This is a genomic window from Halomonas sp. AOP30-A1-24, from assembly GCF_052378165.1.
Classification (GTDB): Bacteria; Pseudomonadota; Gammaproteobacteria; order Pseudomonadales; family Halomonadaceae; genus Vreelandella; species Vreelandella citrativorans.
This window is the reverse complement of the sequence record NZ_JBQSXL010000027.1, coordinates 1-52422: the sequence shown is the minus strand read 5'-3', so window position 1 is coordinate 52422 and position 52422 is coordinate 1. Positions and strand designations below refer to the sequence as shown.

Below are 52422 nucleotides of genomic sequence, written 5' to 3'. Positions count from 1 at the left end.
TACTTAAAGGCTCTTTGGCTCGTGCTTAAGAAGCGGTGTCTATTTACGACTACATGCGCGAGCAGCGCCAGCTTTCGAAAGAGCGCGGTGTTGGTGGACGGCAGCGCCAACGGTCGGCTTGTCTGGACGGATGCTAACAGCAAAACTCTGAAAGCCATTCAAGACGTGCGGTTATCTGTTATTTAGCCAAGGCGTTTTCAACTTGTCCAAGTTTAATGTTCGACGCTGCTGAAACTAATCTTTTCCTCTATCAAGTCCTCGGCCTAGCTCATGAGCCGAATATAAACCATAATCGGCTCATAATATGATCTGAATAGGCGGGGCAATCGGCTCATGTATATTTGGGAACAGCATAATTGGCCGCACTTTGAGTGGGTTGAGTCCGTTCTTCGGCCTACGTTGGACGCCGTACGGCTACTGCAGGGCCGTGTGCTGGGTAAAACCGAGGCGGCCCACGGTCAGGCTGATCTGGATGTGGAGATGGACGCACTGATCCAGAATGCTATTCGTACCAGCGAAATCGAAGGTGAGCGCCTGGACGTTGGCTCTGTGAGGTCTTCCGTTGCACGCCAGTTGGGTTTAGAGCAGGCCGGTATCTCTGCCAGAACAACACCTGAATCCGAGGCGCTGGTCGAGCTATTGCTGCAATCCACGCATCAGTTGGATGTGCCGCTTTCCCGCGAAGAGTTGTGCCTCTGGCAATCCATGCTTTTTGTGCAAGGCCCCGGCGTGCTTGGTAATGTACGTGTAGGCGAGCTGCGTGGCGACCACTCTATGCAAGTGGTGTCGGGGCGGCTTAATCGGCCTACCGTTCATTTTGAAGCACCGCCCCGTGGGCAGTTGGAGGCTGAGCTGGATGCATTTATTACTTGGTTCAACCAGCCACCACCGGGACTTGATGGGCTGGTTCGCGCTGGCATAACCCATCTATGGTTGATTACCTTACACCCCTTTGATGATGGTAATGGTCGCGTTACCCGCGCGGTAACAGATCGTGCGCTGGCACAAGCAGAGCAACAATCCGTTCGCTTCTATTCTTTGAGCGCAGCCATCATGGCGCGCCGCAATGCTTACTACGAGCAACTTGAAAGCGCTCAGAAAGGCAGTCTCGATATTACGCCGTGGTTGTTGTGGTTTCTGGATACGCTGAAAGAGGCACTTGAACAGGCGCTGCTAAGAATCGACCGTGTGTTAATGAAAGCCACCTTCTGGCAGCGCCATGCGAGCACCGTGCTGAACGAACGGCAAATCAAGGTGCTGAATCGCTTATTGGATACAACAGGGGAGGAGTTTGAGCAGGGTATCAATGCTCGTAAGTACCAATCGTTGGCCAGGGTAAGTAAAGCCACCGCAACGCGGGATTTGGCAGAGCTGCTGGAAAAAGGCTGCCTTTTCAAACTACCCGGCGGCGGTCGCAGCACGCGCTATACGGTGTTACTTGAGCGAACAGTGGACGGCTCCTTGTAGTGGCGATCTTTGCCATTTAAGACTTGATTGCCACTGAAGTGGAAAGTACGCAGGTCGCTATGCCATGGGATGTGCATAAGGTATTTGTTGCTGAGGTTTATAAAACTCCTGATAAAGTCACTATGAGTGACTTTTTTTGGTATTTATTAAACCCTGGTCATTGTGCTGGTTTATGGAAAGTGTATTTTAGTCACCATGAGTGATCAAAATGATGGAAAGTTAAACCGCCTGCTGGCTGGGCTAAGCGATACTGGCGTGGTTTCCAGTCGGTGGTTAAGAGCGCATGGCTATTACAGTAGCTTGTTGGCCCGTTATGTCGGCAGCGGTTGGCTGGTCTCCCCGGCGCGTGGTGTGTACATGCGCAAAGGAGGTTCCCTCCATTGGGAAGGGGTAGTACGAGCGTTACAACAGATGGAAGGTCTGTCGCTGCATATAGGTGGGCGCTTTGCCTTGGCCTGGCTTGGGCATGAGCATTACTTGCGCTTGGGCGAAGCTGAAGTGGTCACGCTCTATGGGCCAGATCGTATGCCAGGGTGGGTACACAAGCTGCCGTTGGTAGAGCGCATTGAATACTGCGGCAAAGGGCCTTTCGATCTGCCTGAGATTCCATTCACTGGTGAAACGACGGGTCAGGCATTGCTGGACCAAGGGTTGGAGCAAAGAGAAGCATTACCCAGCGGGATGCTGATGTTTTCGACCCCGGAACGCGCCATGCTGGAGTTATGTGATGAGGCGTCTGATGCTGGGAGGGTCTACGAAGTGGACGCTTTAATGCAGGCCATGGCCACCCTACGCCCTCGGCGGCTTGAAATGCTGCTGCGCCATTGTCACAGCATCAAGGCCAAGCGTCTGTTTCTCGCGCTGGCCGAGCGTCATGGGCACGCCTGGTTTTCGCACCTATCGATTGAGGGTGTGGATCTTGGTCGTGGTAAGCGTTCGCTGGTTCCTGGCGGCCGCCTGCATCCCACGTATCACATCGTCCTGCCGGGAGACCTTGATGAGCAGTTGGGATAAACGCTACAGCGACCGTGTGCAATTGCTGGTAGATATCCTGCCGGTGCTGGCAAAGGAAACTCGGTTTGCACTAAAGGGCGGTACCGCCATCAACTTGTTTGAGCATGATCTCCCCAGGCTGTCAGTGGACATCGACTTGACCTGGCTGCCTGTGCAGAATTTTGAGACAGGCGTGGCGGACATTGCTGCGGCACTAGAGCAGTTGGCGGAGACCTTGCGTGCACGCCCTTTGCAATTACAGGTACAGACATCGGGTGGCGCGAACACAGGGGGAATCACACGATTAATTTGCAGCCGTGGCCGGGCGCGTGTGCAGATTGAAACAACCCCAGTGATGCGTGGCACAGTACACTCGGTGCGAACGATGGTGGTCCAACCGGCAGTCGAACAGGCCTTCGGCTTTGCAACAACACAGGTGCTCGATTTTGCCGATCTCTACGCTGGAAAATTGGCGGCGGCCTTGTCTCGTCAACATCCCAGGGATCTGTTCGACATTGGCTTGTTACTGGAAGATGAACGGGCCGATGCGACATTATGGCGAACCTTTCTGGTGTATCTAACGTGTAGCCCTAAACCGGCTTGGGAACTCTTGGCTCCCCGGGAACCAGTGGATTTTGAGACGATCTTTGATGCCCATTTCAAGGGAATGACCGCCAAGCCGGTGACGGCGGCGCAACTGCTGGAGAACAGAGCACAGTTACTGCTATGGATATCCAAAAAGCTGGATAAGCCGTCATGTGACTTTCTATGGTCCGTTGAAAATGAGCAGCCTGATTTTGAATTGATCCATTTAGAAGGCGCAGCAGCATTGCCAGGGGTAGTCCGAAAGCTGCAAAACCTTACCCGTCGCTCGAAAGCCAAGCGTCAGGCGGATCGCCATGAACTTGAGCAGACCCTGGCACGGATAGTATCTGATGTGTGAAGAGACGCGCTCCGCCCAACCCGCTATGTGCTTTACTATCTACACCTGTTATTCACGGAGGAATCAGCCATGGCCATAGGCGGCTTGATTGGATTACTGGATGACATTGCCGCATTGGCAAAGTTGTCCGCAGCATCATTGGACGATGTGAGTGCCGCCGCTGGGCGGGCGACGGCGAAGGCGGCCGGGGTCGTGGTGGATGATACGGCGGTAACGCCGCAGTATTTGCAAGGAGTGGCCGCGGAGCGTGAACTGGCAATTGTGAAGAAGATCGCGCTGGGTTCGATCCGCAACAAGTTGATTTTTATCCTGCCGGTGGCGCTGCTGTTGAATCACTTTTTGCCCGCGCTATTGCCGATCATCCTGATGGTGGGCGGCACCTACCTGGCCTTTGAGGGCGCTGAGAAGGTCTGGCACAAGCTTTCCGGCAAGCATGATGACGAGAAGCCTGCGGTAGAGAAGGGGCCGGAAGCTGAGAAAAAGATCGTGAGTGGTGCCGTTCGCACCGACCTGATTCTTTCCGCTGAAATCATGGTGATTGCGCTTTCTACTGTTTCCCATCAAGGGTTCTGGTCTCAGCTGGCGAGCCTGGTGGTGGTCGCGTTTGTCATCACTGTTCTGGTGTATGGCGTGGTGGCGATGTTGGTCAGGATGGATGATTTCGGGCTGAAGCTCGCCCAGCGGGACAGTTCGGGTATGCAGAAACTGGGCCGTGGGCTGGTAACGGCCATGCCCAAGGTGCTAGCGACCATCGCCGTGGTGGGTACCATCGCCATGCTCTGGGTGGGAGGACATATCCTGATGGTCAATCTAGGTGCCGATGGAACGGGTTGGTTCAATTCCCCCTATGCGTGGGTTCACCACATTGAGCATGGCATTAGCGGGGCAACCGGTGCCTTGGGCGGCCTGCTGGGCTGGAGCTTCAATACGCTGTGCTCAGCGGTGATTGGCTTTTTGGTGGGTTCGGTGGTGGTGGGTGTGCTGCACCTCGTTCCCTTCAAGAAGGCGCATTCGGCATAGGTGGGCCGCGACGGGCGTACCAGAGAACCAAGAGTTTAGTTATAAACGCTTTCACAGTTGTCGCGATACAGCGGGGCATCGGTGCCCAACGCCAGTCGCTTGGTGTTGCTGTTGTAGTAGAAGCGACCGGACTCGGCGCCTGAAAGCGCATAGTCGCCGCACACCCCATACCCCTTGTTGACAGTCGCCAGGTTGGAAATTTCGGCCGGTGCTTGGCTATTAAGACGCTCCGAAATCGTCTCGGCGATGTGGGCATCACGCTGGGCCTCGGAATAGGCCTGGCCACCGAATATCAGGCCCGCAACGACGAAAATGGCGACGACGGGAATCCATAGGTTATGCATAGCGTGTCCAGTGAAAGAATATAAACGTGCATGAAGTCTGCAGAAAACTATTTAGCGGGATAATAACTTTATCAGATTTGCGCAGAAAACCCCGTACTTTTAGTGCGGGGATGTCGAGCGCGTCGTATGACTACCTAAATTCATCAAGCCCAACGCAGCCAGCATCTTTTTCAGTTGAAGAGTCGGTTTTCACTATGAATTTTTCTAAACTTACCATGAAATAAGACCATTTTTATTCATCTTTGTACTCCTGTATAAAATCCCCAGCACTCTTCGTTATAGAGCCTGCCAGCTTCTCATGAATAAGGCTGTCAGGTTTAAAAGCTGTAAAGCCGCCCGGTTTATAAATATTGGGCCGTTCCGCAGAAGCGAAGAACCGGTTCGATTTTTTACTATTGGAGGCGAGATGATGAATAACGACGTCGCATTTACTATCAAGCGTATCGGCTTCGATGAGAATTATCGTCCGTCGGACAATACGCGTATCACGACCAACTTTGCCAATTTGGCCCGGGGCGAAAGGCGGCGCGAGAACCTCCGCAATACGCTGGAAATGATCAATAACCGTTTCAATGCCCTGGTGCATTGGGATAACCCCGAAGGGCGTCGTTATTGCGTCGAACTCGACATCATTTCCGTGAGTATGGAGGTTGGCGCAAGGGGCCATGAAGCGCCTTTTCAAATCATCGAGATACTCAAAACTAGTTTTCTGGACAAGCAAACCGGCAAACGCATCGACGGTATCGTAGGGAACAACTTTTCATCCTATGTCCGAGATTACGACTTTAGCGTGCGGCTTTTAGAGCATAACAAGCACCAGTCGACTTTCAGTATTCCGGATGATTTTGGTGTTCTGCACGGCAACTTGTTTAAAAGCTTCGTGGATTCACCCGTTTACAAAGAGCATTTCGGGAAGCCTCCCGTCATATGCTTGAGCGTGTCGGATAACAAGGTCTATCACCGAACCGATAATCAGCATCCCGTATTGGGGGTTGAATATCAGCCGAACGAGTCTTCGCTGACCGAGCAGTACTTCAAGAAGATGGGGCTTCAGGTTCGCTACTTTATGCCTGCCAACAGTGCTGCCCCGCTGGCGTTTTATTTTTCTGGAGATTTGCTCAACGATTACACCAATCTTGAGCTTGCCGGCACCATCAGCACCATGGAGTCTTTTCAGAAGATTTACCGGCCTGAGATCTACAACGCCAATGCGGTTGCGGGCAACGTTTATCAGCCCAACTTGAAAAACTCGGATCATTCGCTCACGCAAATCGTTTACGACCGAGAAGAACGTAGCCAATTGGCCGCCGAGCAGGGGAAGTTTGCTGAAGAGCACTTCATCAAACCCTATCAGGCGATGCTTGAGCAGTGGTCTTCCAGCGGCTCGCTCTAACTTAACCAGATATACGGGATGATGACTCATGAGTAAACTGTTACCTACCTCGACGGCGGGCAGCCTACCCAAACCCTCCTGGCTTGCGCAGCCCGAAACCCTTTGGTCGCCCTGGAAACTGCAAGACGAGGCGTTGATTGAAGGTAAACAGGATGCGCTGCGCGTGTCGCTGCAGGAACAGCAGCAAGCCGGTATCGATATCGTCAGCGATGGCGAACAAACGCGTCAACATTTCGTGACAACCTTTATCGAGCATCTTAGCGGCGTCGATTTTGAAAAGCGCAAAACCGTGAGAATTCGCAATCGCTACGATGCGAGCGTGCCGACGGTTGTGGGCGAGATCAACCGCCATAAGCCAGTTTTCGTCGAAGATGCCAGGTTTTTGCGCGAGCAAACCCGCCAACCCATCAAATGGGCGCTACCGGGCCCGATGACCATGATCGACACGCTGTATGACGATCACTATAAAAGTCGTGAGAAGCTGGCGTGGGAGTTCGCGAAAGCGCTCAATCAGGAGGCTCGGGAACTGGAGGCAGCAGGCATCGATATTATTCAGTTCGACGAACCTGCGTTCAACGTGTTTTTCGATGAGGTGAATGACTGGGGAATCGCCGCCTTGGAAAGAGCCATTGAAGGGCTCAAATGCGAAACGGCTGTCCATATCTGTTATGGCTACGGCATTAAAGCCAATACGGATTGGAAAAAGACGCTGGGATCGGAGTGGAGGCAATATGAAGAAGTCTTCCCCCGGCTGCAAAAATCCAACATCGATATTGTTTCGTTGGAGTGCCAGAACTCCCACGTGCCCATCGAGCTGGTCGAACTTCTGCGCGGCAAGAAGGTGATGCTGGGTGCCATCGACGTCGCCACCAACACCATCGAAACGCCGGAAGAAGTCGCCGCAACGCTTAGAAAAGCACTTCAGTTCGTTGATGCCGACAAGCTCTACCCGTGCACCAACTGTGGCATGGCGCCGCTATCTCGCTCGGTTGCGCGAGGCAAGCTCAGTGCCTTGAGTGCCGGAGCGGAGATCGTTCGAAAAGAACTTTGATATCTTAACGTCAGTAAAAATCTGGTTTCTATCTGGGAACGAGGTGGGGCTGACGACTCTGAACGCCTGCTCCTATACATGGCAGAGCAAGCGTTCAGATTAAGTAAATCAGATCTAGCTTAGCCCTGAGCAAGCGCGCGGCGTGCTTTAAGCGTGGAAAAAAAGCTCCATACCAAAATCAGCGCAGCAATGGCGAGGATGGTGGCGCTGATCGGCCGCTCAATGAAGGTCGCAAAATCTCCCGACGAGAGCAGCATGGCGCGGCGGAAGTTGTCCTCCATCATCGGGCCAAGTACAAACCCCAAAATGAGCGGCGCCGCTGGGAAAGCCAGTTTGCGCATCAAAACGCCCAACGCACCGAATATCATCACCAGTAGTACGTCGAACGAGCTGTTATTGACGCTGTAGGTGCCCAGGCAAATGAACATCAATACGGCGGGAAACAGCAGATGATAAGGGACGGCAAGCAGGCGTACCCATAGACCAATAAGAGGAACGTTAAGGATAACCAGCATAATATTACCGATCCAGAAGCTCATGACGAGACCCCAGAAAAGGCTCGGTTGCTCTGTCATCAGACCGGGGCCAGGTGTAACGCCATGAATAATGAGCGCACCTAACATTAGTGCCATTGTCGGGCTACCGGGTATACCCAAGGCCAGAGTAGGGATGAACGAGGTTTGGTCAGCTGCGTTATTGGCTGATTCCGGAGCCATGACGCCTTCAATTGCTCCTTTACCAAATCGGCTTGGATCTTTGGATGAGCGCTTTTCCACTGCATAAGCGATAAACGCGGCCAGTGACGGGCCTGTTCCCGGTAGGGCGCCAAAGAATGAGCCAATGCTTGAGCCGCGCAGCATCGGGAACCACGAACGTCGCATATCATCGCGCGTAGGTTTCATGGCACGTAGCGTCAGGTCAGACGATTTAAAGCGGTTTGCCTTAACACTGCCAACGCTAATAATGAGCTCCGCTACCCCGAACACTCCCATGGCCAGTGCTACCAGGCTAATGCCGTCACCGAGTTCTGGGATACCAAAGGCAAAACGTTGTGTGCCTGTGTAAACGTCGGTACCGATACTGCCAAGGAAAATACCCAGCATGACCATGACGAAGCCTTTGACTGCGGAGCCATCAGCAATACCGGTCGCCGCAATTAGCCCTAGCAGCATTAATGAGAAGTACTCAGCGGGGCCCATGCTCAAGGCATATTGTGCTATCACCGGTGCGAAAAGGGTCAGGATGACGATGCCGATGGAGCCGCCAACGAAAGAGGCCACTGTGGTCATAAACAGAGCAACGGCACCACGACCTTTTTGTGCCATAGGGTAGCCATCTAAACAGACCACCGCATTGGCAGGCGTGCCTGGTACGTTAAGCAGGATAGACGCCGTGCTGCCACCGTAACTCGTGCCGTACCATATTCCTGCCAGCATTATGAGTGCTGATGTCACTTCCATATGAAACGTTATGGGAAACAGCATGGAAATGGCGGCTAAAACGCCAACGCCCGGGATAACGCCAAGCAGTGTTCCTAGAAACACGCCAACAAAGCAGAAAAACAGGTTGCTGAACGAAAGTGCGGTGTGCAAACCAAGCGAAAGATTGCCAAAAAAGTCCATTAGAATGCCCACCTGAAGATCGGTATGTTCATGCCAAGTGCCAAGCGGAAGATCAAAATGGCCACCAGAATGAGAAAGGCGATGAGTGCCAAAACCGTCTTGATTCGCAACTGCTTATCGGCAAGCGAGGTGATCAGTGTTAACAGGAAAATGGCAGGTACTAAGCCAACACGTGGTACTGCAAGAGAGAAGACCAAAATTCCGCTGAGGATAGCGGCTAGCGGGCGCCACTCAATGCTTGGCATTGGAAAATGTGGGCGCGATGCGCCTCCAATGGTAAGCATTATGCCAAGCAGGGCAATAATCGATCCTATGCCCATAGGAACCATGCCAGGCCCCATACGCTGAAGTGACCCAAGGTTATAATGCGTAGTGGCATAGGCGGCAATGATTAAGCCAAAAGCTGCCAGTGCCATCCCCGTAATAATGTCAACGATATCGCGATTTAGCATAATGATGTCTCCCATAAGGCCGAGCAAATAAATCAATGCCCGGCCTTAAATGATCACTCCACTGTCGCGCCCGAGGCGCTTACTGCTTCAGCCCAGCGCTCATACTCGGCCTGCAGGTAAGCAGCAAATTCATCGGCGGAACCACCTTCCACCGTACTGCCCTCGTTCTCTATCGTTTCGATCAGGCGTTCATCCTGAAGAGCCTGATTGATAGCGGCGTTAAAGGTTGCGACTACATCGTCGGGAAGACCGGCGGGGCCGACCACTGCTTTCCAGTCGGAGGCTTCAAAACCTTCATAGCCTAACTCGGCTATCGAGGGAACATCGGGTAGCGCCGCGTTGCGCTCAGCCGAGGTAACGGCTAATGCTTTTAATGAGCCTGACCGAATATGCGACAATAAGCTGGGAAGGCTGGCAGTCACAAAGTCCACATGCCCACCAATGGCGTCCGTTACCGCTTGGGCCGCACCGGGGTAGGGTACATGCATGAACTCTACGTCTGCTTGGTCGCTAAATACTTCCATCGACAGGTGACTCACCGTGCCAGAGCCGGGCGTACTCATGGACACTTTGCCTGGGTTTTCTCTGGCGGCGGCGACTAAAGATTCAAAATCTTCGTAGGCCGAGTTCTGGTTAACGGCCAGCACCATGGGTTGTGAGCTAACTAGCGCAATAGGCGTAAAATCATTTAATGAGTCGTAGGGGATGCTGGCGTACAGCGTTGGGTTAATCGCCATGTTAGACGTTTGCCCCATACCCATAACCTGCCCATCATTTTTAGCACGCGCAAGTTGTGAAAGGCCGATGTTGCCTCCTGCTCCGCCGCGGTTCTCAATAACAAAGTTCCATCCTTGCTGCTCGGAAAGCTTCTCTGTCAGTACGCGTGAAGCAAAATCAGTACCTCCACCGGCGGAGAAGGGCACAATGAAGTCGATTGATCCTTTGGGATAGGACTGGGCCATTCCTACGGCAGGAAGAATAAGCAATGCAGCGCAAGCGATAGATTTTAAAGCGTTGTTTTTCATGGCGTGTTCCTTATTATTGATGTTGTCGTACTGCTTGTTGTTGTGTGCTGAAGAAATGTTATGTGTTGAAGTAACGTCGTGTTCTGGGGTAATGACTAAAGCGGACAGCCTTTCTTACGCAGGATGGAATCGAAGCGCTCGCGGTCGACCTCGCCGGTTTCATTCTGCGCACGTATACGCGCCTCTTTCGCTGCCTGGGTTTGGCACAGGCTTAAAAGCGCCTCGGCTTCACTAGCGGGGATAGCGATAACGCCGTCGGCGTCGCCCAGAATTAAGTCACCAGGCATCACTGTCATGCCTGCACAGGAAATAGGAATGTTTATCTGGCCAGGGCCATCCTTGCTGGGGCCACGATGAACATGGCCGCGGGCGTAAACTGGTAAGACGCCTTCGGCCCATTCAGCGACATCGCGCAGCGCGCCATCAATCACGATACCACCTAGTTGGCGGGCAATTGCTGTTGTGCGCATCAGCCCACCAATCACCGCGGTAGAGAGGTTGCCGCCCCCGTCGATAACGATAATGTCACCTGGCTGGGCGCGCTGTATGGCGACATGCACCATGAGGTTGTCACCTGGGCGGGTACGCACCGTAATAGCCGTACCACACATGGTGAGTCCAAGGTCGTTGTGATAAGCGCAAAGGCCTACTGCACCGGTGTGCCGCCCCATCACATCCCCCGCATGAGCGACCGGCACTTGTTTAAAGGCGGTCAGCAGCTTTTGCGTTAGGGTGGTTTGGCGCGGTTGGACAGCAAAGCCAGCAGGCCATGTTCCGCCATCAAGCGTCATGCTCATTGGGTTATCTCCAGTAAGTGTTCGTTGACGATGCGTCCATGCGCAGGGGAATGCCCAGACAGCAGTGCCAAGGCATTTTCGGCAGCAGCACGGGCAGTCAGTGCCAGCGCTGCATCGCTATTACCGCCTACATGCGGGGTGAGTACCACTTGGGGTAAACGCAGAAGAGGATGATTTTCGGGAGGTGGCTCAATGTTCAAGGTATCCAGCCCCGCGCCTTTTAGGCGGTCAGCCATGATGGCTTCGGCCAAGGCGTCCTCATCAATCAGCCCCCCGCGGGCGGTATTGATCACAATGGCGCCCGAATGAAGCTTCGCGAGTGCTGCGGCATCAATCAGGTTCTGGGTAGAGGGCAACAGCGGGCAGTGCAGAGAGAGGACATCGCTACTGGTTAGCAGGTCGTCCAGGTTAGTCGCCTTGGAAATACCTTCCGGCATGGTTTTCAGGGCGGGGTCATAAGCGATAACGCGCATACCAATGGCATTTGCCATTCGGGCTACATGGCGGGCGATGGTGCCGCAACCCACCAGCCCTAACACGCGGCCTGAAAGTTGTAAGCCAGGGGTTTGCCTCGGCCATTCACCGGCACTAACACGTTGGCTCAGATTCGACACGTTACGCGCCACGGTGATCATCAGACCAATGGCTAGCTCAGCGACCGACTGTGCATTGGTATCACCGACGACTGTCACAGGAATGCCCATCTCAGCCGCTGCTTGAATATCTACTGCGTCATGGCCTACGCCGTGGCGGGATATCGCGCGCAGCCCTTGGCACGATGCAATGGTTGCTTTATTCAGCGTGAGCGTGCGTGCGATGACTGCGTCGATAGGCTGGCTGGCCATTATTTCACCCAGGCTATCTTCCTCCCCTTTGGGGATGAATAGCAGACGACAGCCTGCTTGTTCCAGCACTTCCCGGCCTTCGTCAGCCAGACGTGGAGCCGTCACCAGAATCGTATAACTCATGGCTGGCCGCCTTCCTGCTCAACACTACGGGGAGCATGGCCGGTATAGGTCCAGGTTTCGGTACGGGGGAGTGGGCCTTTATTGCGCTCGGGTCGCTGCATCTGTTCCCAAGCATGGCTCATGATGCCTACCGAGCGAGATAGCACAAACAGGCCGCGGCATAGCGCTGGTGGAAATCCCAGCGCCGCATAAATAGCGCCGGTTGCACCATCTACATTCATGGGAATTGCACGGCTGCGGCCTTGGGATATCTGGCGCTCAACTTCTTCTGCAATGTCGGCGAAATGAGTGTTGATGCTGTCGTCGGCTGTGGCGCGTAGAACCTCCATCAGTTTGGGGGCTCGTGGGTCTTTAGGATGGAAGCGATGCCCGAACCCTGGGATATAGCGCACGCCACTCTCTTTAAGCTTGGCAAGCTCGGTATGGGTGGCAGAGGTAATATCTTCACCAGCTTCACAGCGTGCCTGGATAGCGTTATATAGCGCCACGCACTGCTCGCCCGCACCGCCATGTACATCACCAAGTACATTGGCTGCAGAAGCCATGGCGTTGTTGATGCCTACACCGCAGGTGGATGCAATGCGCGCAATTACAATAGACGGCGCTTGTGGACCGTGGTCAATGGAGCTCATCAGTACCGTGCTTAACAGAGTCGCCTGGGCTGCACTGGGTAGATCGCCGCGTAGCATCAACCAGATCATTTCCGGGAAGCCGACCTTGCCAATCAGATCCTCAATGGCGTAGCCGTGGTAGCGAATTATACCGGGGGACATTTCTATGATATCGGTAGACCACCAGTCTTCACCGGCGGTACGGCGGTTCTCTTCAATCATTTTTCCATCTCTTTGGTTGTTATGTTTGGATGAGTGAAGGCGGCGCGTGCGGCAGCGTCATAGCCGAGCTCTGCAAGGATCGCATCGGTGTCCTGACCCAATGTGGGAGGCGGTGTTTTGGGTTCGGGATCGCCGCTGCCCAGGCGAAAACCTGAGCGCACTACTGAGAGGTTTGTCTGGCCGACGACGCCGGGGAACGTGCGCGTTAACTCACGCTCTTCGACCTGGGGGTGGCGAAGCGCCTGAGGAACGGTGAGCACTTCGCCTGCTGGTATGCCGCGGGCGTTCATTTGTGTTGCCCACTGCTCAGCGGAAGCGCTTTGCAAGGCGGCTTCCAACTCGATAGTTAAAGCGTTACGGTTGCGCTTGCGCTCTTCACGTAATTGAAATCGTGGATCGGATATCAAATCCACGCGCTCTATCAACTGGCACAGAATCTCGAACTGTTCCTGCTTATTGGCGGCGATGTTCAACAACCCATCACCAGTGCGGAAGGTGCCGGATGGGGCCGCCGTTGTATTTTGGTTTCCCATAGGAAGTGGCTCAATGCCACACGTCAGCCAGTTGGATACCACCCAGCCCATGGTGCCCATCATGGACTCAAGCATGGATACATCAATAAACTCGCCGTGCCCGGTTCTATTTCGGCCGACCAAGGCGCTGGAAATGGCGAAAGCTGCGGTCATACCACCGATGGTGTCGCAAACGGGGTAGCCAACGCGCAGCGGTGCAGACGTTTCATCGCCTGTCACGCTCATTACGCCGGAAAGACCTTGGATAATCTGATCGTAAGCAGGGTTCTTTGCCAGCGGGCCGGTTTGTCCAAACCCTGAAATAGCACAGTAGATCAGGCGTGGATTAAGCGCTTGAAGACTCTCATGTCCAAGGCCAAGCCGGTCCATTACGCCAGGGCGAAAGTTTTCGACCAATACATCGGCGGTTTGTACCAGTTTGCGAAAAGCCTGCTTGCCTTGGTCGGATTTTAGATTGAGCTCAATGGAGCGCTTGCCCGCATTCTGGGCGAGAAATGAAACGCCCATTAGTTGGGCATTCAGTTCAGGGTCGGCTCCTAACTGGCGGGCCAAATCTCCACTTCCGGGTTGCTCAACTTTGATGACATCGGCACCCTGCTGCGCTAACTGATAGCAGCAGTAAGGACCAGCAAGAACGTTGGTCAGATCCAGCACCCGAATCCCTTTTAGCAGTTCAGACATGGGGCTTGCCGAATGCTGTAATTTTGATAAGCGGCATAATGGTTCCTTTTTGTTCTGTCAGGCATAATAGTGTTCTTTATGGCAGAACGATTTTTACATGTCAAACATGTTCTATTTTAAAAATGTTTGTTCTGTCAGGTAGAACTAGGTGCAATGGAGGTGTAGCTTGGTCCAAAAGCAAAATCGAGTAGAAGCCGTTGAGCGTGCTTTAACGATCCTGGAAGCGTTTACAGATCAGGAGCGATCGCTGTCGCTCGTTACGTTAGCGGAGCGTACGGGGCTTTATAAAAGCACTATTCTTCGGTTGATAGGATCCTTGGAGCGCTTTGGCTATATCGTTCGTGAAGGCGATGGCACGTATGCTTTGGGGCCCAGCCTATGGCGGTTAGGAAATCTATTCCGTCATACAGGAGATATGGGCGAGCTTATTCGTCCGCAGTTGACTCAATTGGTAGAGCAAACTCAGGAAACGGCATCGTTCTTTATCCGCTTGGGTAACCAGCGCATGTGCCTTTATCGGCTGAACTCGCCAAAGCCTGCCCGGCACCATCTGGATGAAGGGGCATTACTGCCTATTGAACGGGGGGCGACAGGCCGCGTTCTTTTAGCGTTCAGTGGGGAAGAAGGCGCGTTCTATGATAATATCCGTACCAAAGGCTATGCCTTCTCAAAGGGCGAACGAGACCCGGATGTTGCTGCCATAGCGCTGCCGGTACTCGACCGGCATGGAGTAATGCGCGGCGCAATATCCGTTTCTGCATTAATCACCCGGTTAACCGATGATAAAGTCGAATCAACAGTCGAGTTGCTCAAAGCGAGTTGTGACACCTTGCGTGAAACCATGCCTTAAAAAGTATTACCACAGTGACAGCAGGACTGTTGAACACTGGTCTAATTGTCTCGCGTATTTTAGCCTCCAAGCTGCTGTGCCCAATGAGACCCCCCTGCCTTAAATGGTGAAGGAGGAGGCTGCTCTTGCGGGCTTCTTGATAGGTGCCGCTTTGGGACCAGACGCGGGCGGCGGTCATGTCGGAAAAGCGCAGAATTACCGCGCTTTCCATCACTTCAAAGTCGCCGTAGAAGGCGACCAGCAAGAAGTCGAACAACTGATCAGTAGGCGTACTTGCTACTCTTCCAACTGACGATTCGCCGCCCTAACAAAAGCGGTGGGAGTTTGGCCAAGCACCTTACGAAACATACTGGAGAAAGCGGCTGGGCTGTCGTAGCCGAGTTCCAGCGCGGTGCGAGTAACGGAACTACCGGACAGCAGCCTGGGAAGGGCGGCCATCAGGCAGGCTTGTTGACGCCATACGGCAAAGGACATGCCGGTCTGCTGACGGAACAGGCGATTGAAGGTGCGCTGGCTGCGATGCATCTGCCGGGCCCAGTCCTCGGGAGGGCTGTGAATATGTGGCTGGCCGAGAAACGCTCGGCACAGGCTGGCTAGTTGAGGGTCGTGGGGCAGAGGCGCAAATAGCGGCAGGGCCTGAGCCTGTTGCAGTTCGTATAGGAGTAGTTGCGCCAGGGCGCCGTCGCGGCCATTTTCATCATAGAGCGCCGGTAGATGGGCGGAAGCCAGCAGCAGGTGATGCAACAGAGGCGTCACGACCAGCACCTCACAGCTGCAAGTCGTGCGTGGCGCGACGCGGGGCTCGATATACAGGCTTCGGGTGCTCACCCCGTTCATACGTACCTGGTGGCGCTTGCCCGCAGGCAGCCAGACTCCGCTATAGGGCGGCACCATCCAGGTGCCGTCATCCGTATTGACTTCCATCACGCCTGTCATGCCATAGAGAAACTGGGCGCGGCGATGGGCATGAAAGTCAAGAAGCGTACCGGGGCTGTAGTCAGTGCCGATGGCCACCATGGGCCGTGCCACGTGATCCACGTCGGATAAAGGAGTATTGAGCATAATCGTTATTCTGGCCGAAATGCGATGATTATTGTCCAAAAATCGAAGGTCAGCCAGTTCTAGCCGGCATATCCTCCCTGCTGTTGAATTTCATCAGGAGAGTGGCGGTGTATAGCGTATTACTTCTTTGTGGCGGTTTGGCGGGCGTCACCACCGTGTTGTTCGGCTTCGGTGGTGGGTTTGTAGTGGTTCCTTTGCTGTATACCTTGCTGATTGCCGTCCATGGGCCAGATAGCGCGGCGGGTATGGCAGCCATGCATATCGCGGTGGCTACCTCGACGGCGCTGATGATCTTCGCGGCTTCAATGGCAACATGGCGTCATCATCGGCGACAGACCGTGCAGTGGCATCTAGTGCGTCCGCTGGTTGGTTATATCGCCATGGGCGCTGTGTTGGGCGCGGCGGTTGCCGTGTCGTTGAGCGGGGAGTGGGTACGCTGGGCGTTTATCGGCTATCTGGGTATTACGATTGCGGATGCTATTCTGCGGCCCGGTTTTCTGCGTCAGTCAGGGAGTGATGTGCGCCCTATGGGGCGTAGGGTAACGGCGATGGTGGGGACATTGATTGGTGCGGTGGCCGCTTTGCTGGGCGTGGGTGGCAGTGTAATGACCGTTCCGCTTATGCGTCGTAGAGGCGCGAGCATGACGGCGGCCACGGCCATGGCCAATCCGTTGTCGTTGCCCATGGCAGTGAGTGGCACCGCGACATATGTGTTGCTGTCGGCAAATCACTCAGCGCTAGGAAACTGGTATGCCGGTTATGTGGATCTGCGTGCCTTGCTGGTACTTGCGGTGGGCTCATGGCTCGGTATCCGCTTGGCGTCAGTCTGGATCGGGCGCATCCCTGACCGTATTCATGCCAAGGTGTACCTGTTATTGCTGACAATGGTGCTGGTGGTGATGGTTTTTATGCATTGAATTGAGTCAGGCTGTGGCGATGAACTGTTTTATCCCAATGTGGTGACTCGGACAGCGCATCTGCTTTACTTCGTGATTAAAGGCCGATGGTAACAGTGGCGCTGGCGCTCTTAGTCGCACCACCTCAAAGGAAAAACTCCGCTATTGGCCGTTAGAGCAGTTCATTGGTGAATAAGCCAAGAGTGATATTGCTATTCAGCCATTAGGCACAGATATGCTGGTCTTTAAAAAGATAAAAGGGCCGTTCGTAACCACGAACGGCCCTTTGTGCGTCTATGCGTAATTGCAAAAAGGCTTACGTCTCTTCAACCCCATCCACAATAAACACGCGGTAGTCGGCACCCTGGAAACGATGCTGGCGAGCTTCTTGGTAGGCGTCGCTTTGGTACCAGGCGCGGGCGGCGGCCATGTCGGGGAAGCGCAGAATTACCGCGCCTTCCATGTCGCTGCCTTCCATTACTTCAAAGTCACCGTAGAAGGCGAGTGGCTTCGGGTCGTGGCCTTCGCGGGCGGCTTTGGCCTTGGTGGCGTATTGCTCTATTTCTTTCGCGTCGTGAGTGCGTTCACGCGTCAGTACAACATAAGCCGGCATTCCATTCTCCTTGGGTAATTATCAGGAAAGCTTCTTTAACAGCGCTTGAGCGGTGGCTTCGGATGAGCCGGGGTTTTGGCCGGTAATCAGCAGGCCGTCGACGAGCACGCAAGAACTCCAGTCATCGCCTTTACTGTACTCACCGCCGCTCTCTTTGAGCATATCTTCGACCAAAAACGGTACCACGTTTGTCAGACCAACGGCGTCTTCTTCGCTGTTGCTGAAACCGGTCACTTTACGGCCCGCGACCAGCGGCTTGCCGTCGGTGCCTTTCACATGACGCAGCACACCGGGGGCGTGGCATACCGTGGCGACCGGCTTGTTGGCGGCCATCGCGCCTTCGATCAGGCGGATGGAGGTGGCGTCTTCGGCCAAGTCCCATAGCGGGCCGTGGCCGCCTGGGTAGAACACGGCATCGAATTCAGTCAGGTCAACGTCGGCCAACTTGTGCGTGTTTGCCAACACTTGCATTGCCTCGCTGTCGGCCTCGAAGCGCTTGGTGGCGTCGGTTTGAGCATCCGGCACGTTGCTGTTGGGGTCGAGCGGCGGCTGGCCACCAGCGGGGGAGGCCAGGGTTAGCTCGGCACCTGCGTCTTTAAACGCATAGTAAGGCGCGGCCAGCTCTTCGAGCCAGAAGCCGGTTTTATTGCCGGTATCGCCAAGCTTGTCGTGTGAGGTAACCACTACGAGAATTTTCATGATTGAGTCCTTTGCAGGCTGAGAGGGCGGCTGGGGTCGAGGTTTAACAAAGCGTAGGTGGCTTTAAAGGCGGCATCCAGCGGCACCCGGTCGCGGGTGATTTTGGCGCGCAGGCTGGCGCCCAGCCATAGCTGGTAAAGGGTGGTGGCTAGTTCCAGGGCACTACCTTGAGCGCTAACGGATTGAGGCAGCGAGCCATCGGCAGTGGCGGCTTCGATTGACTGGGCTAACCTGGTAATAATGCGCTCAGTGCCATGTTGCAGCACGCGGCGCATGCGCTCGGAAAGATCGCTGACTTCGGCGGCAAGCTTCACCGCCAGGCATTTTCCGCTGGGGTCGCAATGGTGTTGGGTATCCCGCCAGTGCGCCCAGTAGCTGAGAAAACGCTCAGCGTGAGAAGCGCCCGGCTGGGTAAGGCGTTCTTCAATTTGCGCGAGATAACCACTGAAGTAGTCTTCCAGCAGTGCTTCGCCAAACGCTTCTTTGGAGCTGAAGTAGTGATAAAAGGAGCCTTTAGGCACCTCGGCGGCTTTGAGAATCTCGTTAAGACCTACCGCCGAGAACCCCTTGCCACCGATGATGACCTGGCCGGTGTTAAGAATGCGCTGCCGGACATCGCCGGTGACGGGTATCATGTTCATAGCGACTAGCTTACGCCTGATTAGACCAGTCGTCTAGCTAGGTCTCGCCGTTTCTATGATGATGGTTTCCACTGTGGTTGGAGTGGCCCGCCCACCGGGGCAGTCTCCGGCACGGTTACGGAAGCCACCCGCGCTTGTGCTGCCGAAAGCTCGGCCGGGTCGCCGCGCTCGTTCTCCGGGTTTTGCCCCGGCGGGTAGGCGCCGACCATGCAAAAATCGTCGTCCGCCTCTACGCAGGCATGACCCACTCCTGCGGGCAGTACCAGCACATCACCCGCGTAAAGCATCACTTCTTGGCCATTGGGGCCGCCCAGCCGCGCTCTGGCTTGGCCCTGAAAAATGCCTAGCGCCTCGTGGGCGGTGGAGTGAAAGTGGTCAAAATCATATAAATAGTAACGCCATGCGGGCGGCCAGCCGTGCTGTTTGAACATGTTTTCAAAGGTATCGGCCCGCGCTTCTGCGCTACTGAGGTCGAGAACCTTGCGGTATATCAGTACGGGTAGTGGGGAGTTGGGATAGCCGCTCGTTTCATCGCTATCAAAAGTGAGTGTTTCGGGCTGTGGGATGCTCACCGTGGCCTCCTTGCCTATGCTTTTTTGAGCTCGGTATGAAGTTTCAAGATTCTGTTTTCAAAGCTCTGTTTTCAAAACTGTGCTGCCGTTCTCTTGTTTGATCAGATACACAGGGTGGGGCTTCTCGCTATCTTTGTGGATCACCTGGCCTTCGGCCCAGTGATCAGCCCATTTCAATTTCACCCACTCGCGTTGCTTGAAGTCCGCCATTGCAAAACTCCATCGCTACACACACTGTTCAAGCATTGTTCGTTTTAGGCGTTTCTGCAATGTCGGTTTCTACCATCGCTTTTTCAAAAGCAGTGAATCTTCCTGGTTAGTTGGAGAGTCTCGCAATTACTTTGATTTCAAAATCGAAGCCTGCCAGCCAATTCACGCCAACCGCCGTCCAATTGGGGTAAGGCTTGTCTGGGAACGCGCGGGTCTTGGCTTCCAGCACGGTAGCGAATTGGGCTTCAGGGTCCGTATGAAAGGTTGTGACATCGACGATATCGTCAAAGCTTGCGCCCGTAGCTTCCAGCACGCTTTGCAAGTTGTCGAAGGCGAGCTGGACCTGTGCGGCAAAATCCGGCTCGGGCGAACCATCTTCACGGCTGCCCACCTGGCCCGATACAAATAGCAAGTCGCCCGAGCGGATGGCCGCAGAATAGCCATTCTTCTCGTAAAGCGCCTGCCTGCGTTGAGGATAAACTGCATTACGCGTTGCCATATCTCTTTCTCCATCCGTTGTTCAAATATCAGCTAGGCCGTTGGGTGATTTACTCTAGGTCTGCTGTCAGGCTGGATAAACAGAGAATTCTGATTAACACTGTTTGCATTTTCCAAACAATCACAGGGCGGTGTCGTTGTAATGGACCGTTTTAATGCGATGCAGGCATTTGCTCGGGTCGTGGAGACAGGCAGCTTTACCAAGGCCGCTGAAACGCTGCATATCAGTAAAACCAGCGTGACCCAGTTAGTGCAGCAGTTAGAGGCACGGCTGCGGGTAAAGCTGCTTAACCGCACCACACGCAAGGTTAACGCGACGGCAGACGGCGCGGCCTACTACGAGCGCGTTATAAAATTGTTAGCCGATATGGATGATGCTGAAACCAGCCTCTCCAATGCGGTGGTGTCGCCTCGCGGACGGCTTAGAGTTGATGTGCCCAGCCCGTTTGCGCGAATGATTTTGATACCGGCACTACCGGACTTCTACGCACAGTATCCTGATATTCAGCTTGATATGGGGGTTAGCGATCGCATGGTGGATTTAATTGATGAAAACGTGGATTGCGTAGTGCGTGGCGGAGAACTTACCGATTTATCGTTGGTGGCGCGCCGGGTAGGGGAACTGAGTGTTGGCATTTACGCCGCGCCCAGTTATCTGCAAAAAGCGGGGGCGCCTTCGCATCCGTCAGCGTTATCTGCCCCGCCTCATTACATCGTCGGCTTCAAGTGGCGTGCTGGTTTGGCTTCCCTCTATACCCTTCACCACGAAACAGAGAGCGTTAGCGTTCAAGGGCACCATAGGATTACGGTCGATGATGGCAGTGCAGCGCTTGCGGCAGGTTTGGCGGGGCTGGGCACGATTTTGTTGCCTGATTACATGGTCCGGGAACACGTTGCACGCGGTGAGTTAGTGCCCTTATTCGAAGAGTGGCACCTGGACCCTATGCCGATGTTCATCGCATTTCCGCCCAATCGGCATGTAAGCGCTAAGCTGCGTGTGTTCATTGATTGGGTTGTCGCGCTAATGAATGAGCGTGAGCTGGGGCATAAACCAAACTGCTAATAGACTAAAGTTCAGCGCAGCGAATGGCTATAGAGGCGGCGTAACATGTTACGCTAGTTGGAGTTAGCACCAAGGTTTCTAACATACGGTCACTTCTCCGTTTCCCGTGTCGAGTTAAGGCGAATTCATGATCATTTCAAGCCCTTCTGATTACCGGCAAGCCGCCAAGCGGCGTGTTCCTCGTTTTTTGTTTGATTACCTTGATGGCGGCTCGGTCACGGAAAGCACGCTGCGCAGCAATGTGGAGGCGTTGCAGGCTATTCCTTTACGTCAGCGCGTGCTGCAGGGGGGCGGTACGCCGTCGCTTGAAACTGAAATTTTAGGCAGCCAGTGGAAAATGCCGGTTGCGCTGGCACCGGTGGGCGCCACGGGCATGTATGCTCGGCGCGGCGAAGTGCAGGCTGCGCGCGCGGCAGAAAAGGCGGGGATTCCTTATACACTCTCCACCGTTTCGGTTTGCTCGATCGAGGAAGTGGCGAAAAATGCCTACGGCGAGCAGTGGTCGCAGCTTTACGTGCTGAAAGATCGCGGCTTTATGAAAAACGCCCTGGAGCGCGCCTGGGAAGCAGGCATGAAAACGCTGGTGTTTACCGTGGATATGCCGCTGCCGGGGTCGCGCTACCGTGACCGTCGCTCGGGTATGTCAGGCCCCAATGCCAAGCTGCGCCAGTACGCTCAGGCAATCACCCACCCGCAGTGGGCGTTTGATGTAGGGCTTAAAGGCAAGCCACTGTCGTTCGGTAACATCGAGGCCTACACCGGGCGCGAAATGAACATGGACGACTACATGGGCTTTCTGGCGAAAAACTTTGACCCCTCCATTAGCTGGAGCGAGCTTGAGTGGATTCGTGAGAGCTGGAAGGGCAAGCTGATCATCAAAGGGTTGTTGGATAAAGAGGATGCGCGAGATGCGGTACGCATGGGGGCCGACGGTATCGTGGTGTCCAACCACGGTGGGCGCCAATTAGATGGGGCTATTTCTACCGCCCAAGCGCTACCGCATATTGCCGAGGCCGTGGGCGATGAACTGACGGTACTGGCGGATTCCGGCGTGCGCTCTGGGCTTGATGTGGTGCGTATGCTGGCGCTAGGCGCCCAGGGCGTTCTACTGGGCCGTGCTTACGTTTACGCCTTGGCCGCACGGGGCGAGCAGGGCGTTTCCCATCTGTTGGATCTAATCGCCGCCGATATGCGTGTCACCATGACGTTGATCGGCGCCAACTCGCCCGCCGAGATCAACTCAAGCCACTTGGATGCTGTGGTTAAAGAGATGAAAAGGAGCGAGTAGCACACGCGGACTGTTGGATGGCCCAACGTGGTGGCTTGGTAGCCACTTCCAGGCGAATGTTGGCTGATGATGGCGTCAATCGGTATCATATTACGAATGCTGCTATCATTAAGCCATCTTACCGCGAGCTTCTATGACCCAATCTAAAACGCCCTTCATTGTGGTACTGAGCCTGGCATTGACCATGATGCTGGGTCCGTTTTCCATGGATACGTACTTGCCGGCCTTTCCGGTCATTGGCGAGTCGCTGGGGATATCTCAGCAGGCCGTATCGTTAAGCGTTTCGGTGTATGTGTTCGCGATGGCTGTGGGGCAGCTCATTGGCGGGGCGCTTTCGGACCGCTTCGGTCGCCAGCGTGTATTGATGAGCGGGCTGGCAATTTTTGCGCTCGCAAGCATTGTCATCGGCATGGCGGAATCCTTGAACACTCTGCTTAGCGGGCGGGCCGTTCAAGCCATTGGCGCGGGGTTAACGCTGGTGTCGGTACCGGCACTGGTGCGCGACCGGGTGGCGGGCCGTGATGCCGCGAAGCTGTTCTCGATGATGGGTTTTATCATGGTGCTGGCGCCGGGTATCGCCCCGAGCGTTGGCAGTGCGATTTTGGCGGTGGGTTCCTGGCACAATATTTTCTTTGCCTTGGCGATTTACGCGGTGCTGCTGGTGCCGTTACTGGTGCGGGTGCTTTTTTCCGGGAAGGGTAAAGTGTCGCGATCGAAAAGCCCCAAAATGAGCCTGCTGGCGCGTTACAAGCTGGTGCTGTCGACGAAACCAGCTTTACCGTTTATCGCTTGGCAGGCCGCCTCCTTCTCCACCCTGATGATGTTCATTACCTACGCTTCCTTTATCTATCAGGGGCATTTTGGCCAGTCGCCCTCAAGCTTTTCGATGCTGTTTGCGGCTAACATCGTCGCGATGCTTTTCTTCAATATTTGCAACCGTGTACTGCTTTCCAGAATATCGTCGCTGCGTATTCTGCAGTTGGCAACGGGCTGCCAAGCGGTCGGCATTGTATTGTTAGTGATGGCTGCCTTTATGGAGTGGCCAATGTACGCTTTCCTGTTCGCCATGATGCTGACCATCGGCACAGTAGGGGCGATCTCGCCCAATATACAGGCCTGCTTTTTGGAGTTTTTCCCCACTAGCAGTGGTACCGCCGCCGCGCTTTTGGGCGCCGCCCAGTTCGGTATCGCCGGGATTTTGAGTGCCCTGTCTGCCATGCTGCCGCATACGCTTGAAGCGGTGGTGTTGGCCATGGCCGCCTGTGGCTCGGTCGCGTATCTGCTGCTTGCCCGCTCAATGATCAAAGGGCGTGCCGCGGTCGAGGCGTAATAAGCCCAACAGCGCCCCTTGCCAAAAGCCCCGTGTTATCCAGAACACGGGGCTTTTTTATTAAGCATCTGCTGAGCTTACTAATTGTTCGAAAAGTGCTTCTATGGCCTGCGTAGTCGGTGTTTCGTTGGCAAACAGGATGCGGTACATCAGAGGCGCTACCACTATTTGAGTGACCCGCCCTATATCCATCGGCTGCTCTCCTCTGGCAAGGCCGCGTTCGTTGATTACTTCGATCTGCTGACGCAAGAAGCCATCACATTTACCCGCGCTGGTATGGCCTTCTGTGCCTAGAACATCGCGGAGCATCGCCCTCCCTGGGGCTGATGACATCTCCTCAAAGTACTCAACAAGCCAGGCTAACAAGTCGCTACGCACACTTCCCGTATCGGCTGGCGGCTGCTCTGGCTGTAGTTGCTCGACGGCAACGTCGGCCAGTAACTGGGTAAGGTCACCCCAGCGACGGTAGATCGTCGAGGGGGTGACGTCAGCGCGTGTGGCGATGGCGGGTACCGTAAGCCCGGCCCGGCCTTGTTCTTGTTGCAGATCTCGAACGGCTTGATGAACGGCAGCCTGAATACGAGCGCTGCGGCCCCCTGGACGAGGAGTGGGTTTGTTGGTCATGTGTCCCTTCAGTACCTATTCGTCGGCACGGTTTCGTCGGTACGGTGCAATAAATCACTAAAGCAAAATATTTGCGTTAGCGATTTATTGAGTTTATGCTCTTTAAAGCTAATATTTTGCCTTTTGGGAGAGGTCATGTCCATCAACGTTTCTGATACTGTCCGCCGTTCCTCTAGCTGGAGTTTGTCTCCCGCCCGTACCGTTTTCCTGCACACAGCGATAATGATTGCCTTTTTAGCAGCATCGAGTGCGCCTACCCCGCTGTACCAACTTTATCAGCGGCAGTGGAGCTTTAGCGCAACACTGCTGACGGTGGTTTTTGCCACTTACGCGCTGGCTTTGCTTTTGGCACTGCTGGTGACGGGGAGGCTGTCCGATCATATTGGTCGACGTCCGGTTATTGCCATGGCGTTGTCGCTACAGATCATCGCTATGGTGGTTTTTTTGGGTGCGGCCGGGCCGGGTTGGCTGGTTGGTGCGCGCGCTCTGCAAGGCTTTGCCACGGGTATGGCCACTGCGGCAGTTGGCGCGGCGATACTCGATGTTAGTCGGGAGAGGGGGGCTGTGATTAACAGCATCTCACCGCTGCTTGGTATGGCAGCTGGCGCGCTAGGCAGTACCTCGTTGGTCGTGTTGGCGCCTGATCCGCTGCACATGGTGTACGTGTTGCTGCTGGCTATTTTTCTGGTGATGCTGGGCTTGATTTGGCTGGCACCAGAGACGGTGACATATCGCCCGGGTGCATGGGCAAGCCTGAAACCACGCATTACCGTGCCGCTGCAAGCGCGAAAAACGCTGTTATCTGTCACTCCTGCAAACGTGGCTGTGTGGATGCTAGGTGGTTTTTATCTATCGCTTATGCCATCGCTGATCGTTGACGTTACGCATGTGAGCACGCCATGGCTGGGTGGTCTTGTCGTCGCAGCGCTAACGCTCACCGGCGCCACAGCGGTTCTGGCGGCTCGCAAGCTGAGCTCTTTTACAACCCTCTTGTCTGGCGAACTTGCCTTGGTCGCAGGGCTGGTTGTCATTTTGGTCGGGGCTAACCAGGGAAACGCTGTCTTGCTGTTGGCCGGGTCGGTCATTGCGGGGTTTGGGTTTGGCGCGAGCTTCCTCGGGGCTGTACGCAGTGTCCTGCCGTTGGCTGAGCCCCATGAACGTGCCGCGCTGATGGGCGTGTTCTATATCGAAAGTTATCTGGCCCATAGCGTGCCCACGATGGCTGTCGGCTTCCTGGCGCAGAAGGCCGGTTTGCTGGCCGCAGTCAATATCTATGGTGCGGTGATCACAGCACTGGCCTTGCTCGCCATTATCCTGCTGCTTATGCAAGCGCGCACTTCAATGAAGAAAGGAAATCAAGCATGACTGCTCAAAATGTCTCTCCTATGTCTGCCGAGGAAATCCAGGCTCTGGCTACCAGCCTGGGGCTGCCCCTGAACTCTGAACGTGCGCCACTGATTGCGGGTGTACTGCATCACATACACACGGTCATTGCCCGGCTTGACGAATTACCTATCGATGAATCATGCACTCCTTCATTTGCCTTTGATGCTAGCCAGGGGAACCAACCATGCTAAATCCATTGAACCTGACACTGGCCCAAGCCAGTGCCGCCATCGCGGCACGCGAACTGTCGCCAGTAGAATTGTTGGATGCGGCCTTGGCGCGTATTGGTGCGCGAGAGCCAGAGATCAACGCTTTTGTATCTGTATGGGAAGAAGCCGCCCGTCAGCAGGCACTTGAGGCCGAGCGAGACATTCAACATGGCCGTTACCGTGGGCCGCTGCATGGCATTCCTATCGCGCTGAAAGACCTGTTCGATGTTGCTGGCCAACCCACCACTGCCAGCTCCCGTATTCGGGACGGACACCTGGCCGAGGCCAACAGCGCGGTAACGGATGCCTTGCTGCGTGGCGGCGCCATACTCTTGGGCAAGACCCATTTGCATGAGTTCGCTTTCGGCCTGACCACACCTCAAACGCGCAATCCGCTTGATCCACAGCGCACGTCGGGGGGCTCCAGTGGGGGCTCTGCCGCAGCGGTTGCTTACGGCGGCGCCTGGGCAGCCATGGGGACCGATACCGGTGGCTCGATTCGGGTGCCCGCAGCACTTTGCGGGCTGGTCGGGTTCAAGCCTACGTATGGCTTGGTCTCTCGCCACGGCACTATGCCCCTGGCCTGGTCGCTCGATCATGCGGGCCCTATGGCACGCACGGTAGAGGATGTTGGCCTGTTATTGCAGGCAGTGATGGGCTTTGATGCGCGCGACCCCGCTAGCCGTACTCCTCCTGCCGCTTTTGATACCAACGCACAGTCGAGTGTGCATGGGCTGCGTGTTGGTATCCCACGCAACTACTATTTTGACCACGTTGCGGAGCCAGTCGCCGCGGCTGTTAGGCGTGCGGCAGCGCATCTGGAACAACAGGGCGCCGTGCTGGTGGAGGTGGATATTCCGCTGGCTGACTACCTTATTCCGACTCAGTGGGGCTTGATGGTGGCCGAGGCAGCAACCGTACACGCCAAGGACATATGCCAATCAGCATCGCTATACGGTGATGATGTACGCACCTTGCTCGAAGCCGGACAACTGCTGCCAGCAGGCGATTACCTGAAGGCGCAGCGTGCCCGAGGCCTCATCGCTAAGCGCTGGGGTTCCCTGTTTTCAGACATCGACGTTCTACTGACACCCACCGTGCCCCAGACAGCAGCACGCTTGGAGCAGGAGACGTTTGATTGGGAAGACGGCAGCCAAGAGAGTGTCTCCGAAGCGTATGTGCGCTTATGCGCACCCGCCAATGTGACCGGACTACCTGCGCTGACGGTGCCATTTGGTAAAGATCATCAAGGGCTGCCCGTAGGCGTCCAGATTATGGGCAAGGCATTTGATGACGCCAAAGTGCTACAGGTTGGGCGTGCCATTGAGCAGCCTCTTTCCCCCATTTAACCGGCCTGTGTCTCTCCCTCGGCAGTGGGTGCGTGCTTACGCTTGCATGCCCCATGCCGCCCCAGCGGTATCATCATGGGTTTTCCCGTGACCGGGTCGTCGATAACGCGGCTTTCCAGGCCAAATACGTCGCGTACCATCTGTTCGGTAAATACGTCTTCCGATGGGCCAACGGCGTAGATGTTGCCGTTCGCCATGGCGACTAGCTTGTCGGCGTAACGGGCGGCCAGGTTCAGCTCGTGAAGCACCATCACAATGGTGGTGCCGCGCGTTTGGTTTAAGTCGGTGAGCAGGTCGAGCACTTCGATCTGGTGGTTGATATCCAGAAAGGTCGTGGGCTCATCCAGCAGTAACACATCAGTTTGCTGAGCAAGGGCCATGGCGATCCACGCCCGCTGGCGCTGCCCGCCGGAGAGTTCTTCTACGGCGCTGTCGGCCAGGTTAGCCATGTGAGTCGCGCTTAAAGCATCGGCCACGGCGGCTTCATCGGTAGCGCTCCAGCGTTGGAAAAGCCCTTGATGCGGGTGGCGGCCGCGGCTCACCAGCTCCAGCACAGTGATGCCTTCCGGCGCGATAGGCGACTGAGGCAGAAACCCCAGCTGTTGCGCCAGGCGGCGGGCGGGGAGCTTATGAATGGCGTTACCATCCAGCAACACGTTGCCTTGCTCCGGTGTCATGAGACGCGAAAGCACGCGCAACAGCGTCGATTTTCCACAGGCGTTAGCGCCCACAATAGCGGTTGTTTGCCCCGCTTGAACGGTTAGGCTCACGTCATTAAGAATGGTCCGTTCGCCGTAACCTGCGGTCAGGTGTTGGGCGAGAAGCGACGAAGCGCTCATAGGGTGCCTCTGCTTTTATTGTCGCGAGTAATCAGGTAAACGAGATAGGGGGCGCCTAATACGCCGGTCACAATGCCGACCGGATAGCGGGCAGGTAGTAAAAACTGGCCCGCGTAGTCTGCCAGAAGCACCAGCAGCGCGCCTACCAGTGCAGAAGGAATCAGCAGCGAGCCGTTGCGCCCCACCAAACGTGCCGCAATGGGGCCGGAAAGAAACGCCACAAACGCAATCGGGCCGGTCACCGCAGTGGCAAAGGCGACAAGTGCCACGGCGGTAACTACCACAGTAATTCGCGTGAGGGCTAAACGAACACCCAGCCCCACCGCGATATCGTCACCCATGCGCAGGGTTTCCAGGTCACGGTGGCGGCTTAACAACAGCCCGCCAAACAGTAGCAGGGCGATAAACAGCGGCAGTGCTTGGTCAAGCTGCATACCGTTAAGGCTACCCGCCATCCAGCGCAGTGCTTCCTGCAGTGACCAACTGGGCGCACGCATTAGAAGATACGCCGTGACGCTTTGTAGCATCGCGGCCAGGCCAATGCCGATGAGAATTAATCGAGTGCCAGTTACGCCTTGCTGCCAGGAGAGCCCGTAGATTAACAGCGCCACGCCTAGCCCAGCCGCAATCGCAATGATTGAAACCGCCGTGCCGCTGAGTGATAGCACTACAATGGCAAACACCGCGCCGGTGCTCGCGCCGGTACTAATACCGATAATGTCGGGGCTTGCCAGCGGGTTACGCAATAGGGTTTGAAAAGCGACACCGCCCAGTCCAAAACAGGCGCCTGCCAGCACCGCAACCACGGCCCTTGGTAAGCGTAATTCTCGCACGGTAAAACTGGCCCCGGGTACCTCAGCGCCACCCAGAATGCGCAGCACCGTGGTGAGTGGCGTAAAGGATTGTCCCAGCATCAAGGTCAACACTACGCCTGCCAGTAAACAGGCGGCCAATACCGCAAGTATCCGCCCCCGGCGCTTGGCGTGTGCCCGCCGCATCTGCCCGTAAGAACGGTGCCCATGGCGTTGAGAGGGGGATGAAGGCGTGGCGTTATAAGAGGGCGGGTTCATAGCGCGCCTACTTTGCGGTTGCGTACAATCCAGATAAACACGGGAGCACCGATAAAGGCGGTAACGATGCTCGCATCAAGCTCTGCAGGATGCGCTACCAGCCGGCCCACCACATCTGAAAACGTTAACAGCACGGCGCCACCCAAGGCGGAAAACGGCAATAGCCAGCGGTAGTCACCACCGACTAACAGGCGGCAGGCATGCGGCACCACCAGCCCGACAAAGCCGATGGGGCCACAGATAGCCGTAACCGGGCCGCATAGCAGTACTGCGCCCAACGCCGACATGGCTCTGGCGATGGCGACTTTTTCGCCCAGGCCCGCAGCGGCATCGTCGCCCAGTGCCAGCAGGTTGAGCTTGCGTGCGGCGAGTAACGTGATCACAAAACCTGCGAGCAGAAAAGGCAGCACGGGCATGATCTGGTCGTACGTCGCGCCGCCAATACCGCCCACCAGCCACGACTGCGCCAGCCCCGCAATATCGCCGCGTGGCAGTATAACGGCCGTCGCCAACGAGCTTAGCGCCGCCGTCGTAGCGGCCCCGGCCAACGCCAACCTGAGCGGTGTAGCGCCCCCGCGGGTCAGGCTGGCAATAGCGTAAACCGCCACAGCGGCAAGCCCGGCACCCAGAATAGCTGTCCAGATGTAGGTCGTGGTTTCATCCATCCCAAACCACGCGATTCCTATGACAATGGCCAGCGCCGCCCCGGCGTTAACGCCTAACAGGCCGGGGTCGGCAAGCGGATTACGGGTAAGCCCTTGCATAACGCCTCCTGATACGGCGAGCGCGGCGCCTGCCAGCACTGCCAGTAGAGTACGCGGCAAGCGGCTCGCCACGGCGGCATCACCAATGTTTTCTACCTGCCCGCTTAGCGCCGCCATTACCTCTGGCCAACCCACCGTGCGAGCGCCAAACGCCACAGAAAGCGTTAGCGCCAACGCAAGCAGCGCCAGCAGCAGTAGGCCTCCAGCAAGGCGCGTGCCTCGCTTATTACGTTGCCGGGTAACGCTAGCGGCTGGCGCAGCAACAACGTTACTCTGCGTGGCGTGCGGCTTCTGAGAGCAGGTCAGCATAATCGTCTAATAACCATGAAATCGACATGGGTGTCGGATTGGCCGCAGTACCCAGCGGACTATTGTCGAGCAGCACAATGGCGCCGTTTTCAACGACGGGCAGCCGAGAGGTCAACGGATGGGCTTCGAGCTGTTCAATCAGCGCTTGTCCGCCGTAGGTGACCAGAATATCCACGTCTGCCAGTTGGTCGATTAGCTCAGCGCTGATTTCGCCTGAAAACGTGCCCGGTGCCGAGTTGGCTTGAACGATCGCTGGCGAGACCAGCCCCAAGTCATGGAAGAATCGCACTCGCGCATCGTTATCGGTGTAGAAAGAGATGCGCCCCAGGTTGGTGGGGTCGAGGTGCGTCACGAACATGGCTGTTTTGCCTTCTAGTTCGGCATGCGCCTGGGCAGTTTCAGCAATTTGGCGTTCAAGGCGTTCAATCAGTGCCTGGCCTTCGTCGGCCATGCCCATGCCAGCGCTATTGAGAAGAATCATATCGCGCCAGTCTGTCGCCCACGGGCCTTCGGAGTAACCGATGACGGGGGCAATTTGGCTCAAGGTGGTGTAGTCCGCTTGGCTAAGCCCTGAATAGGCCGCAAGGATTACATCAGGTTGACTGGCCGCAACGGCCTCAAAATCAATGCCATCACCTTCATCGAACAGGGCGGGGGGCGCTACTTCAAGTTCTTCAAGCCGGGCTTCCACCCAAGGCAGCAAACCGTTGCCGTTGGTATCGCCAAAGTTGGCGGCAGCAAAGCCGACCGGTACAACGCCTAACGCCAGCGGCACCTCATGGTTCGCCCATGCCACGGTGGCGATCCGTTCGGGTTTTTCCTGAAGGATGGTGGTGCCAAGGGCGTGTTCGATTTCTAGCGGGTACTCTTGGGCACCCGCGAGGGTTGACCCTAAAGTAAGCGTTGCAACGGCCGCAAGGCCTAGTGCTTTACTGCTACGTAGCCAGGTCATTATGCTCTCCGGTTCAATTATGCAATCGCCTCCATTCGGGCAGGGCGAATGGAGGCGGTGGTATCAAGGCGACGCCATCATTGCTAACGCCTGTGCATTAGAACGAATAGCGCAGCGTCGAGGAGATGCTGGCTGGTTCGCCATAGACGCCGTAGCCACCGACATTGCTGTAGTACTTTTCGTCGAACAGGTTCTTGATGTTGACCTGAAGTGATAGGTCTTGATTGAACTGGTAGCGGCCAAAAAGATTGGCAAGCGTATAGCTGCCTTGCTCATACTCGGTAGGTATACCGGCGGGGGTGGTGAGGTCGCTAGCCAACAGGCTGCTCTGCCAGTTAACGCCGCCGCCAATCGTTAGCTCACGCTTTTGTGGCACGTTATAGCTGGCAAAAAGATTGAACAGCGAGCGTGGCTGATTGGTATTGAACGTGCCTTCTTTGGCTTTCGCGGTGAAGTGGGAGTAGCCGATCGTCATATCAAGATCATCAGTGACCGCACCACTTAGTTCCACTTCAAAGCCCTCACTCACTCCGCCGCTAGCGGCGGAGTAGTACGTCTCGGTTTGCCCGGAAGCCCCGGGTCTGCCGTGGCAACGTTGTCTTGCTCTATTCGGAAGACTGAGAAAGAGCCGTTAACCAGGCCATTAAGCCAGGCCGCCTTGAGGCCGGTCTCATAGTTTTTGCCTACCACCGGGTCCAGGTAGGCGCCACTCGCATCGCGGTAGTTTTGCGGCTCGAAAATCTCGGTGTAGCTGGCAAAGGCTGAATAGGTATCGTTGAGGTCGTATACGATTCCACCGTAAGGTGTTACTTCGTGCTTGCTCTGGCTATCCAGGCTACGGAATAGCGTCATTCCATCCCATTCGGTATAGCGTGCGCCGAGAATCAGCGTTAACGGATCAGCAAGTGAGAATCGTGAAGCGGTATAGACGGCTTTCTGACGAGTGCTTGATGCTTCAGAAGGGGTAAATTCGGACCAGCCCTCGTTAGGTGCCGAGCCACCCCAGTTGTTGAAGTCATCAACCGTGAAGAGACCATCAATGAAGCTGTTTTCGTAGTTGTTCTTCTGGTCGCTGTAGCTACCGCCTACGACCAGTTCGTGTTCGCGTCCCAATAGCTCGAATGGCCCGCTGACCTGGGCATCTACAGAGTTAACTTTCCGATGCCCCTTGTTCCATCCGGTATAGAAGCCGACGCCACTGCCATCCATTTGGTCTGGCAGCATTCCTTCCACGTAGGGATACGCCAGCTTGCCATCCATATCGGTTTTTTCGTGGGTGCCCACTACACGAGCCTGCCAGTCATTAGCAAACCGATGGTTGATTTCCGCGAAGACTTTTTCAGATTTGAAGTCGTAGTAGGACCAATCCGGCGCCACGCTGAACGAGCGTGAGTAATTGGTTGGCGTGCCGTCGCTGAACCACAGCGGTAGACCGCCCCATGTGGGTGAAGAGGTGTGGCTGTCCTGGTAATCAAAGCCCAACGAAAGCGTGGTGGCGTCGGTTACGTCTGCATCAATAACGCCGTAGCCGAACATGCTTCGCTTATCCTGACGGTCAAGGTGGGCACCCCCTTCTTCATAACCGCCGATAAAGCGCGCCCGCACATTGCCCGAGGCGGTTAGCGGTGTGGTTATGTCAACAGTGCTACCGCGTTTATCCCAACTGCCCAGCGTGCCAGAAACGGAGCCAGTAAATTCCCGGCTCTCAGCATGCTTGCGCACAAAATTAACCGAAGCGCCTGGGTTGCCCGATCCACTAACCAGCCCGTTGGCGCCACGTATTACTTCAACGCGGTCATAAATAGCCGTATTGAGCCGACCTTCACCAAAATACCAACGGTTATCCGTGTTTAGCGTAGGGATGCCGTCGTACTGAAAGCTGTTAATACGAAAACCACGGGAGGAAAAGCCGACACGATCACTATCGACATTACGCGTTGAAATACCCGTGACGTTACTTAATACCGCCTCGACGGTATCCAGGTTTTGGTCCTGCATTCGTTGTTCAGTAACGATGCTGATGGCTTGTGGCAGCTCTTTTTGGCTTAGTGTTAAACCGGTACCCGCGCTGGTGGTGCGGCGCGTATAGCCAACGTTGTCATAAAGGTTTTCGCCCGTGACCGTCACGGTTTCCAGCGCTTCTGGGCTAGCGGCGTCAGTGGTTTGCGCCGCAACACCTGTTGAAGCCAGCAGCGACGTAGACAAAATGGCGGTAAAGGTGACTTCTCGAAAGGATAGTGCGCTTTTAGTGAAGAGTTGGGTGGGCCTGGAGATAGAGCCAGCGAAGCGTGTCGTGTTTAAGGCATGGAGTAAAGGCGTTTTCATATAATCCCTTGCATCGCGCCTATGGGCGCTTGCTCGTTAGTATTATCAGTAATACAGAGGGATCATATAAAAACAGTTCTCATATGTAAATGATCATGAGAACGCTTATTGTTTGAGATGCTGACCTGTTAGACAATACTGAAGATACAATAATGCAAAGCGCAGCAAGCCAGCACCTTTCGCTAGTATGCTCTATTTGGGTTCTATCGAACCCGTTACTGGCTGTAAGTCGGCGCGGTTACTCTCCAGTGTCGCCAGCGCAATTTTATAGCAATCCTCAACATGGCTATTGCCCATATACTTCATCGCCGTAAAGCTGATGCCCCCCGCCACGGCGCTGCCGACAAAGGGTACATATTTAGCCACACCGGTGGCGGCTACTTTGACGCCCATCTTTTGAAGCAGCGATACCACCAGTTTTTTGGTGATGTACTTCCCGGCCATCTTGCTGCCGACATTGGAAATAGCGGTCATCACCATCACTTTTGATTCGGTATCCAGACCTTCGATTTGCTCGGGCGTTAAGCCGAATTTATCGTTTATTTTAGGAATGAGCCTTAGCAATATGGCAACGTCTGACCCGATATCCACGCCGGGAATGGGGATGATCGCTGTGCCAGCAGAGAGACTCGAGCTTCTTGTCACCATTGAATGGCATGTTTTTCTGATGGCTTCTAGCTCTTCGCGTGATTCGATCATTTAAAAGTCCTTTTTACGATGCGCTAACACCATTGTAGTCGATAGCTACTTGAGGAAGAGGGGCGCCTCGCCACGCTTCTACGCATCGTCGCCTCTATTTATCCACAGCCGTGTTCGCTGCAGGCAAGCGTGTGGTCGTATAGCGTTTGGATGATCTGGCAGTCGGCGGTTTTGCCACCCCGGCATTGCTGTACTACCTGGCGTAGCTCAGTAGCGAGCGCTTGCAACTTGGCAATGCGCGCTTCCAGATGCTGAAGGTGCCGAGTGGCGATGTCGTCAGCCGCGCCGCAGTCGGTGTCCGGGTGGTCTGAAAGTGCCAGTAATTCCTGAATGCTATGTAGATCGAGACCGAGGCTGCGGCCGTGACGAATAAAGCCGATACGCGCAAGCGCTGCTTGATCGTAATGCCGGTAGCCTTGCTCGCTGCGTTTGGCGGGTGGCAGTAACCCGAGTTTTTCGTAATGACGAATGCTTTCCGGTGAGCAGCCTGTGCGGGTAGCCACTTCACCAATGCGATACGTGTTTTTCATCGGCTTGACCCTGTAACGATTACAGGGTTTAGGCTAGCCCCTATTCCCACTGTGGACAAGCAGGTGATGACATGACGCTGGTTATAGAGCTATTGCAAATTGCGTTAACGGCGGCCCCGTGGCTGCTGTTGGGGTTGGTAATTGCTGGGCTAATTAAAGCATGGCTGCCGGAACACGTGCTGCAGCGCTGGATGGGAGGGCGTGGCTTGGGCAGCATTGTGCGGGCGGCGGTCATAGGTATGCCCCTGCCGCTGTGTTCGTGTGGCGCGATTCCTACCGCTATTGCTTTGCATCGTGGTGGCGCGGGGCGTGGGCCCACGACGTCTTTTTTAATCAGCACGCCGGGGGTGGGCGTTGATTCCATTCTACTGACCAGCGTACTGCTTGGCCCGTTGATGGCCGTCGTGCGCGTCATCGGTGCCTTGGTAACGGCCATTGTCACCGGGCTGCTAGTCGGGTTAACGCGTGAGCCTGCAACTCCCACCTCTGCCACGCCTGGCGGCTGCTGCGCTTCCTCCGGCTGTCATACGCCCACCGCGAAAGCCGACGAACCCAGCGGTTTGAAGGCCGGGCTGCGTTATGCGTTTAGTGATCTGTTAGATGATATCAGCGCATGGGTGTTTGCCGGGCTGTTGCTGGCGGGCGTGCTGGTAACGCTGGTGCCGCCTGATACGCTGGCCCATTACTCAGGTGGGCTGCTGGCGCTTGCGCTGATGGCCGTGGTGGGCATTCCACTCTACATTTGTGCGGCAGCGGCCACGCCGGTTGCTGCTGGGCTGCTGTTAGCGGGGATTTCACCGGGTATGGCGCTGGTTTTCCTGCTGGCGGGGCCGATCACCAGCCTGGCGACGTTAGCGATATTGCGTCGCGAACTAGGCAATGCCGCGTTGGCGGTTTATCTCGCCAGCGTGCTTGTCGTTACTGTGCTCGTAGGTTGGACAGTAGATAGCGTGCTGGGAGTGACGGGCTGGAACGTGGTCGATCAGGCAAGCGAGGTTCAGGAACTACTGCCTGTTTGGCTGGAGTGGTTGGCGCTGGCAGTGCTGGCTTTGGTGGCTATTCGCCCCGTACGTAAGCGCTTGCTGGGATTTTAAATATTCACCGTTTGAGACAGCGTGATGAAGCAGCGACGGGCAGGGAGTACCTGCCCGTCGCTTGGTGGTTAGTCAGCCTCTTGGGGCGTTGATGGCTGCTCGGGTGGTTCGGTGGATGTTGGCTCGGGCTCCTCTGGCTCAGAAGCGTTTGCTTCAGGCTCCTGCTCCGGTGGGGCGGGCGGATTATCCGGCGTAACCCGCCAAATCGCATTGGTCAGGTCATCGGCAATAATAAGCGCGCCATCCGGATCAATAGTGACACCGACCGGGCGGCCAAGTGCTCTGCCATCATCGGTAAGAAACCCACTGGCAAAATCAATCGGGTCGCTGTCAGCAAGTTGGCCGTTGCTAAAGGGGATGAAGCTTACCTTGTAGCCAACCGGGTCCGCGCGGTTCCAACTGCCGTGCTCACCTACAAAAACGCCCTCGGCGTACTCTTCGCCCATGGCGGGCGTAGAAAAAGCCAGGCCAAGCGGGGCTACGTGAGAGCCAAGGCTGTAGTCCGGTGCAATAGCGGATGCCACTTTTTCAGGATCTTCCGGGCGTACGCGAGGGTCAACATGCTGTCCCCAGTAGCTGTAGGGCCAGCCATAAAAACCGCCTTCCTGAACCGAGGTAATATAATCAGGTACCAGGTCCGGACCGAGTTCGTCACGTTCGTTAACCGCTGCCCAAAACGTGCCGGTATCGGGTTGGGTGGCTAGCGCTGAGGGGTTGCGCAGGCCGGTGGCATAGGGGCGGTGCGCGCCCGTGTCGACATTGATCTCCCACACTTCGGCGCGATTAACCTCCGCCTCCATGCCCCGCTCGGTAATATTGCTGTTCGAGCCGATACCGACATAAACAAACTGCCCATCGGCGCTGGCGGTCATCGCCTTGGTCCAGTGGTGATTGATCGCTGAGGGCAGTTGCGCAATGACTTCTGGCGGCCCGCTGGCCTCTGTTTGGCCCTCGTCATAATCAAAGCGCACCAGCGCATCCTGGTTGGCCACATAGAGGTTGTTGTCTATCAGAGCCAGCCCATAAGGCGCGTTAAGGTCTTGGGCGAAAATCATCTGTTCGTAGCTGCCGTCGCCATTGTCATCGCGTAGCAGGGTTAAGCGGTCGCCGCCCTCTACAGCGGTGTTGCCTTGGTCCTTGATGTACCCAGCGATCACATCCTTGGGCTTTAATGCCGGTGCATTACCGCCGCTACCTTCCGCCACCAGAATATCGCCATTGGGCAGCATGATGGTTTGCCGGGGCACCTTAAGATCAGAAGCAATCCTGGTGATGGTGTAGCCCTCAGGTACCGTCGGTAGCCGGTCGCCCCATTCGGCGGGCTCGGGAACGGTCATGTCTGGCAACAGCCCGCGCTGTGGCTCGGGGAGTGTTGGGTTGGGGCCAAAGGGCTGTTCTACATCAAAGGCATTCGCGCCGCTGGCAGCCAGCATAAATGCCAGCGGCGTTGTGTAACGCAGGATGAAATGTTTCATGACGTTGCTCCGACAGTGGGCCGAGAAAAACCGATCCAAATCGCTGCGACGCTCAATACGGTAACGATGATCGAAAGAATAAAGCCAGTGGGCATCATGGCCCAGGCATCGCGGGCATGCACCAGGGCATTGATAAAGCCAAGTATCCAGATGACCAGCAAGAGTGCTGGGTAAACCAGAACAAGCCCGCGACGATGTTCGGCACGAAAGAGACCGATAATTGCGCATAGAAATGCCAGGCCTGCGAAAACAAGCCCGCCAGCAATTAACCAGGAAGAAAATGTGCCCCATTGAATATGAAAGCTTTTCGAGTAGGCGTAATCGCTTAACGCGGCGCCAAGAAAAAGTGGGAAAATGCTCACCAGTAATACGGCATGTAGCGGATAGATGCCGCCTGGATAGGTCGTCGTTGTAGACCTCCTCATGATACGCCCTCCTTGATAAGTGACCCCAAAAAACGTGGTCAAACCCGCTCTCTATACGGGCTTACGATAGTCAGCTGGATAGCTGACAACGTGAGTATAGGTCACGTTTTGCTACACCAAAAATTGCCATGTTTTTCGGTTAATAAAATAAGCGCAGAGGATGAGCGCTGCGGTAACTATCGAAAAAATATGTTCGTTAGTTGACGTGAGGTTATTTTATGTGAGCAGGTAATGATTAATTATCATAAGGAAAGGGGTGTTGAACTAATGTCTATTTGTTTGAAAATTTATATTAATCAAAAGCATAGTTGGTAAATTTAAAGAGAGTTATTTTTTTGTATTGTTTTTTTCAATACCCCCTATAGGATGCCAAAAGGAAAACGATATTTTCTAAAAAGAACATTCAATCGTTCTAAACAGAGCAAACCGATCACATGGAGTAGCTGGTTACGATGCTTGAAACAATTTTTCTATACGAAATAGTGGGTACGGCCATATTGACGCTCTTGGGGTGTGGCGTAGTCGCTAACGTGCTGCTGAACAAAACCAACGGGAATGGCAGCGATGGCATCGTTATCTTCTTTGGTTGGGGGCTCGCGGTCTTTTGCGCGGTTTATGTCGCCTATGAGACTGGGGCACATATCAATCCCGCCGTTACGCTTGGATTGCTCGTCGGCCCGGCGACGGAATACGCCCCCGGCATCCCTATTAACGCTGTGACCACTGCGGCCTACTTTGCGGCTGAGCTCATCGGTGCCTGGTTGGGTGCCACTGTTTGCTATCTGGCCTATAAAAAGCATTACGACGCGACCGAAGACGCGTCAAGCATACTGGCGACGTTCTCTACAGGCCCGGCGATTCCTTCTTACGGGTGGAATCTGGTCACTGAGATCATCGGTACCTTTGTGCTGGTGTTCGTCATTATCATGTTTGGTCATACACCTTCTGGGCTTGGCCCGTTGGCGGTGGCATTGCTGGTAGTATCCATTGGTGCTTCGCTGGGTGGGCCTACAGGCTATGCGATCAACCCCGCTCGGGACTTGGGGCCGCGCATTGCCCACGCATTACTTCCCATTAAGCACAAGGGGACGAACAACTGGTCTTACGCTTGGGTCCCTATTTTAGGACCCTTTATCGGCAGTGTCCTTGCCGGGCTTGCCGCGTATGTTTATTAAGTCAGCCGGGTTTATTAAGCCAGCCTGCTGATTTGATTCTTTTTAAAACAATCATTTAACGTTAACGCTTGAGAGGCATTTCATGAGCCAGAAAAACTACGTTCTCGCTATTGACCAAGGCACCACCAGCACGCGGACGATACTGTTTGACCATGAGGGCCGGGTTGTCAGCGTAGCCCAGCATGAGTTTGAGCAGATTTTTACGCGCCCGGGTTGGGTCGAACACTGCCCTCGCGAAATCATGACCAGCGTGCTGACCACCTTGACCGAGGTGATTAACAACAGCGGCGTTGATGTCTCCGAAGTTGCCTCTATCGGTATTACCAACCAGCGTGAAACCACCGTGGTATGGGATAAAAATACCGGGCAGGCGGTACATAACGCCATCGTCTGGCAGTCGCGTCATTCCGCCGAGATATGCGATGAGCTGCGCGAAGCGGGCCATGCCGATATGATTCGCGATAAAACCGGGCTGGTCATTGATGCTTACTTCTCCGCCACCAAATTGAAGTGGATTTTCGACAACGTGGCAGGCGTTAAGGAAAAAGCGGAAAAGGGCGATTTGCTGTTCGGCACCATTGATTCCTGGCTGGTGTGGAACCTGACCGGCGGCGCTGTGCATGCGACCGATGTCAGCAACGCATCACGCACGATGTTGTTTAACATCCGTGACCGGAAGTGGGACCCGGAGCTACTGGCACTGTTTGGTGTACCTGAGTCGATGCTGCCAGACGTTAAGTCCAGCAGTGAAGTTTACGGCAACGTGCTGCCTAAATTCCTAATGGGCCAGGAAGTGCCGATTGCCGGTATCGCTGGCGACCAGAACGCCGCGCTGTTCGGCCAAGCCTGTTTCGAGCCGGGTATGGCGAAAAACACCTATGGCACGGGCTGCTTTACGCTAATGAACACGGGCACCCAGGCCACGCCCTCCAAGAACGGCCTTCTTACCACCGTTGCGTGGGAAGTGGATGGCACGCTGGAATACGCCCTTGAAGGTAGCGTATTTGTGGCGGGCTCGGTGATTCAGTGGTTGCGTGATGGCCTGAGAATGCTGGGCAAAGCGTCTGATTCCGAAGCGTACGCCACGCGCGCTAAGGATAATGACGGCGTTTATATGGTGCCTGCCTTTACCGGGCTGGGTGCGCCTTACTGGAACTCTAACGTACGCGGCGCCATGTTTGGGCTCTCTCGGGGGACTCAAAAAGAGCACTTTGTGCGCGCGGCGGTCGAATCACTTGCCTATCAAAGCACCGATGTTCTCAAAGCCATGCAGGCGGATGCCGACATTGCGCTAACCGAACTCCGCACCGACGGTGGGGCTATCTCCAACGATTTCCTTGCTCAGTTCCAGGCCGACATCCTGGGAGTGGATGTTCTACGCTGCGAAATAAACGAAACCACAGCGCTTGGCGCGGCGTATCTTGCTGGCCTCGCCGTTGGCTTCTGGAAATCGCGAGATGAAATCGTTGCACAGTGGGCGCTGGAGCGGCGCTTTGAGCCACAGATGAAAGATGAAAAACGCGATGAACTTTATGCCGGCTGGAAAAAGGCCGTCAACGCTACCATGGCATTCCACGTAGAGTCCTAAGCGTAACGCCGTTAACGCAGGTGTTTGACAAGCCCCGGCCCAAGGCTGGGGCTTCGTGTTATAGGCGCCGTGGCCGGTATCGGCCTTATTGCTATGCCCACCGGCATTTTGGCCGCTGCGTTTCAAAATAAACGTCATACGTAAAGAGAGTGTAGAGCGTCAGGTTCGGAATAGTGGATATCTTATTTCAGAACCCTTGATTCACTATTTGCTGCTTTAACTCTGTAGATACTCCTCCGGCAGGCGTTCGGCCAGAAAGTCCATAAACAGCCGGGCGCGCTGGGATAGTGTGGCTTGGCGGTAGTAAACAGCATTGACGGCCTGCATTTGAAGTTCGGTATGACTGGGCAGCACATCGACAAGTGTGCCCGCCTTGCGGGGCTTGATGGTCATGAAGTCGGCAAGGCAGACGATCCCTTCACCTTTAAGTGCTAGCTCTATCAGCGTGCTGCCGCTGGAGGCGGAGAGGGCGGGCGTAATATGTAGGCACTCACCATCGGCACGGCGCAGCGGCCAATGGTTAAGGTGTTCAAGCTGGCTGAAGCCGAGCAGACTATGGTGCTTAAGATCTTCAATACCTTGAGGAGTGCCCGCGCGCTCAAGGTAAGCAGGACTTGCCAAGAGGCGAAGCGGGCTATGACCCAGGCGTCGGGCATGTAACGAAGAGTCGTCCAACTCCCCGATACGAATGGCGAGGTCCACACGCTGTTCCAGCAGGTCAACAAAACGGTCGTGGGTATCCAGCTGTAGCGTAATGCCGGGGTAGCGGGCACGAAACTCACCAAGTACCGGCACAATGACAAACTGCATAAAGCTGGGCGCGGCGTTCACCCGTAGCCGCCCTTGAGGTTGGCCGTGGTGATTCTGAACGGACTCTTCCGCGGCTTCTACCGCCGTTAGTATGCGGCGGCAGTGTTGTAAAAACGTTTCTCCCTCCTCCGTTAGCTCCAGGCGGCGGGTGGTTCGGCGTAGCAGGGTGGCGCCAAGCTTGCGTTCCAGGCGGTTAAGCGCCCGGCTGACGCCCGATACCGTAATGCCCAGCCGTTCGGCGGCGCCGGTGATCGAACCGCTGTCCACCACGGTGATAAATGCTTGCTGCTCTTCAAGCGTGGTTTTCATAAGCGTTGCTCTTGCCTGTCCAGGTTAAATTTCGTTGTTGATTTTATATCAAAAGTCTCTTGCCCGTGGACGGGTTTTTCCATGCTTTTAAGCACCCCATAATCAGCGGCATTCAAGCCATGTTGGTAGGGTTGTCGCCTATCAGCAGGCAAACTATCTATTGGGCGAGAGGTTTTTAACGATGAAGGTTCTGTTAATCAATGGCGGCAAGCCGTTCGCACATTCTGGCGGTGAACTCAATAATACGCTGCATGATGTCGCGTGGCGTACGCTCGCCGAGTTGGGCCATGAAGTTCGCGAGACGGTAATTGAACAGGGTTACGAAGCAGAGGCCGAGGTAGAAAAATTCCTCTGGGCGGACATTATCGTCTATCAGATGCCGGGTTGGTGGATGGGCGCGCCCTGGAGCGTTAAACGCTACATTGATGAAGTCTTCACCGCCGGGCATGGCTCGCTTTATGCCAGCGACGGCCGCTCGCGCCAGGACCCCACCAGGCAGTACGGCAGTGGCGGCTTGCTGCAAGGGCGGCGCTATATGCTGTCGCTCACCTGGAATGCGCCGCTGGCCGCCTTTGATGAGGCAGATAACTTCTTTGAAGGGCGCGGTGTCGATGGCGTTTACTTCCCGTTCCATAAGTCTCAGGAATTCATTGGCTTGGAAGCGCTGCCTACGTTTATCGCCAACGATGTAATCAAGGCGCCAGACGTTGCACGTGATATGGCCGCTTATGCCCAGCACCTGACGCGCCTGTTCGGCTAAGCGCATTGCTTTTATTACGGGATTAGCGATCTTGTGCTTCTTGAGTCAATTTACCCAGTAACCTCGTAAGCATCGTGCCCTTGGGTTAACTAAAAGCGCCACGTAATGCCGGCGAGAGGTCCGCCCATTTCGATATCGATGAGTGAGTCTGTTTCATCGCGTTTAACCGATAAATGGCGATAGCCGCCTGAAAGATAAAGCGTATCGCTGAACTGGTAGTTAAGTGTAGCGACAACTTGCCAGGTGTTTTTGTTCGACATCTCCAGGCCGCCTATATCCGCATGAAGCAGTGTGGACCAGTTGGGTGCCCAGTGTGATCGCAGGCGTGCCGCCACAATAGGGTCTACCCACTGTTTGGTTTTGGCTACATCAATGCCCAGCGCAGGAATATTGATATCGGTATCAATTTGCCAGGTACGTGCGCCTGCCAGTAGGTCAAGCTGCTGTGTCGGGGTCGTCATCACTTGATAACCCGCAGCGGCCGTTATAAAGCGCTGGCGTAGCTTGCTATTCGCGACAATGCCGAAAGGTAGCGTGCTTGCCTGGCTAAGGGAGGCCCAGGAAATATCGCCAAAAAGTACCCAGCGGTCCTGGCGTGCGGTGCCGGTCATGAAAAAGGCGCCATCCAGGTCATCCAAAATGCTGCTGAAAGAGCGTGAAGTACTAACGGTAGGGGCATTTTCAAGCGGGCGCACATCGCCTGCCATTCCTGCCATCCAGACATAGGGGGTAAGCTGAAAGCGCCAGGTCTCCTCATTAATGTCATCAGCGTTGGTGGGCAGGGCAAGGCCTGCTGCGATAAGACCTATAATGGCTGAAAATGACCGCAATCGACGCATCTAAAGGTTCCCCTGCTGTGTTTTATTCGGTTTCCGCTCTTTTTTGATTAACACGCTGCTTGCCCCAACGCCGTTTTGGGGAGACGTTTTATCGGCCTCGTTAGATTAAGCTATCGTGAGGTTAGATGCTTTGCAAGTCGCTAATATGACGCTAGTCACACTGTTTTCACCCAACCTAAGCGAACACTATGCAGCTTTGTTGTAAGGCCTTATGCGTAGGCATAACAGGCCGACTCTTTATGCGTGAGGCGGTGGGCCGTATTAATATTGCTGTTTATGACTTCGCCTTGCGCCATACCTAAAGGTAGGCTGTACTTGATTTTTCACCTTCACTGACATGGATAGTCCAGTAACGATGGATGTTAGTGCAGATCCTTTGACTCCCAAGTGAATATGGGGCTTATGAAAGCACATGGCCCGTGGCCTACATGGGTGGTACTGGTAATTGTCTTCGCGTTTTCTAACCTCTGTGCCGCGCAAACTCAGGGCGAAGAAGGCGAAGAAGCTACACAGTGGTTTACCACGGATGAACTGAATGTAGGGCTGGGTGAAGCGCCCGACGAGATTAACCGTATGTCGCCGAGGGAGGCGATTCGGAGTTTTCTTGAGCTGACTGAGGAGGAGGACTATCAGGGGGCCGCCCACGTACTGAATCTTGCCGAACTGTCACCAGAAGAGCAGCAGGAGCGTGGACATGTGCTGGCCAGGCAGTTAGCCGAGGTATTTCGGCGCGGAGAGTGGCTGAGTGCGTCGAACCTTTCAGGCCGCCAGGATGCCGTTATCGAAGACACTACGGGCGAAAACCCGCTCGCTGGTAATCCGCGACGGGATATTGAGTTGGCCTCACTGCAAGCCGATGGTGAAGCCTACGACATTCGCCTGGGGCGATACCGAGTAGAAGACGAAGACCCCATCTGGCTGATCATGCCGGGAAGCGTTACCTCAATCCCTTTACTCTACGATGAGTATGGCCCCTCCATGGTTGAGGAGTATATACCCGACCGATTTAAAACCACGTTCGGCTTTCTAATGGTATGGGAGTGGATTGCCGTTCCCGCCTTTCTTGTATTAATTGTACTTCTGGGCTGGGGCATCTACACCTTTGTGGGCCTGATGGCCCGATGGCTACCTTCTGGCGCGCTCAGTATTTTTGCCGCGCGTATCAAGGGGCCGGTGTCGCTCATCGCCATGTCGCTCGTCACGCAGATGCTGCTTGAGTATGTCGTCTCTTTCTCTGCAGTGGCAATGACCACATTCCGTGTTCTGCTGATTACTGTTATGGCGTGGGGAGTCGGCACGATTGCCCTGCGCTTGGTGGACACCATTATGCTGCGCATGGCCCGGCGGCTAGTGGGGGAAATCGACGACACCAAACCAAAGGATGAACGCAGGCTTCTCACTACGCTCTATGCGGTGCGTCGGGCCGTGATATTGGTGATGGTGTCGGCGGTGACCATCTACGTGCTAAGCCAAATCCAGCTCTTCGAAACGCTTGGTCTTTCATTGCTGGCCTCGGCCAGTGTGTTGGCGGTGCTGGTGGGTATCGCCGGGCAGGCCGTGCTGGGCAATATTCTTTCATCGATGCAGTTATCGCTTGCCAAGCCGATTCGTATCGGCGATTTGGTGATTTTTGAAGATGAGTGGTGCTATGTGGAGGGTATTTTCTATACCTTTATTCGGCTGCGGGTGTGGGATGACCGGCGAATCGTTGTTCCGGTAACGTACTTTGTCTCCAGGCCTTTCCAGAATCTGTCGGTCAAGAGCGCGAAAATGTACCGCAGTATGGAGCTGATTCTGCATCTAAGCACCGATATTGCGTTATTGCGCAAAAAGTTTCTAGAGTATGCCGAGATGGAAGATAGTGTCATCGAGCATCATAAACTTCTGTGCTACGCGACGGGGCAAACGGCGACAACGCTGGTGATTACCTGCTACTTTGTGGCTTCTGATCCCATGTCGGGCTGGACCGCTGAAATGAATATCCGGGAAAAGCTGCTGACCTTTATACGTGAAGATCATCCCGATTGGTGGCCACGAGACGTTATGGTGATTAGCCATCAGGACGTCGCTCGCGCAGAAGGCACCAAGCCCCACAAAACAATTATGGGGACAAGCAGTGAAAAGCCAGCCACAGACTCTGAGCCGCGTAAGGAAGAGTAACCTTGTGAAAATGGGGAACCAGATATGGACCTTCAGGAGATGGGCCTTTTCCGACCGTCTTTGTTGCCGGAAAAAGCCCGCTTTTAAAACGCTACCACCCGTGGTTTTGGGTAAACCGGCGGGCGGGCGTTGGCATATTTCTATGCAGTGAGACGTTAGGATGTCGCTACTTAAGAGAAGATGCGGAAACGTTCTTCGTCATCCATAAATGTCTTCTCGCCTAACGGCGCCTCATGAGAGCCGAAGGGCATTTGCGCACGCAGTTTCCAGGAAGCTGGCAGGTCCCAGGTCTCAAATATGGCGTCGTCGATAATCGGGTTATAGTGCTGCAGGCTGGCACCGATATCGGCCTCGGCAAGGGCGGTCCATACGGCAAACTGGGCGATGCCCGTGGCGTGTTCTGACCAGGCAGGGAAGTTGTCGGCGTAAGATGGAAACTTCTCCTGCAATCCTTTGACAACGTCCTGATCTTCAAAAAACAGTACGGTGCCCGCGCCAGCGGAAAAGCTATTGATCTTTTGCTCGGTCGGCGCAAAGGATTCAGCAGGCACGATGGCACGCAGCGTATCCATCACCAGTTGCCAGAACTTGTCGTGCTGCTCGTTGAACAGAATTACTGCGCGCGAGCTTTGGGAATTGAAGGCAGTGGGGGCCAGCTTCACCGCTTCCTTGATCAGGGAAGTGGCGTCGGTTTGACCGATGGAAATGTTTTTACCAATAGCGTATTGAGTACGACGTTGCTTGTAAATATTGATGGCTGGGTTGGACATAAAGCATTCCTCTTTTAGTGGGTAGGAGCCTTTACGAAGCAGTAATTCCATAGGACTATTAGCTTAACTTAATACACATTTGTTCTGGGTGCTATAAGTAAAAAATCACCGGCTCGGATACAAAAGCGCTTTTCCCCACGGGTAATTGGGTCTCTGAAATCAGGCGGTTCGTCCAGACACCGCCGGTTTATTCCAGTAAAGGGACCATTACTCGCTATTGGATTAATGCCGTGAGAACTGCTCGTTGTCGGCTAGTTGTTCCTGCGCCAGGTGTCTGGCGCCGGCAATATCGGGCTTGCCGGAACCCAACTGCGGTAATTGATCAACGGTGAGCCAGTGGCTGGGAATCATTAGCGATGAGAGACCCTGGCCGCGTAGGGCCGTTCTGACAGCCTGTGCATCCAGCGGGGTTTCCGAGAGCAAGACAATACGCTCGCCTTTATTAGCATCCGGTATGTTGACCGCCATGATGGCGGTATCGGGGTCGGCAAGCGTGGCGTTAATAGCCTGCTCCACCGCGCCGAGGCCAATCATCTCACCGCCAATTTTAGCGAAGCGTGAGTAGCGATCAACAATGGTCAGAAAACCATCTTCATCCAGATAACCCTTATCTCCGGTGATATACCAGCGCTGGTCGTTGAGATTGCACACCACCTTGGCGGTACGTTCAGCATCGTTCAGGTAGCCCTGCATGACTTGCGGCCCGCTAATCAAAATCATGCCTGCTTCGTCAGTGGAAAGCTCTTCAAAACTTTCAGGATCAACAATTTTGAAACTCGTGCCGGGTAGCGGCATGCCAACCGTGCCTATCTTGGCCCCCCGCTGCACTTGCAGGTAGTTCACATCCAACGTATCGGGAAGATTAACCGCCGCTACCGGCGAGGTTTCGGTTGCGCCGTATCCTTCATAAATCAGCTTATGAAATTTAAGCTGGAACGCGCTGCGTACGCTGTCGTCGACCTTTTCCGCCCCGGCTACCACTACTCTGATGCTATCCAGCATGAGCGGATGAACGTTGGAGCTGCGAGTGAACAAGCGCAGAAACGTCGACGTGCCACACATAATGGTTGCCCGGTGCTTGGCAACCGCTTTTGCAATACCCGCCGCATCGGTCGGATCGGGGTGGCACACCAAGGGTAAGCCCTCAATTAACGGTAAGAACTGAGTAACCGTGAGGCCGAACGCATGAAACAGCGGAAGCGATCCCATCATGACGTCGTTATGCTCGGTATTCAGCGCGTCGGATGTTTGCTTAACGTTCGCCATTAGATTGCGATGGCTTAACATCACACCTTTGGGTTGTCCTTCGCTGCCGCTGGAAAACAGGATGGCTGCCGTGGCCTGGGCATCATGTGCTCGGCAGTAGCAGAGGCGCAGCAGCCAGGTCGGCAGCAAGCGGACGCTAAGCCATGTGCCTAAGCGTTCAGCCCGGCCCATAGAGGCTTGTAGTTTTTCAAGGTAAACCACATTCTGATTGGCTAGTAACGCCGATACATCAAGCCCTCGGGCGTTAAGCTTTTCAATAAAACGCGTAGACGTCAGAACGGTATCTATCCCGGCTTGCGAGAGGGCCGAAGCCAAGGCATTGCCGCTGGCGGTGTAGTTAAGGTTTACCACCGTTTTTCCCGCCAGCAGTGTGGCCATATTAGCGAGTACGCCCGCGCTACTGGTAGGCAGCAACAAGCCGATGTTTTGCGCTTTGCTCAGTTTGCGGATGCGCTTGGCCATCAGAATGCTTGCAGTGAGGGCTTTGGCTGCACTCAGTGGACGACTGATCGTGTCTGTGAGTGCCAGCTTTCCTGGGCGGCGTTTTACGCTGCGTATCCAGGCATCCGGCAGGGTGTGCAGGTTTTCCATCGAGAGTTGCCAAGAGCGGGTAGCCTGCTCAAAGATGCGCCGCTTAAGCACATCGGCGGGGGTCTCTTTTGGCAGCGTTTGGCCAAAGACCACAACGATAGAGCGGTGTAGCGGTGCATGGCGTAGCTCTTTAAGCTTGCTGGAAGAGAGCGAGAACTGGCTGCCCCATAGCCCGCGTAGATAAAACGGAACGATTTTTACGTCGGGATTGGCCATTTTGCAGGCCCGCTCATAGCCTCGGCGAAATTCGCCCAGTTGCCCGGTGCGGCTGATAGCGCCTTCCGGGAACAGGCAGACCACTTCACCTGCATTGAGCAGCTCAGCCACGCTACTCAGTGCCTGCTCAGCGGCAGCGCCGCGCTCAATGGGAATACAGCCCAATGCTTTAAAAAACCAGCGTAAATACCAGCGCTGATAAATGCTTTTAAGCATCACAAAACGTACCGGCCGAGGGCTTGCGATCTGCACCATGGCCCAATCAATCCAGCTAATATGGTTGCCCAGTAACAGCACGCCACCCTGGGCAGGCAGATTTTCTAAACCGTAAACATCAACGCGGTAGCGGCGGGTCAGCAGAAAGCCCAGTAAAAAACGCACCAGGCTTTGGGGCAGTTTTATAATGGTGTAGCCACCCCCGATCATCGCTACGCTAGCGATCAGCAGCAATAAATAGTGGCTATCCACGCCCGCCAAAGCAAACAGCGCCGTGAGCATTAAAAAGCCCAGCATGGCGATATTTTGAATCCAGTTATTGGCCGCCAATACCGTGCCCAGCTCGTTGTCCGCAGCGTGGAACTGAATCAACGCGTTGAGCGGTACAATAAATAGCCCGCCCATTAAACCGATAAACACAAAATTCAGCGCTTGGCTTAGTGGCGTTGTGAGTAGCGGTAGGCACCATAAACCAACGGCAACGCCCAGAGCGCCCACCGGAATTAAACCGGTTTCAATACGATTGCGAGAAAGGCGGCTGGCCAGCACCGAACCCAGCGCAATACCGATGCCGCTAGCGGCGAGAATCCCTTGCAGCACCAGCGTGTTATCAATACTCAGCGCGGATTTCGCGTAGGCAGGGTAGGCGGCCAGCAAGACTTGGCCAACAGACCAGAAAGTGGCAAGGCCGATAATCGACAGCCTTAATACGGGCTGGCGTGCAATGATACGCAGATTGTCTTTAAGCGCGCTGCCTTTTATATAGCGCTGCCAGGTAAGCGGTGTGCTGGGCGGCTGTGGGGTATCCAGCGGCAGTTGATAAAGCGCCACTACCTGAATCATGCTATTGAGTACTAATAGCCAGCCTAACGGCGCAATTTGGCGCAGCAGCTGCTCGGGGGGCTGGTTGGCGAAAGGTGTCCATGCTTCAAAGAAGGCGGTGAACACCACTGTGCCCGCTAAAATGGCACCAATGGTAACGGCCTGGACGATGCCGTTCGCTTCGGCCAGGCGGGGTTTCCCAAACAGCGTCTTGACCATGCCGTATTTGGCAGGTGAGTAAAAAGCAGACTGTATCGCCAGCAGAAGCGTCATTGCAAAAGCCAGCCAAAACCAGCCCTGGTAGTAAGCCGCCGTAATACCCAGTGATACCACGACCGCTGCCCACGCCGAAACGCGTAGGATACGCACTTTGGGATAGGTATCCGCCGCGTGGCCTGATGGGCTAAACAGCGCAATGAACGGGAGCAGGATTAACCCGTTCACCAGCGCTGTAAGCACTATCTGGATGGTGCCATCGTAGCTTTTAAAGATCGTATTTTGAATGACGATCTTATGCCCCAAGTCGAGAAAAGCATTAAGAAAGATAGCGATGAGGTAGGGCCAAGCGCCCTTCATCTTTAGCACTCTTTGCATGTTCACTAAGCCTTATAAACCCCTGTAGATGATAGCAATCTGTCCAAGTCAGGCCTTGGGCGCAACCTTGTTATGCCAGGTTGTGTTATACGTGCTGTAAAGTATCGTTATTTGCTACGTTGAGGTGCCTGGAGGCGCTTATGTCCCAAGTGGGGAGTTTGATTGATACGCTGAAACGCCAGCTTCGTACTCAGGGTAAAACCTATGCTGATGTGGCTCAGTGGCTAGACCTGAGCGAAGCGTCCGTTAAGCGTCTGTTTGCAGAAAAGCACTTTACCCTGGCCCGGCTTGAATGCATCTGTGATCAACTCAATATCGAATTTGCCGAGTTGGTACAGGCCATGCAAGCAGAAGAACTGCGGCCCCAGCAATTGACCCAAGCTCAGGAGCAGAGCATCGTTGATGATCGTGAGCTATTTCTGGTCGCCGTATGTGTTGTGAATGGCTACAGCTTTGACGAAATTCATCATCAGTATCAGTTAAGCGAGGCGGAGTGTACACGCCAACTGCTTAAGCTTGAGCGGCTAAGGCTTATTGAGTTGCTACCTGGTAATCGTATTCGCCGTCGTGTTGCCGCCAATTTTCGCTGGCGCTCTGGCGGCCCCATTCAGCAGTTCTTCCAACAGTATATTGCGAATGAATTTTTTCGCTCTCGCTTTGATGGTGAAAGCGAAAAACTGCTGGTCCTCAATGGTCTGTTGTCCCGAGCAGGCAATGACGAGTGGCAGCAGATAATGCAGCGCTTGGCCAAGGAGTTTCACGCCCTGTGCGAAAGAGAAAGTAGTTTGCCTCTGCATAAGCGCTTTGGTACCACGTCAGTATTAGCGGTACGCCAATGGAAATATGCGTTGTTTCAAGACTATACGCGCCGTTAAGCTAACGGCCATATTGCCTTCTTCTTTTATATGATGACATTTTATGAGCACTTTTTCTTTTCAATCACTGGCCTGCCCGCTGGACGGCGGCCCGCTCACTCAAGCGGAAGGCGTATGGCGCTGCACGGTTGGGCACAGTTTTGATATTGCCAAACAAGGTTATGTAAATCTACTGCCTGTTCAGAACAAGCGTTCAAACGACCCCGGTGACAGTAAGGCCATGGTGGCGGCACGGCAGCGTTTTTTGAATGCCGGGTATTACCAGCCTGTTGCCGAAGCTGTTCGTCACGCTGCCTTGAGCGATGCCTCGGAAAACGAATGGCTTAGCTGCCTGGATGCGGGATGTGGTGAAGGCTACTACTTGCGTCAATTGGCTAGCACTGCGCTGCAAATACCGCTTGCTTTGATCGGCCTGGACATTTCCAAGTGGGCGGTTATGGCGGCGGCCAAGCAGAGTCGTCAACAAGAGCAGGATCATCAGCCAGGGCAGGAGCGTCGGCAAGCAGCCACGTGGGTAGTGGGCAGTAATGCCAATTTGCCCGTGCAGTCGGGCACGCTGGATAGGCTGCTCTGCATGTTCGGCTTTCCCGTGATGAGCGAGTTTGCCAGAGCGCTTAAGCCGGGAGGTTTGTTGCTGCAAGTAGAAGCAGGGGCAAATCACCTGCGCGAATTGCGTGAGATTATTTATCCAACGCTTAAGCCCGAGCGCAATGCAGAACCCGCTGTGCCAGAAGGGTTTAGCCTGCAGGCAACCGACACGATCCGCTATCCGCTGACACTGAATAGCAAGGATAGCATTGCGGATCTTTTGGCCATGACGCCGCATCTTTACCGAGCAAGTGCAGAGGGTCGTGAAAGGGCAGCAGCACTTGAAACGCTAACCGTGAGCGTTGATGTACGGCTTATTACGTGGATTAAAAATACATAAAAACGAGAAACGGACAAGTCGTGGGTGCGGCTTGTCTTGTTTTGCCAAGCCCAAACGCAACAAGGCCCGCCGAAGCGGGCCTTGTCAGTCAGACCCTAAGGTCTGAACAAACACTTAATAATAAATATTAAGAAGTTTGCTTGATGTTAGAAGCCTGAAGGCCTTTTTTACCCTGGGTAACGTCAAAAGAAACGCTAGCGCCTTCTTGAAGGGTTTTGAAGCCGTCAGACTGAATTTCGGAGAAGTGTGCAAACAGGTCGTCGCTGCCGTCAGAAGGAGCGATGAAACCGAAGCCTTTAGTGTCGTTGAACCATTTAACTGTGCCAGTTGCCATGATTAAATCCTTTCGCGCATAAGCGCCGTAATAAAATTCCTGGTATTACCCAGATTGAAGTAGCGGGTGAAACAAGGAATACAATATCAGGCTGCCGAAAGAATCGTACGCTTCTGAAACCATGCTGCTTGCTAACCAACTGGCGCTACATTGCCATGTTTCGCGACACGCGTCAAAGGGTTTTTGTATTTATTTTCTAGGGCGTGTCCTCATTTTGAAAGAAAGGCTGTCCCTCATTGATTTTCTGTGGGGTTATGCGACTCTTCTTAACAGAG

At 54.8% G+C, this 52422-nt stretch carries 50 protein-coding genes and 2 pseudogenes; 22 read left to right on the top strand and 30 right to left on the bottom strand.

Annotated elements, in window-relative coordinates; genetic code table 11:
* The 5 genes and pseudogenes from ACT3TJ_RS14610 to ACT3TJ_RS14590 all read left to right on the top strand — a co-directional run.
* Nucleotides 1–186, top strand: a pseudogene (locus tag ACT3TJ_RS14610) (hypothetical protein); the annotation flags it as partial.
* Nucleotides 187–333: 147 nt separating this feature from the next.
* On the top strand, nt 334–1467 hold the full coding sequence (locus tag ACT3TJ_RS14605; protein ID WP_444622415.1) for a Fic family protein: 1134 nt from the start codon (nt 334–336) through the stop codon (nt 1465–1467).
* A gap of 195 nt (nt 1468–1662) precedes the next feature.
* On the top strand, nt 1663–2481 hold the full coding sequence (locus ACT3TJ_RS14600; protein ID WP_444622414.1) for a type IV toxin-antitoxin system AbiEi family antitoxin domain-containing protein: 819 nt from the start codon (nt 1663–1665) through the stop codon (nt 2479–2481).
* Entirely contained in the window at nt 2465–3403 is a 939-nt protein-coding gene (locus tag ACT3TJ_RS14595; protein WP_444622413.1) for a nucleotidyl transferase AbiEii/AbiGii toxin family protein, read from the top strand. The genes ACT3TJ_RS14600 and ACT3TJ_RS14595 overlap by 17 nt, the downstream gene beginning before the upstream one ends.
* Nucleotides 3404–3472: 69 nt before the next feature.
* Nucleotides 3473–4423: a DUF808 domain-containing protein gene (locus tag ACT3TJ_RS14590; protein ID WP_444622412.1), complete on the top strand. Its 951-nt coding sequence runs from the start codon at nt 3473–3475 to the stop codon at nt 4421–4423.
* Between the two features lie 35 nt (nt 4424–4458).
* Here ACT3TJ_RS14590 and ACT3TJ_RS14585 read toward each other — a convergent pair whose 3' ends face one another.
* Nucleotides 4459–4767: a hypothetical protein gene (locus ACT3TJ_RS14585; protein WP_149573861.1), complete on the bottom strand. Its 309-nt coding sequence runs from the start codon at nt 4765–4767 to the stop codon at nt 4459–4461.
* 409 nt (nt 4768–5176) lie between these two features.
* On the opposite strand from ACT3TJ_RS14585, the gene ACT3TJ_RS14580 reads away from it, so the two are divergent.
* Both ACT3TJ_RS14580 and ACT3TJ_RS14575 read left to right on the top strand, forming a co-directional pair.
* Nucleotides 5177–6160 carry a DUF1852 domain-containing protein gene (locus tag ACT3TJ_RS14580; protein WP_444622417.1) on the top strand — a complete coding sequence of 328 codons (984 nt, stop codon included), beginning with the start codon at nt 5177–5179 and terminating at the stop codon, nt 6158–6160.
* 28 nt (nt 6161–6188) lie between these two features.
* Nucleotides 6189–7211 (top strand): methionine synthase, encoded by a 1023-nt coding sequence (locus tag ACT3TJ_RS14575; RefSeq protein WP_444622411.1) that lies wholly within the window; start codon nt 6189–6191, stop codon nt 7209–7211.
* A gap of 119 nt (nt 7212–7330) precedes the next feature.
* Here ACT3TJ_RS14575 and ACT3TJ_RS14570 read toward each other — a convergent pair whose 3' ends face one another.
* From ACT3TJ_RS14570 to ACT3TJ_RS14540, 7 genes are all read right to left on the bottom strand, one after another.
* Nucleotides 7331–8833 carry a tripartite tricarboxylate transporter permease gene (locus ACT3TJ_RS14570; RefSeq protein ID WP_441680006.1) on the bottom strand — a complete coding sequence of 501 codons (1503 nt, stop codon included), beginning with the start codon at nt 8831–8833 and terminating at the stop codon, nt 7331–7333.
* Nucleotides 8833–9285, bottom strand: a complete 453-nt coding sequence (locus ACT3TJ_RS14565) for a tripartite tricarboxylate transporter TctB family protein (RefSeq protein WP_441680004.1) — start codon at nt 9283–9285, stop codon at nt 8833–8835. Before ACT3TJ_RS14565 ends, ACT3TJ_RS14570 begins: the two co-directional genes overlap by 1 nt.
* 53 nt (nt 9286–9338) lie before the next feature.
* Nucleotides 9339–10310, bottom strand: coding sequence for a Bug family tripartite tricarboxylate transporter substrate binding protein (locus tag ACT3TJ_RS14560; protein ID WP_441680002.1), 972 nt, complete (start codon nt 10308–10310; stop codon nt 9339–9341).
* Between the two features lie 95 nt (nt 10311–10405).
* A complete protein-coding gene (locus ACT3TJ_RS14555) occupies nt 10406–11107 on the bottom strand; it encodes an RraA family protein (RefSeq protein WP_444622410.1) in 702 nt (233 codons plus the stop codon).
* Complete coding sequence (locus ACT3TJ_RS14550; RefSeq protein WP_441679998.1) at nt 11104–12075, bottom strand: hydroxyacid dehydrogenase; 972 nt, start codon at nt 12073–12075, stop codon at nt 11104–11106. The genes ACT3TJ_RS14555 and ACT3TJ_RS14550 overlap by 4 nt, the downstream gene beginning before the upstream one ends.
* Nucleotides 12072–12908, bottom strand: a complete 837-nt coding sequence (locus tag ACT3TJ_RS14545) for a citryl-CoA lyase (protein WP_444622409.1) — start codon at nt 12906–12908, stop codon at nt 12072–12074. The genes ACT3TJ_RS14550 and ACT3TJ_RS14545 overlap by 4 nt, the downstream gene beginning before the upstream one ends.
* Nucleotides 12905–14122: a CaiB/BaiF CoA transferase family protein gene (locus tag ACT3TJ_RS14540; RefSeq protein WP_444622408.1), complete on the bottom strand. Its 1218-nt coding sequence runs from the start codon at nt 14120–14122 to the stop codon at nt 12905–12907. The genes ACT3TJ_RS14545 and ACT3TJ_RS14540 overlap by 4 nt, the downstream gene beginning before the upstream one ends.
* Nucleotides 14123–14288: 166 nt before the next feature.
* On the opposite strand from ACT3TJ_RS14540, the gene ACT3TJ_RS14535 reads away from it, so the two are divergent.
* Complete coding sequence (locus ACT3TJ_RS14535; protein WP_444622407.1) at nt 14289–14972, top strand: IclR family transcriptional regulator; 684 nt, start codon at nt 14289–14291, stop codon at nt 14970–14972.
* Between the two features lie 276 nt (nt 14973–15248).
* Here the strand turns inward: ACT3TJ_RS14535 and ACT3TJ_RS14530 are convergent, their stop codons facing one another.
* Nucleotides 15249–16034: an AraC family transcriptional regulator gene (locus ACT3TJ_RS14530; RefSeq protein ID WP_444622406.1), complete on the bottom strand. Its 786-nt coding sequence runs from the start codon at nt 16032–16034 to the stop codon at nt 15249–15251.
* A 107-nt stretch (nt 16035–16141) separates the two neighbouring features.
* On the opposite strand from ACT3TJ_RS14530, the gene ACT3TJ_RS14525 reads away from it, so the two are divergent.
* A complete protein-coding gene (locus ACT3TJ_RS14525; RefSeq protein WP_444622405.1) occupies nt 16142–16951 on the top strand; it encodes a sulfite exporter TauE/SafE family protein in 810 nt (269 codons plus the stop codon).
* A gap of 295 nt (nt 16952–17246) precedes the next feature.
* On the opposite strand, the gene ACT3TJ_RS14520 is transcribed toward ACT3TJ_RS14525, so the two are convergent.
* The 6 genes from ACT3TJ_RS14520 to ACT3TJ_RS14495 all read right to left on the bottom strand — a co-directional run bounded on the left by ACT3TJ_RS14520 (nt 17247) and on the right by ACT3TJ_RS14495 (nt 20164).
* Entirely contained in the window at nt 17247–17543 is a 297-nt protein-coding gene (locus ACT3TJ_RS14520; RefSeq protein ID WP_444622404.1) for a DUF1330 domain-containing protein, read from the bottom strand.
* A gap of 21 nt (nt 17544–17564) precedes the next feature.
* Nucleotides 17565–18242, bottom strand: a complete 678-nt coding sequence (locus tag ACT3TJ_RS14515) for a type 1 glutamine amidotransferase domain-containing protein (RefSeq protein WP_444622403.1) — start codon at nt 18240–18242, stop codon at nt 17565–17567.
* Nucleotides 18239–18883 carry a TetR family transcriptional regulator C-terminal domain-containing protein gene (locus tag ACT3TJ_RS14510; RefSeq protein ID WP_444622402.1) on the bottom strand — a complete coding sequence of 215 codons (645 nt, stop codon included), beginning with the start codon at nt 18881–18883 and terminating at the stop codon, nt 18239–18241. Before ACT3TJ_RS14510 ends, ACT3TJ_RS14515 begins: the two co-directional genes overlap by 4 nt.
* 53 nt (nt 18884–18936) lie before the next feature.
* A complete protein-coding gene (locus ACT3TJ_RS14505; RefSeq protein WP_444622401.1) occupies nt 18937–19455 on the bottom strand; it encodes a cupin domain-containing protein in 519 nt (172 codons plus the stop codon).
* A gap of 57 nt (nt 19456–19512) precedes the next feature.
* Nucleotides 19513–19665 carry a DUF2945 domain-containing protein gene (locus ACT3TJ_RS14500; RefSeq protein WP_444622400.1) on the bottom strand — a complete coding sequence of 51 codons (153 nt, stop codon included), beginning with the start codon at nt 19663–19665 and terminating at the stop codon, nt 19513–19515.
* Nucleotides 19666–19771: 106 nt separating this feature from the next.
* Nucleotides 19772–20164 (bottom strand): RidA family protein, encoded by a 393-nt coding sequence (locus ACT3TJ_RS14495; protein ID WP_444622399.1) that lies wholly within the window; start codon nt 20162–20164, stop codon nt 19772–19774.
* 141 nt (nt 20165–20305) lie between these two features.
* On the opposite strand from ACT3TJ_RS14495, the gene ACT3TJ_RS14490 reads away from it, so the two are divergent.
* The 3 genes from ACT3TJ_RS14490 to ACT3TJ_RS14480 all read left to right on the top strand — a co-directional run bounded on the left by ACT3TJ_RS14490 (nt 20306) and on the right by ACT3TJ_RS14480 (nt 23844).
* Nucleotides 20306–21226, top strand: a complete 921-nt coding sequence (locus ACT3TJ_RS14490) for a LysR family transcriptional regulator (RefSeq protein WP_444622398.1) — start codon at nt 20306–20308, stop codon at nt 21224–21226.
* 127 nt (nt 21227–21353) lie between these two features.
* Nucleotides 21354–22514 carry an FMN-dependent L-lactate dehydrogenase LldD gene (gene lldD / locus ACT3TJ_RS14485; protein ID WP_193055385.1) on the top strand — a complete coding sequence of 387 codons (1161 nt, stop codon included), beginning with the start codon at nt 21354–21356 and terminating at the stop codon, nt 22512–22514.
* Between the two features lie 133 nt (nt 22515–22647).
* Nucleotides 22648–23844, top strand: a complete 1197-nt coding sequence (locus tag ACT3TJ_RS14480) for a Bcr/CflA family efflux MFS transporter (protein WP_193055386.1) — start codon at nt 22648–22650, stop codon at nt 23842–23844.
* Nucleotides 23845–23904: 60 nt separating this feature from the next.
* Here ACT3TJ_RS14480 and ACT3TJ_RS14475 read toward each other — a convergent pair whose 3' ends face one another.
* Nucleotides 23905–24468 (bottom strand): TetR/AcrR family transcriptional regulator, encoded by a 564-nt coding sequence (locus ACT3TJ_RS14475; protein ID WP_193055387.1) that lies wholly within the window; start codon nt 24466–24468, stop codon nt 23905–23907.
* Between the two features lie 135 nt (nt 24469–24603).
* Here ACT3TJ_RS14475 and ACT3TJ_RS14470 point away from each other — a divergent pair, with 135 nt between their 5' ends.
* The 3 genes from ACT3TJ_RS14470 to ACT3TJ_RS14460 are packed head-to-tail and all read left to right on the top strand — an operon-like array spanning nt 24604 to nt 27412.
* Complete coding sequence (locus tag ACT3TJ_RS14470) at nt 24604–25833, top strand: MFS transporter (protein ID WP_226912039.1); 1230 nt, start codon at nt 24604–24606, stop codon at nt 25831–25833.
* Nucleotides 25830–26045 (top strand): hypothetical protein, encoded by a 216-nt coding sequence (locus tag ACT3TJ_RS14465; protein ID WP_193055388.1) that lies wholly within the window; start codon nt 25830–25832, stop codon nt 26043–26045. Before ACT3TJ_RS14470 ends, ACT3TJ_RS14465 begins: the two co-directional genes overlap by 4 nt.
* Nucleotides 26039–27412: an amidase gene (locus ACT3TJ_RS14460; RefSeq protein WP_444622397.1), complete on the top strand. Its 1374-nt coding sequence runs from the start codon at nt 26039–26041 to the stop codon at nt 27410–27412. The genes ACT3TJ_RS14465 and ACT3TJ_RS14460 overlap by 7 nt, the downstream gene beginning before the upstream one ends.
* Here the strand turns inward: ACT3TJ_RS14460 and ACT3TJ_RS14455 are convergent.
* From ACT3TJ_RS14455 to ACT3TJ_RS14425, 7 genes and pseudogenes are all read right to left on the bottom strand, one after another.
* Nucleotides 27409–28251: an ABC transporter ATP-binding protein gene (locus ACT3TJ_RS14455; protein WP_193055390.1), complete on the bottom strand. Its 843-nt coding sequence runs from the start codon at nt 28249–28251 to the stop codon at nt 27409–27411. The genes ACT3TJ_RS14460 and ACT3TJ_RS14455 overlap by 4 nt on opposite strands.
* Complete coding sequence (locus tag ACT3TJ_RS14450; protein ID WP_193055391.1) at nt 28248–29321, bottom strand: FecCD family ABC transporter permease; 1074 nt, start codon at nt 29319–29321, stop codon at nt 28248–28250. The genes ACT3TJ_RS14455 and ACT3TJ_RS14450 overlap by 4 nt, the downstream gene beginning before the upstream one ends.
* Nucleotides 29318–30394: a FecCD family ABC transporter permease gene (locus ACT3TJ_RS14445; RefSeq protein WP_193055392.1), complete on the bottom strand. Its 1077-nt coding sequence runs from the start codon at nt 30392–30394 to the stop codon at nt 29318–29320. The genes ACT3TJ_RS14450 and ACT3TJ_RS14445 overlap by 4 nt, the downstream gene beginning before the upstream one ends.
* Nucleotides 30354–31346, bottom strand: coding sequence for an iron-siderophore ABC transporter substrate-binding protein (locus ACT3TJ_RS14440; RefSeq protein WP_444665912.1), 993 nt, complete (start codon nt 31344–31346; stop codon nt 30354–30356). The genes ACT3TJ_RS14445 and ACT3TJ_RS14440 overlap by 41 nt, the downstream gene beginning before the upstream one ends.
* Nucleotides 31347–31443: 97 nt before the next feature.
* A pseudogene (gene fhuE / locus ACT3TJ_RS14435) lies at nt 31444–33344 on the bottom strand (ferric-rhodotorulic acid/ferric-coprogen receptor FhuE).
* A gap of 519 nt (nt 33345–33863) precedes the next feature.
* Nucleotides 33864–34370 (bottom strand): hypothetical protein, encoded by a 507-nt coding sequence (locus tag ACT3TJ_RS14430; RefSeq protein WP_193055395.1) that lies wholly within the window; start codon nt 34368–34370, stop codon nt 33864–33866.
* Between the two features lie 98 nt (nt 34371–34468).
* Nucleotides 34469–34900 (bottom strand): MerR family transcriptional regulator, encoded by a 432-nt coding sequence (locus ACT3TJ_RS14425; protein ID WP_172118143.1) that lies wholly within the window; start codon nt 34898–34900, stop codon nt 34469–34471.
* A gap of 71 nt (nt 34901–34971) precedes the next feature.
* Between ACT3TJ_RS14425 and ACT3TJ_RS14420 the strand changes: the two genes are divergently transcribed.
* Nucleotides 34972–35994 carry an SO_0444 family Cu/Zn efflux transporter gene (locus tag ACT3TJ_RS14420; RefSeq protein WP_172118142.1) on the top strand — a complete coding sequence of 341 codons (1023 nt, stop codon included), beginning with the start codon at nt 34972–34974 and terminating at the stop codon, nt 35992–35994.
* A gap of 68 nt (nt 35995–36062) precedes the next feature.
* On the opposite strand, the gene ACT3TJ_RS14415 is transcribed toward ACT3TJ_RS14420, so the two are convergent.
* Together ACT3TJ_RS14415 and ACT3TJ_RS14410 are read right to left on the bottom strand one after the other, a co-directional pair.
* Nucleotides 36063–37427, bottom strand: coding sequence for a PQQ-dependent sugar dehydrogenase (locus tag ACT3TJ_RS14415; protein ID WP_444622416.1), 1365 nt, complete (start codon nt 37425–37427; stop codon nt 36063–36065).
* A 38-nt stretch (nt 37428–37465) separates the two neighbouring features.
* The gene (locus tag ACT3TJ_RS14410) at nt 37466–37894 is read right to left on the bottom strand and encodes a DUF2231 domain-containing protein (protein WP_087108126.1); all 429 of its coding nucleotides are present in this window, start codon (nt 37892–37894) and stop codon (nt 37466–37468) included.
* A gap of 452 nt (nt 37895–38346) precedes the next feature.
* Between ACT3TJ_RS14410 and ACT3TJ_RS14405 the strand changes: the two genes are divergently transcribed.
* Together ACT3TJ_RS14405 and glpK are read left to right on the top strand one after the other, a co-directional pair.
* Nucleotides 38347–39069: an MIP/aquaporin family protein gene (locus ACT3TJ_RS14405; protein ID WP_172118139.1), complete on the top strand. Its 723-nt coding sequence runs from the start codon at nt 38347–38349 to the stop codon at nt 39067–39069.
* A gap of 82 nt (nt 39070–39151) precedes the next feature.
* Nucleotides 39152–40657 carry a glycerol kinase GlpK gene (gene glpK / locus ACT3TJ_RS14400; RefSeq protein WP_444622392.1) on the top strand — a complete coding sequence of 502 codons (1506 nt, stop codon included), beginning with the start codon at nt 39152–39154 and terminating at the stop codon, nt 40655–40657.
* Nucleotides 40658–40873: 216 nt separating this feature from the next.
* Here glpK and ACT3TJ_RS14395 read toward each other — a convergent pair whose 3' ends face one another.
* Nucleotides 40874–41776: a LysR substrate-binding domain-containing protein gene (locus ACT3TJ_RS14395; protein ID WP_444622391.1), complete on the bottom strand. Its 903-nt coding sequence runs from the start codon at nt 41774–41776 to the stop codon at nt 40874–40876.
* A 181-nt stretch (nt 41777–41957) separates the two neighbouring features.
* On the opposite strand from ACT3TJ_RS14395, the gene ACT3TJ_RS14390 reads away from it, so the two are divergent.
* On the top strand, nt 41958–42536 hold the full coding sequence (locus ACT3TJ_RS14390) for an NAD(P)H-dependent oxidoreductase (RefSeq protein ID WP_444622390.1): 579 nt from the start codon (nt 41958–41960) through the stop codon (nt 42534–42536).
* 89 nt (nt 42537–42625) lie between these two features.
* Here ACT3TJ_RS14390 and ACT3TJ_RS14385 read toward each other — a convergent pair whose 3' ends face one another.
* A complete protein-coding gene (locus ACT3TJ_RS14385; RefSeq protein WP_444622389.1) occupies nt 42626–43375 on the bottom strand; it encodes a hypothetical protein in 750 nt (249 codons plus the stop codon).
* A 402-nt stretch (nt 43376–43777) separates the two neighbouring features.
* On the opposite strand from ACT3TJ_RS14385, the gene ACT3TJ_RS14380 reads away from it, so the two are divergent.
* Complete coding sequence (locus ACT3TJ_RS14380; protein WP_444622388.1) at nt 43778–45535, top strand: mechanosensitive ion channel family protein; 1758 nt, start codon at nt 43778–43780, stop codon at nt 45533–45535.
* Nucleotides 45536–45705: 170 nt separating this feature from the next.
* Here the strand turns inward: ACT3TJ_RS14380 and ACT3TJ_RS14375 are convergent, their stop codons facing one another.
* Together ACT3TJ_RS14375 and ACT3TJ_RS14370 are read right to left on the bottom strand one after the other, a co-directional pair.
* A complete protein-coding gene (locus ACT3TJ_RS14375) occupies nt 45706–46305 on the bottom strand; it encodes a nitroreductase family protein (RefSeq protein WP_444622387.1) in 600 nt (199 codons plus the stop codon).
* A gap of 222 nt (nt 46306–46527) precedes the next feature.
* A complete protein-coding gene (locus tag ACT3TJ_RS14370) occupies nt 46528–50010 on the bottom strand; it encodes an acyl-[ACP]--phospholipid O-acyltransferase (protein WP_444622386.1) in 3483 nt (1160 codons plus the stop codon).
* A 140-nt stretch (nt 50011–50150) separates the two neighbouring features.
* Between ACT3TJ_RS14370 and ACT3TJ_RS14365 the strand changes: the two genes are divergently transcribed.
* Both ACT3TJ_RS14365 and ACT3TJ_RS14360 read left to right on the top strand, forming a co-directional pair.
* Nucleotides 50151–50885: a helix-turn-helix domain-containing protein gene (locus ACT3TJ_RS14365; RefSeq protein ID WP_444622385.1), complete on the top strand. Its 735-nt coding sequence runs from the start codon at nt 50151–50153 to the stop codon at nt 50883–50885.
* A 43-nt stretch (nt 50886–50928) separates the two neighbouring features.
* Nucleotides 50929–51813 (top strand): putative RNA methyltransferase, encoded by an 885-nt coding sequence (locus tag ACT3TJ_RS14360; protein WP_444622384.1) that lies wholly within the window; start codon nt 50929–50931, stop codon nt 51811–51813.
* Between the two features lie 127 nt (nt 51814–51940).
* Here the strand turns inward: ACT3TJ_RS14360 and ACT3TJ_RS14355 are convergent, their stop codons facing one another.
* On the bottom strand, nt 51941–52147 hold the full coding sequence (locus tag ACT3TJ_RS14355) for a cold-shock protein (RefSeq protein ID WP_018917934.1): 207 nt from the start codon (nt 52145–52147) through the stop codon (nt 51941–51943).
* Nucleotides 52148–52422 lie beyond the last annotated feature (275 nt).

Excerpts from the sequence above, each read along its gene's own strand:
- ACT3TJ_RS14380 (WP_444622388.1), top strand. The coding sequence starts at position 43,778 with ATGAAAGCACATGGCCCGTGGCCTACATGGGTGGTACTGGTAATTGTC.
- ACT3TJ_RS14470 (WP_226912039.1), top strand. The coding sequence starts at position 24,604 with ATGTCCATCAACGTTTCTGATACTGTCCGCCGTTCCTCTAGCTGGAGT.
- ACT3TJ_RS14370 (WP_444622386.1), bottom strand. The coding sequence starts at position 50,010 with ATGCAAAGAGTGCTAAAGATGAAGGGCGCTTGGCCCTACCTCATCGCT.
- ACT3TJ_RS14585 (WP_149573861.1), bottom strand. The coding sequence starts at position 4,767 with ATGCATAACCTATGGATTCCCGTCGTCGCCATTTTCGTCGTTGCGGGC.
- ACT3TJ_RS14420 (WP_172118142.1), top strand. The coding sequence starts at position 34,972 with ATGACGCTGGTTATAGAGCTATTGCAAATTGCGTTAACGGCGGCCCCG.
- ACT3TJ_RS14445 (WP_193055392.1), bottom strand. The coding sequence starts at position 30,394 with ATGCTGACCTGCTCTCAGAAGCCGCACGCCACGCAGAGTAACGTTGTT.
- ACT3TJ_RS14390 (WP_444622390.1), top strand. The coding sequence starts at position 41,958 with ATGAAGGTTCTGTTAATCAATGGCGGCAAGCCGTTCGCACATTCTGGC.
- lldD (WP_193055385.1), top strand. The coding sequence starts at position 21,354 with ATGATCATTTCAAGCCCTTCTGATTACCGGCAAGCCGCCAAGCGGCGT.
- ACT3TJ_RS14550 (WP_441679998.1), bottom strand. The coding sequence starts at position 12,075 with ATGAGTTATACGATTCTGGTGACGGCTCCACGTCTGGCTGACGAAGGC.
- ACT3TJ_RS14410 (WP_087108126.1), bottom strand. The coding sequence starts at position 37,894 with ATGAGGAGGTCTACAACGACGACCTATCCAGGCGGCATCTATCCGCTA.
- ACT3TJ_RS14510 (WP_444622402.1), bottom strand. The coding sequence starts at position 18,883 with ATGAACATGATACCCGTCACCGGCGATGTCCGGCAGCGCATTCTTAAC.
- ACT3TJ_RS14375 (WP_444622387.1), bottom strand. The coding sequence starts at position 46,305 with ATGTCCAACCCAGCCATCAATATTTACAAGCAACGTCGTACTCAATAC.
- ACT3TJ_RS14480 (WP_193055386.1), top strand. The coding sequence starts at position 22,648 with ATGACCCAATCTAAAACGCCCTTCATTGTGGTACTGAGCCTGGCATTG.
- ACT3TJ_RS14385 (WP_444622389.1), bottom strand. The coding sequence starts at position 43,375 with ATGCGTCGATTGCGGTCATTTTCAGCCATTATAGGTCTTATCGCAGCA.
- ACT3TJ_RS14605 (WP_444622415.1), top strand. The coding sequence starts at position 334 with ATGTATATTTGGGAACAGCATAATTGGCCGCACTTTGAGTGGGTTGAG.
- ACT3TJ_RS14515 (WP_444622403.1), bottom strand. The coding sequence starts at position 18,242 with ATGAAAATTCTCGTAGTGGTTACCTCACACGACAAGCTTGGCGATACC.
- ACT3TJ_RS14575 (WP_444622411.1), top strand. The coding sequence starts at position 6,189 with ATGAGTAAACTGTTACCTACCTCGACGGCGGGCAGCCTACCCAAACCC.
- ACT3TJ_RS14560 (WP_441680002.1), bottom strand. The coding sequence starts at position 10,310 with ATGAAAAACAACGCTTTAAAATCTATCGCTTGCGCTGCATTGCTTATT.
- glpK (WP_444622392.1), top strand. The coding sequence starts at position 39,152 with ATGAGCCAGAAAAACTACGTTCTCGCTATTGACCAAGGCACCACCAGC.
- ACT3TJ_RS14530 (WP_444622406.1), bottom strand. The coding sequence starts at position 16,034 with ATGCTCAATACTCCTTTATCCGACGTGGATCACGTGGCACGGCCCATG.
- ACT3TJ_RS14360 (WP_444622384.1), top strand. The coding sequence starts at position 50,929 with ATGAGCACTTTTTCTTTTCAATCACTGGCCTGCCCGCTGGACGGCGGC.
- ACT3TJ_RS14395 (WP_444622391.1), bottom strand. The coding sequence starts at position 41,776 with ATGAAAACCACGCTTGAAGAGCAGCAAGCATTTATCACCGTGGTGGAC.
- ACT3TJ_RS14545 (WP_444622409.1), bottom strand. The coding sequence starts at position 12,908 with ATGATTGAAGAGAACCGCCGTACCGCCGGTGAAGACTGGTGGTCTACC.
- ACT3TJ_RS14425 (WP_172118143.1), bottom strand. The coding sequence starts at position 34,900 with ATGAAAAACACGTATCGCATTGGTGAAGTGGCTACCCGCACAGGCTGC.
- ACT3TJ_RS14440 (WP_444665912.1), bottom strand. The coding sequence starts at position 31,346 with ATGACCTGGCTACGTAGCAGTAAAGCACTAGGCCTTGCGGCCGTTGCA.
- ACT3TJ_RS14555 (WP_444622410.1), bottom strand. The coding sequence starts at position 11,107 with ATGAGCATGACGCTTGATGGCGGAACATGGCCTGCTGGCTTTGCTGTC.
- ACT3TJ_RS14590 (WP_444622412.1), top strand. The coding sequence starts at position 3,473 with ATGGCCATAGGCGGCTTGATTGGATTACTGGATGACATTGCCGCATTG.
- ACT3TJ_RS14405 (WP_172118139.1), top strand. The coding sequence starts at position 38,347 with ATGCTTGAAACAATTTTTCTATACGAAATAGTGGGTACGGCCATATTG.
- ACT3TJ_RS14475 (WP_193055387.1), bottom strand. The coding sequence starts at position 24,468 with ATGACCAACAAACCCACTCCTCGTCCAGGGGGCCGCAGCGCTCGTATT.
- ACT3TJ_RS14415 (WP_444622416.1), bottom strand. The coding sequence starts at position 37,427 with ATGCTGGCTGCCAGCGGCGCGAATGCCTTTGATGTAGAACAGCCCTTT.
- ACT3TJ_RS14455 (WP_193055390.1), bottom strand. The coding sequence starts at position 28,251 with ATGAGCGCTTCGTCGCTTCTCGCCCAACACCTGACCGCAGGTTACGGC.
- ACT3TJ_RS14565 (WP_441680004.1), bottom strand. The coding sequence starts at position 9,285 with ATGCTAAATCGCGATATCGTTGACATTATTACGGGGATGGCACTGGCA.
- ACT3TJ_RS14580 (WP_444622417.1), top strand. The coding sequence starts at position 5,177 with ATGAATAACGACGTCGCATTTACTATCAAGCGTATCGGCTTCGATGAG.
- ACT3TJ_RS14490 (WP_444622398.1), top strand. The coding sequence starts at position 20,306 with ATGGACCGTTTTAATGCGATGCAGGCATTTGCTCGGGTCGTGGAGACA.
- ACT3TJ_RS14570 (WP_441680006.1), bottom strand. The coding sequence starts at position 8,833 with ATGGACTTTTTTGGCAATCTTTCGCTTGGTTTGCACACCGCACTTTCG.
- ACT3TJ_RS14540 (WP_444622408.1), bottom strand. The coding sequence starts at position 14,122 with ATGTCTGAACTGCTAAAAGGGATTCGGGTGCTGGATCTGACCAACGTT.
- ACT3TJ_RS14465 (WP_193055388.1), top strand. The coding sequence starts at position 25,830 with ATGACTGCTCAAAATGTCTCTCCTATGTCTGCCGAGGAAATCCAGGCT.
- ACT3TJ_RS14430 (WP_193055395.1), bottom strand. The coding sequence starts at position 34,370 with ATGATCGAATCACGCGAAGAGCTAGAAGCCATCAGAAAAACATGCCAT.
- ACT3TJ_RS14450 (WP_193055391.1), bottom strand. The coding sequence starts at position 29,321 with ATGAACCCGCCCTCTTATAACGCCACGCCTTCATCCCCCTCTCAACGC.
- ACT3TJ_RS14355 (WP_018917934.1), bottom strand. The coding sequence starts at position 52,147 with ATGGCAACTGGCACAGTTAAATGGTTCAACGACACTAAAGGCTTCGGT.
- ACT3TJ_RS14495 (WP_444622399.1), bottom strand. The coding sequence starts at position 20,164 with ATGGCAACGCGTAATGCAGTTTATCCTCAACGCAGGCAGGCGCTTTAC.
- ACT3TJ_RS14365 (WP_444622385.1), top strand. The coding sequence starts at position 50,151 with ATGTCCCAAGTGGGGAGTTTGATTGATACGCTGAAACGCCAGCTTCGT.
- ACT3TJ_RS14500 (WP_444622400.1), bottom strand. The coding sequence starts at position 19,665 with ATGGCGGACTTCAAGCAACGCGAGTGGGTGAAATTGAAATGGGCTGAT.
- ACT3TJ_RS14595 (WP_444622413.1), top strand. The coding sequence starts at position 2,465 with ATGAGCAGTTGGGATAAACGCTACAGCGACCGTGTGCAATTGCTGGTA.
- ACT3TJ_RS14460 (WP_444622397.1), top strand. The coding sequence starts at position 26,039 with ATGCTAAATCCATTGAACCTGACACTGGCCCAAGCCAGTGCCGCCATC.
- ACT3TJ_RS14520 (WP_444622404.1), bottom strand. The coding sequence starts at position 17,543 with ATGCCGGCTTATGTTGTACTGACGCGTGAACGCACTCACGACGCGAAA.
- ACT3TJ_RS14600 (WP_444622414.1), top strand. The coding sequence starts at position 1,663 with ATGAGTGATCAAAATGATGGAAAGTTAAACCGCCTGCTGGCTGGGCTA.